The sequence below is a fragment of the Bacillus sp. sid0103 genome, from assembly GCF_019219025.1.
The window spans coordinates 1-57,671 of record NZ_JAHUWN010000007.1 but is presented as its reverse complement, the minus strand read 5'-3'; the positions used below and the strand labels follow the sequence as shown (position 1 = coordinate 57,671).

General features: G+C 36.5%; 44 protein-coding genes and 3 pseudogenes (1 of these 47 running past the window's edge). 32 read left to right on the top strand and 15 right to left on the bottom strand.

Going from position 1 to position 57,671, the window contains the following annotated elements:
* From KW850_RS09760 to KW850_RS09720, 9 genes and pseudogenes are all read left to right on the top strand, one after another.
* A protein-coding gene (locus KW850_RS09760) for an MFS transporter (protein ID WP_218347375.1) crosses the window boundary here: on the top strand, positions 1 to 1,259 show its 3' portion. 13 nt of this gene lie to the left of the window's left edge; 1,259 of the gene's 1,272 nt are visible here — the last part of the coding sequence; its start codon lies off the left edge, out of view; its stop codon occupies positions 1,257 to 1,259.
* A gap of 99 nt (positions 1,260 to 1,358) precedes the next feature.
* A complete protein-coding gene (locus tag KW850_RS09755) occupies positions 1,359 to 1,985 on the top strand; it encodes a hypothetical protein (protein ID WP_218347374.1) in 627 nt (208 codons plus the stop codon).
* A gap of 32 nt (positions 1,986 to 2,017) precedes the next feature.
* On the top strand, positions 2,018 to 2,572 hold the full coding sequence (locus tag KW850_RS09750; protein WP_218347373.1) for a polyhydroxyalkanoate biosynthesis repressor PhaR: 555 nt from the start codon (positions 2,018 to 2,020) through the stop codon (positions 2,570 to 2,572).
* Between the two features lie 23 nt (positions 2,573 to 2,595).
* Positions 2,596 to 3,669 carry an alpha/beta fold hydrolase gene (locus KW850_RS09745; protein WP_256358175.1) on the top strand — a complete coding sequence of 358 codons (1,074 nt, stop codon included), beginning with the start codon at positions 2,596 to 2,598 and terminating at the stop codon, positions 3,667 to 3,669.
* Positions 3,670 to 3,775: 106 nt separating this feature from the next.
* Entirely contained in the window at positions 3,776 to 4,279 is a 504-nt protein-coding gene (locus tag KW850_RS09740; protein WP_218347504.1) for a 5' nucleotidase, NT5C type, read from the top strand.
* Positions 4,280 to 4,455: 176 nt separating this feature from the next.
* On the top strand, positions 4,456 to 4,968 hold the full coding sequence (locus KW850_RS09735; protein ID WP_218347372.1) for a DUF421 domain-containing protein: 513 nt from the start codon (positions 4,456 to 4,458) through the stop codon (positions 4,966 to 4,968).
* A gap of 723 nt (positions 4,969 to 5,691) precedes the next feature.
* A pseudogene (locus KW850_RS09730) lies at positions 5,692 to 6,051 on the top strand (hypothetical protein); the annotation flags it as partial.
* 316 nt (positions 6,052 to 6,367) lie between these two features.
* Complete coding sequence (locus KW850_RS09725) at positions 6,368 to 7,048, top strand: response regulator transcription factor (RefSeq protein ID WP_218347371.1); 681 nt, start codon at positions 6,368 to 6,370, stop codon at positions 7,046 to 7,048.
* Complete coding sequence (locus KW850_RS09720; protein ID WP_218347370.1) at positions 7,045 to 8,886, top strand: sensor histidine kinase; 1,842 nt, start codon at positions 7,045 to 7,047, stop codon at positions 8,884 to 8,886. The genes KW850_RS09725 and KW850_RS09720 overlap by 4 nt, the downstream gene beginning before the upstream one ends.
* Before the next feature lie 174 nt (positions 8,887 to 9,060).
* Here KW850_RS09720 and KW850_RS09715 read toward each other — a convergent pair whose 3' ends face one another.
* The gene (locus KW850_RS09715) at positions 9,061 to 10,281 is read right to left on the bottom strand and encodes a helix-turn-helix domain-containing protein (RefSeq protein WP_218347369.1); all 1,221 of its coding nucleotides are present in this window, start codon (positions 10,279 to 10,281) and stop codon (positions 9,061 to 9,063) included.
* A gap of 457 nt (positions 10,282 to 10,738) precedes the next feature.
* Between KW850_RS09715 and KW850_RS33880 the strand changes: the two genes are divergently transcribed.
* Positions 10,739 to 14,881, top strand: coding sequence for a S8 family serine peptidase (locus KW850_RS33880; RefSeq protein WP_218347368.1), 4,143 nt, complete (start codon positions 10,739 to 10,741; stop codon positions 14,879 to 14,881).
* A gap of 162 nt (positions 14,882 to 15,043) precedes the next feature.
* Positions 15,044 to 17,416: pseudogene (locus KW850_RS09705) on the top strand (cytochrome P450); the annotation flags it as partial.
* Between the two features lie 211 nt (positions 17,417 to 17,627).
* On the opposite strand, the gene KW850_RS09700 reads toward KW850_RS09705, so the two are convergent.
* Both KW850_RS09700 and KW850_RS09695 read right to left on the bottom strand, forming a co-directional pair.
* Complete coding sequence (locus KW850_RS09700; protein ID WP_218347366.1) at positions 17,628 to 18,515, bottom strand: LysR family transcriptional regulator; 888 nt, start codon at positions 18,513 to 18,515, stop codon at positions 17,628 to 17,630.
* A gap of 62 nt (positions 18,516 to 18,577) precedes the next feature.
* Entirely contained in the window at positions 18,578 to 18,895 is a 318-nt protein-coding gene (locus KW850_RS09695) for an SUMF1/EgtB/PvdO family nonheme iron enzyme (protein WP_374226304.1), read from the bottom strand.
* A 270-nt stretch (positions 18,896 to 19,165) separates the two neighbouring features.
* On the opposite strand from KW850_RS09695, the gene KW850_RS09690 reads away from it, so the two are divergent.
* The 3 genes from KW850_RS09690 to KW850_RS09680 all read left to right on the top strand — a co-directional run bounded on the left by KW850_RS09690 (position 19,166) and on the right by KW850_RS09680 (position 21,256).
* Positions 19,166 to 19,792 (top strand): chromate transporter, encoded by a 627-nt coding sequence (locus KW850_RS09690; RefSeq protein ID WP_218347364.1) that lies wholly within the window; start codon positions 19,166 to 19,168, stop codon positions 19,790 to 19,792.
* A 1-nt stretch (position 19,793) separates the two neighbouring features.
* Positions 19,794 to 20,333, top strand: a complete 540-nt coding sequence (locus KW850_RS09685; RefSeq protein ID WP_218347363.1) for a chromate transporter — start codon at positions 19,794 to 19,796, stop codon at positions 20,331 to 20,333.
* A gap of 173 nt (positions 20,334 to 20,506) precedes the next feature.
* Positions 20,507 to 21,256, top strand: a complete 750-nt coding sequence (locus KW850_RS09680) for a CPBP family intramembrane glutamic endopeptidase (RefSeq protein ID WP_218347362.1) — start codon at positions 20,507 to 20,509, stop codon at positions 21,254 to 21,256.
* Positions 21,257 to 21,497: 241 nt separating this feature from the next.
* On the opposite strand, the gene KW850_RS09675 is transcribed toward KW850_RS09680, so the two are convergent.
* Complete coding sequence (locus tag KW850_RS09675; RefSeq protein ID WP_218347361.1) at positions 21,498 to 22,214, bottom strand: response regulator transcription factor; 717 nt, start codon at positions 22,212 to 22,214, stop codon at positions 21,498 to 21,500.
* A 213-nt stretch (positions 22,215 to 22,427) separates the two neighbouring features.
* Between KW850_RS09675 and KW850_RS09670 the strand changes: the two genes are divergently transcribed.
* From KW850_RS09670 to KW850_RS09660, 3 genes are all read left to right on the top strand, one after another.
* Positions 22,428 to 23,897, top strand: coding sequence for an amidohydrolase family protein (locus tag KW850_RS09670; RefSeq protein WP_218347360.1), 1,470 nt, complete (start codon positions 22,428 to 22,430; stop codon positions 23,895 to 23,897).
* 58 nt (positions 23,898 to 23,955) lie between these two features.
* Positions 23,956 to 25,179, top strand: a complete 1,224-nt coding sequence (locus KW850_RS09665) for an amidohydrolase (RefSeq protein ID WP_218347359.1) — start codon at positions 23,956 to 23,958, stop codon at positions 25,177 to 25,179.
* 200 nt (positions 25,180 to 25,379) lie between these two features.
* Positions 25,380 to 26,948 (top strand): glutathione ABC transporter substrate-binding protein, encoded by a 1,569-nt coding sequence (locus KW850_RS09660; RefSeq protein ID WP_218347358.1) that lies wholly within the window; start codon positions 25,380 to 25,382, stop codon positions 26,946 to 26,948.
* A 42-nt stretch (positions 26,949 to 26,990) separates the two neighbouring features.
* On the opposite strand, the gene ncs1 is transcribed toward KW850_RS09660, so the two are convergent.
* The 8 genes from ncs1 to KW850_RS09620 all read right to left on the bottom strand — a co-directional run bounded on the left by ncs1 (position 26,991) and on the right by KW850_RS09620 (position 35,165).
* Positions 26,991 to 28,451 (bottom strand): NCS1 family nucleobase:cation symporter, encoded by a 1,461-nt coding sequence (ncs1, locus tag KW850_RS09655; protein ID WP_218347357.1) that lies wholly within the window; start codon positions 28,449 to 28,451, stop codon positions 26,991 to 26,993.
* Positions 28,452 to 28,463: 12 nt separating this feature from the next.
* A complete protein-coding gene (locus KW850_RS09650) occupies positions 28,464 to 29,777 on the bottom strand; it encodes an SLC5/6 family protein (protein ID WP_218347356.1) in 1,314 nt (437 codons plus the stop codon).
* Complete coding sequence (locus KW850_RS09645; protein ID WP_218347355.1) at positions 29,774 to 30,466, bottom strand: response regulator transcription factor; 693 nt, start codon at positions 30,464 to 30,466, stop codon at positions 29,774 to 29,776. The genes KW850_RS09650 and KW850_RS09645 overlap by 4 nt, the downstream gene beginning before the upstream one ends.
* A gap of 17 nt (positions 30,467 to 30,483) precedes the next feature.
* On the bottom strand, positions 30,484 to 31,233 hold the full coding sequence (locus KW850_RS09640; RefSeq protein ID WP_218347354.1) for a sensor histidine kinase: 750 nt from the start codon (positions 31,231 to 31,233) through the stop codon (positions 30,484 to 30,486).
* Positions 31,234 to 31,336: 103 nt separating this feature from the next.
* Entirely contained in the window at positions 31,337 to 32,329 is a 993-nt protein-coding gene (locus KW850_RS09635; protein WP_218347353.1) for an ABC transporter ATP-binding protein, read from the bottom strand.
* Entirely contained in the window at positions 32,329 to 33,348 is a 1,020-nt protein-coding gene (locus tag KW850_RS09630; protein ID WP_218347352.1) for an ABC transporter ATP-binding protein, read from the bottom strand. The genes KW850_RS09635 and KW850_RS09630 overlap by 1 nt, the downstream gene beginning before the upstream one ends.
* 16 nt (positions 33,349 to 33,364) lie before the next feature.
* A complete protein-coding gene (gene nikB, locus KW850_RS09625) occupies positions 33,365 to 34,285 on the bottom strand; it encodes a nickel ABC transporter permease (RefSeq protein WP_218347351.1) in 921 nt (306 codons plus the stop codon).
* 25 nt (positions 34,286 to 34,310) lie between these two features.
* On the bottom strand, positions 34,311 to 35,165 hold the full coding sequence (locus tag KW850_RS09620) for an ABC transporter permease (protein ID WP_256358187.1): 855 nt from the start codon (positions 35,163 to 35,165) through the stop codon (positions 34,311 to 34,313).
* Positions 35,166 to 35,500: 335 nt separating this feature from the next.
* Here KW850_RS09620 and KW850_RS09615 point away from each other — a divergent pair, with 335 nt between their 5' ends.
* From KW850_RS09615 to KW850_RS09605, 3 genes are all read left to right on the top strand, one after another.
* Positions 35,501 to 37,078 (top strand): glutathione ABC transporter substrate-binding protein, encoded by a 1,578-nt coding sequence (locus tag KW850_RS09615; RefSeq protein ID WP_218347349.1) that lies wholly within the window; start codon positions 35,501 to 35,503, stop codon positions 37,076 to 37,078.
* A 70-nt stretch (positions 37,079 to 37,148) separates the two neighbouring features.
* Positions 37,149 to 38,387: an amidohydrolase family protein gene (locus KW850_RS09610; protein WP_218347348.1), complete on the top strand. Its 1,239-nt coding sequence runs from the start codon at positions 37,149 to 37,151 to the stop codon at positions 38,385 to 38,387.
* Between the two features lie 15 nt (positions 38,388 to 38,402).
* The gene (locus tag KW850_RS09605; protein ID WP_218347347.1) at positions 38,403 to 39,623 is read left to right on the top strand and encodes an amidohydrolase; all 1,221 of its coding nucleotides are present in this window, start codon (positions 38,403 to 38,405) and stop codon (positions 39,621 to 39,623) included.
* 48 nt (positions 39,624 to 39,671) lie between these two features.
* Here KW850_RS09605 and KW850_RS09600 read toward each other — a convergent pair whose 3' ends face one another.
* On the bottom strand, positions 39,672 to 41,378 hold the full coding sequence (locus tag KW850_RS09600; protein WP_218347503.1) for a PucR family transcriptional regulator: 1,707 nt from the start codon (positions 41,376 to 41,378) through the stop codon (positions 39,672 to 39,674).
* 163 nt (positions 41,379 to 41,541) lie between these two features.
* Here KW850_RS09600 and KW850_RS09595 point away from each other — a divergent pair, with 163 nt between their 5' ends.
* From KW850_RS09595 to KW850_RS09555, 9 genes and pseudogenes are all read left to right on the top strand, one after another.
* Positions 41,542 to 42,432 carry an oxamate carbamoyltransferase subunit AllH family protein gene (locus KW850_RS09595; RefSeq protein ID WP_218347346.1) on the top strand — a complete coding sequence of 297 codons (891 nt, stop codon included), beginning with the start codon at positions 41,542 to 41,544 and terminating at the stop codon, positions 42,430 to 42,432.
* Complete coding sequence (fdrA, locus tag KW850_RS09590; RefSeq protein ID WP_218347345.1) at positions 42,423 to 43,967, top strand: acyl-CoA synthetase FdrA; 1,545 nt, start codon at positions 42,423 to 42,425, stop codon at positions 43,965 to 43,967. Before KW850_RS09595 ends, fdrA begins: the two co-directional genes overlap by 10 nt.
* A gap of 2 nt (positions 43,968 to 43,969) precedes the next feature.
* The gene (locus KW850_RS09585) at positions 43,970 to 45,397 is read left to right on the top strand and encodes a YlbE family protein (protein ID WP_218347344.1); all 1,428 of its coding nucleotides are present in this window, start codon (positions 43,970 to 43,972) and stop codon (positions 45,395 to 45,397) included.
* Positions 45,398 to 45,491: 94 nt separating this feature from the next.
* Positions 45,492 to 47,033: a xanthine permease gene (locus tag KW850_RS33270; protein WP_256358174.1), complete on the top strand. Its 1,542-nt coding sequence runs from the start codon at positions 45,492 to 45,494 to the stop codon at positions 47,031 to 47,033.
* 109 nt (positions 47,034 to 47,142) lie between these two features.
* Positions 47,143 to 48,315, top strand: a complete 1,173-nt coding sequence (locus tag KW850_RS09575) for an ankyrin repeat domain-containing protein (RefSeq protein ID WP_218347343.1) — start codon at positions 47,143 to 47,145, stop codon at positions 48,313 to 48,315.
* 18 nt (positions 48,316 to 48,333) lie between these two features.
* Positions 48,334 to 49,323: a carbamate kinase gene (arcC, locus tag KW850_RS09570; protein WP_218347342.1), complete on the top strand. Its 990-nt coding sequence runs from the start codon at positions 48,334 to 48,336 to the stop codon at positions 49,321 to 49,323.
* 215 nt (positions 49,324 to 49,538) lie between these two features.
* Positions 49,539 to 51,055 (top strand): annotated as a pseudogene (locus KW850_RS09565) (cytosine permease).
* A gap of 65 nt (positions 51,056 to 51,120) precedes the next feature.
* Entirely contained in the window at positions 51,121 to 51,570 is a 450-nt protein-coding gene (locus tag KW850_RS09560) for a nucleoside deaminase (RefSeq protein ID WP_218347341.1), read from the top strand.
* 93 nt (positions 51,571 to 51,663) lie between these two features.
* Complete coding sequence (locus KW850_RS09555; protein WP_218347340.1) at positions 51,664 to 52,947, top strand: purine/pyrimidine permease; 1,284 nt, start codon at positions 51,664 to 51,666, stop codon at positions 52,945 to 52,947.
* Positions 52,948 to 52,978: 31 nt separating this feature from the next.
* Here KW850_RS09555 and KW850_RS09550 read toward each other — a convergent pair whose 3' ends face one another.
* Both KW850_RS09550 and gltC read right to left on the bottom strand, forming a co-directional pair.
* Positions 52,979 to 53,809, bottom strand: a complete 831-nt coding sequence (locus tag KW850_RS09550; RefSeq protein WP_308128780.1) for an alpha/beta hydrolase — start codon at positions 53,807 to 53,809, stop codon at positions 52,979 to 52,981.
* A 167-nt stretch (positions 53,810 to 53,976) separates the two neighbouring features.
* Positions 53,977 to 54,888: a glutamate biosynthesis transcriptional regulator GltC gene (gltC, locus tag KW850_RS09545; RefSeq protein WP_218347339.1), complete on the bottom strand. Its 912-nt coding sequence runs from the start codon at positions 54,886 to 54,888 to the stop codon at positions 53,977 to 53,979.
* 154 nt (positions 54,889 to 55,042) lie between these two features.
* Between gltC and gdhA the strand changes: the two genes are divergently transcribed.
* The 3 genes from gdhA (at position 55,043) to KW850_RS09535 (ending at position 57,494) form a co-directional block, all read left to right on the top strand.
* Positions 55,043 to 56,419: an NADP-specific glutamate dehydrogenase gene (gene gdhA, locus KW850_RS09540; protein ID WP_218347500.1), complete on the top strand. Its 1,377-nt coding sequence runs from the start codon at positions 55,043 to 55,045 to the stop codon at positions 56,417 to 56,419.
* Between the two features lie 719 nt (positions 56,420 to 57,138).
* Positions 57,139 to 57,270: a hypothetical protein gene (locus KW850_RS33265; protein WP_256358173.1), complete on the top strand. Its 132-nt coding sequence runs from the start codon at positions 57,139 to 57,141 to the stop codon at positions 57,268 to 57,270.
* 74 nt (positions 57,271 to 57,344) lie between these two features.
* On the top strand, positions 57,345 to 57,494 hold the full coding sequence (locus tag KW850_RS09535; RefSeq protein ID WP_218347338.1) for a hypothetical protein: 150 nt from the start codon (positions 57,345 to 57,347) through the stop codon (positions 57,492 to 57,494).
* The last annotated feature ends 177 nt before the right edge of the window (positions 57,495 to 57,671 follow it).

Here is a 57,671-nt window from a genome sequence, read left to right as displayed (position 1 = left end):
CGAAATGGATTATTTTATTTGCACTTTTTATTATGTCTATTATTAATTTTGGTGACAAATCCATTACAGGTTTAGCCGGAATTCATATTATGGAGGATTTGAATCTAACCTCCACTCAGTTTGGCATTGTTGGCAGCAGTTTTTTTTGGTTGTTTTCAATAGTTGGAATAATAGGGGCTTCTTTATCTGATCGTTTTGGAACTGGGAAATTACTGGCTATTATGGCGATTATTTGGACAATTGCGCAATCTATGTTGTTGGTTGTATCAAGTCTACCACTGCTTATATTTAGTAGAGTATTACTAGGTGCAGGAGAAGGTGCTTTTTCTGCAACCGCAGTCAGCCATATTAGTAAATGGTTTAAACCGGAATCACGTGGACTTGCCATATCGATCATAAATTTTGGCAATGTTGTGGGGATCGCTGTTACTGCCCCAATTGTGGTTTTTCTAATCTCAAATTATGGTTGGAAGCAGGCGTTTTTTGTTTCTGGTATTTGTAGCTTTGTCTGGTTAATTTGTTGGCTTTGGCTGGGACGGCTGAAAGCACCTGAATCTTTTGAAGAAGAAGTAAGTAAACAGGAAAACAAACAAAATATTAATCGGAAAGATCTCTGGAAAGCTTTACGATCTCCCATTTTTATTTTTACAACCTTAACTTCATTTATTGCCTATTCTTTAATTGTCTTTGGACTCACCTTTAATCCTGCATACCTAATGAAAGTAAAGGGATTGTCTGAACAACAGTCTGCAATGATTATTGCCATTTCCGGATTAATAGGAGCGATTCTTGGAATGGTACTAGCGATAATTTCAGATCGTTTATACAAAAAAACGCAAAGTTTGTGGAAGTCGCGAACTCTATTTACTGCCATTTGTGCTATTCTTGCAGGGTTTTTGTATTCATTGTATCCCCTTGTAAATGGTTCAGGTTCAATCATCATCATTCTTTCTTTAGTAAATACATTAGTAGTCACAATAAACACACTTAATCCTACAGCAGTAACTAGTTTACTCCCACAGCGAAGAGGTGTTATGACAGGTACTTATTATGGAGTTATGTCTTCATCAGGTATTGTTGCTCCAATTATTTTTGGAAAACTTATTCAAGCTTCTGGTACAAATCCAGCAGGTGGTTTTAGTGCATCCCTTTATGGAATGTCTGTTGCTATGGTGATTGCAGCTATACTCATATACCTTTTCGGAAAACCAAAACAACGAGTCTCAACTGAGAATGATAAAAGAACAGTGAACCTCTAATGACAACTTTGATTTGAGATTATTTCACTGGACTAATTAATAACCTAGATTTCAAACTAAACCAAAATCTTTAATATATTTTAAAAGGATGTGCGTAATATGGCTGCAAAAAAAGATGATCTAATAGAATCATTGAAAGAGGAAAAACAGGACGAAGCAATCACTGTCGATAGCGAAAAAGGAGCATCGCTTTCTAGCCTAGACATGCTCTGGAGATATGCATTTCATGAATTAGATGAATGGGCAAAGTGTACGGATCAACGCGACAAAGTATTCTTAAAAGAGGTGAGACGATTCTCTGCAAGTGTACAACGGAATCAGGGAAATATAAAAGCAATAGTAGAGCAATTTAAAAAGGAATTAACTGAATGGGAAAAGACTGCACGAGATGAATTATTAATGTCAACCACCACCCTGCAGCATTTCTTTCCGATTTGGTCTTATGAGGAAATGAATGCGCAAATTGACCAGACTCAAAATACAGTATTGTCTTTCTTAAATACTCCGTATCAAACCATTGAAAACGGCCAGGCGATTGAGAAATACCTAGAAATGATGGAGCAATATATTGATCTTAGGAAAAAAGGAAGATTGCAATATATCAATACTGTTAAACAATCTGGAAATCCCCTCTATGAATATCAAAAGGGATTTGTCAATCTGTTTGCAACACAATTCAAAGAACGTTTCTTCCCGCTAAATAAATATATGGAAAAAACGGAATAACCTACAAAGTTTAATTTAAGGAGAGCAGCGCCATGTCAACTAAGAAAATCATTGATCCATTTGTTGGATTCAACCAATTAAGTGAAATGTGGGACAAACAAGTAATTGGCCTATTATATAACCTGACAGACAACAAAGAATTTGTTCGCACAGCAAGTTTCGGCCTCAACACCTATTCATTGTACCTAGAGCGACTTAGAAAGAACCAAGAACAAATTGCGGCACTAATGAATATCCCGACAAAGAAAGATGTCGCTAATGCCGCGAAGCAATCTATTCAGACAGAAGAAAAAATTGATATTTTAGAGGAACAAATTTGGAAATTACAAGACAGTGTAAGCTCCATTACGAAAGAAAATGTAGGAATGTTCGAAGAGATATTAACTATTGTCATGCAAATGAAGAATGAATTCCAAAAGATGTCCCAAGAGGTGGCGGAAGCCAAAAAAATGAATGATGACCTTCAGGAATTGCGGAAAGAAATAGAGAGAGGTCTCATCAAAATAGAGCGGGAAAAGCAGAAAAAAGAACCGGGAAAAAAGCAGGATAAAGATCTAGTGCTCACCGGTAATAATAAAATTAAATAACATCGAGGAGAGCAGTGATATTAATGAAAGCATTAGGAACAAACCTTTTTCCAAACTTAAACTTAGAAAAAGAAACGAAACGGTGGAACCAACTTTATAAAATTATGACCGAGCCAAAGCCAGAGATTGTACCTACACCAAGACAGACTGTCTGGAAGAAAAATAAAGCAACCTTATGGTATCATCCTGCAAAGGAAAAAAGACATGCCATCCCAGTATTTCTAGTCTACTCCTTGTTAAATAAGGCGTACATTCTTGATATCGGTGAAGGAAGCAGCGTTGTAGGCGGACTAACCGAGCGCGGCTATGATGTCTACCTATTGGATTGGGGGTCCCCTGGGCTTGAAGATTCGGATATCACCCTTGATCATTATATCATTGATTATTTGGAGAACGCCCTTAAACGAGCTTTAAGACATTCAGGTGCAAAGGAAATATCCCTTGCCGGTTATTGCCTGGGTGGAACCATTGCAGCCATCTTGGCTTCCATAACGGAACTGCCAATTAAGAATTTATCTCTTGCAGCCGTTCCAATCGATTTTAGTATCGGCATCTTTCCTGATAAATTGCTGGAGGCACTACAAAAAGGGCAGCTAAGCCTTGACCGTTTTGCCGATGCACATGGGACAATTCCAACAGAAATTATGTATTTGATATTTAGGATGGTATCACCGGGTTTTGCAAGTTCTAACATCAATCTGGTCACCCGTGCACATGATGAGAAATATGTAGAAAAGTGGCGCCGAATGGATAAGTGGACGAAGGACTCTGTTTCGTTTGCAGGTGCTGCATTCAAACAGTTGTTCAACGATCTCTATCAAGAGAACAAACTCTTAAAGGGAGAATTGGTGATTGGCGGCAGGAAGGTGGATTTAAAGAAGATAAACTGCCCGCTTTTTGTCTTCTCTTGCTCACGTGACACAATTATATTAGAGAAGCAAAGTCTTCCGTTGATGGACCTTGTTTCAAGTAAGGATAAAACTTATGAGGTTTATGAAGGTGGACATGTTTCACTGGTCTTGACCGGGGTATTCGCTGAAGTTTGGGATAAGTGGCTTTCGGATCGATCACAGGAAATTCAAGAAGTACTTGGATAATTTTTATTTACAAGAAATAGTGGGAAGGATTCTTATCCTTCCCGCTTCTCTTTTTTAGGCAGCATTTATTACAGGAGGTTTTTTAGTGAAGAAGATTGCTATAGATATGGACGAGGTTATTGCTGATTTTACTCCTAAATTCATAAAGCATTTTAATAGGCATTACAATGAGAATATTTCAATTGAAGATTTAAAAGGAAAGAGACTAAATGAACTGCGGCCTGATTTACGAAAAGAGATGATGGTATATATACAAGAACCTTCGTTCTTTCGGGATTTAGGAGTAATGAAAGATAGTCAAGAAGTAATAAAGGAATTAAGTGAACACTTTGAAATCTTTATTGCTACAGCTGCAATGGAGGTTCCTACCTCGTTGACTGCAAAGTATGAGTGGTTAAAAGAACATTTTAGTTTCTTAAAGGAAATGAATTTTGTCTTTTGTGGAGATAAGAGCATTATTAATTCGGACTATCTTATTGATGACCATGTAAGAAATCTGGAACAATTTTCTGGCCAAGGAATTTTATTTACAGCACCACATAATATTAATGAAACAGGCTATGTAAGAGTAAACAATTGGCTAGAGGTAAAGAATTACTTTCTAAAATAAATCTCTACCGCCCTTCAACTAAGGGCTGCTTTTTCTTTAAGTGGAATAACCAAAGACCGCAGAGAAACGTTCTTTTTTTTGTCAAAAATCAACAACGACATAAGAACTATTAATTTCAATATTAAATGTATATTAAATCAGTCTTCTTATAGACTAATGTAAAAAGGGTTGATTGTATGCAATTATATTGGATTTGGAGTACAGTTCTAATTGTTATAGTGGGAACGCTCTTATTAAGACTGGCTGGAAGAAATTCAATTGCCAAAATGACAGTCACCGAACTTGTTATAATGATAACGATTGGACCTTTACTTAGCCGTCCTATTGAAAACCAAGGGCTTTGGACTACATTTGGTGTTGCATCTGTTCTCATTTTTACGTTATTTGCAATCCAGTTACTTAAAATTACGTTTGTTGGGGTAGAAACTTTTCTTACAGGAAAACCAGTATTAGTAATTGAAAATGGAACCATAAATGAAGAAAACATGAAAAAAATAAAACTTACTACTGAAAATCTTGAAATGAGATTGAACCAAGCTGGAATTGATGCAATCGGTGATCTCGAGTGGGCAACAATTGAGGTTAGTGGAGAACTTGGTTATAAGTTGAAGTCAGATAAGCAACCAGCCACCAAACAGGACATTCAGAATTTACTACAATTAATCGAAACCAAGTTTTCCGATTCTTAGAGTAACATCTTCAGCAGCTAACCCTTTGCTAGCCGATAAGAAACTAGATAGAAGTGTTATCTCTACAATTATTACTTACAGACACTTATAAATAGCAGACATACTTATACCAACGAGAATGAATAATGTTCTATTTACAATGTGAAAATTTATATTATATATTAAACAGTTAACTTTTATAGAGTCAACATAAAAAGTTATATATTCAAATTTCAATCCAAGTACGCTCAATATTCTTTAACCATCTTAGCAAGATGAACAAAAAAAGTCTGATTTCTTTACTTTAGGTAAAAAAAATCAGACTTTTTTTATATTCTAAGAGGACGCAATTTATTATCCAAGAACATTAAAGGAACAAATACAATCAAAAAAATCGTGAAAGTCACACAACTTGTTGTGAAGAAATAAAAAATGTTATTTCAACTTTATATTATCTTCATTTCATCTTTATATGCTTTCATTATATTTGTAGTTGTAACATCCAATAAAACAAAGAAAAGAGGTTTTAAAATGGTAAAGCGTAAAACAAAATTATTCACTGTACTTGGTATCTCAACTGCATTATTAGTAGGAGCTGGTAGTACGTATGCCGCTCAAAAAGAAAAAAAAGAGTTAGTAAAAACAACAGTAAAAGCACCAACTACTAAAGAAATTAAATCAGTATTAAAAGGTAATCCTACACCTTCAACTTCTAAAGAAATTAAATCAGTATTAAAAGGTAAACCTACATCTTCAAATAATAAAGTAGAAGGGTTATTTTCTACAAACGGTAAGCCTAATTATACTGCGGATTATTTTTTAAACGATGAAAAATTATTTTCGTTATTAACAATTAACGCACAAGAATTAAAACAAGAATTAGCAACGGGAAAATCTGTAGTTGAGATTGCAGCGTCTAAAAATGTTTCTAAACAACAAGTGATTGATGTTATTGCAAAAACACAGGTTGATGTACAAATTCAAGGTGAAAATAATGGTGATGTTCCTAAAAACATTCGTTCAATGGAGCAAAGATTAAAAGATATTGAACCAAAAGTATTACAAATCATCGAGCATAAAACAGAAACTCCATGGGAGAAATAAATCAACCAACCAGTATCCCTTAGGGAGTACCATACAATAAAAGGACCCTATTCTTTTAAAGAAAAGGGTTCTTTCCTTTTAGAGGCTCTTCCGACAAAATATGAAATTACTCTTATAAATACTCTCTTATTGTATGGTTCTTACTCAAAAAGGAAGGAACTATTTTTGTTTTTTGTTAGAGTTCTTTATCTAATCTTTACATGGGTTTGTTATTCTGCATTTAAACAAACGACACAGAGAACCATTCTGAAATTAAAAGCATGTCAATGGATAAAATAAGTGAATGGTAAGCTTCGAAAGAGAGTGTGGGTAGATCATGCAGCATAAAATCCTGATTGTGGAAGATGAAGAAATTTTACGTGACATTACGAAAGAGTATTTAATAAATGAAGGGTTTGAAGTTATTGAAGCAAGAGATGGTGAACAGGCATTATCGTTATTTCAAGAAGATAAATTTCATTTAGTCATTCTAGATATCATGCTGCCAAAAGTGGATGGCTGGGCTGTTTGCAGGAGAATACGTAAAACATCAAACGTCCCCATTATTATGTTAACGGCACGTGCTGATGAGGACGACACATTGCTTGGATTTGAGTTGGGGGCGGACGATTATGTTACCAAACCGTATCGTCCGCCCGTGTTGTTGGCAAGGGCCAAGCGTCTTCTTGAGAGTCGGTATCGTATAAATGAAACATCAAACGATACTTTGAATAGGAATGGGATTTCCGTCCATTTTCCTTCACGAACAGTCGAAGTGGACGGCAGGAAAATAAATTTGACCCATACCGAATATGAAATCTTATCATATTTAATGCAAAACCAAGGGATTGTCATTTCAAGAGAACAACTGATATCCAAGGTTTGGGGGTATGAATTTTATGGTGATGATCGAACCATTAATACACATATTCGAAATTTGCGAACGAAATTAGGAAAAAAATCAAAACTGATTACTACAATCATACGTACAGGTTATAAATTTGAGGAATATCTATGAGAAGCGGGATTGTATTAAAATTATTTCTCCTAACATCTGTTTTATGTTTATTGATTACAGGAACAATTTATATGGGACAAACCATCTTCTTTAAGCAATATTATGCGAATCGTAAAGTACAGGATTTAAAGACCAGTATCATGTCATTTGAAAAACAGTTTGTAAAAATGGCAGGTAATATTCAAGCGGTTCAACAGTTAGAACAAGATTTTTATCAACATCATAATTCTTGGCTAACCACATTAGATCAAAATGGAAATGTAAACACAGCAAAAGATTTTTATGTAACAATTGAGATAGAAAGTCAGAAAAATACTACATCTCCTAAAACAATGACCATTCCGCTTTACCACCTGATGAAAGTAGATAATGGAATGAAAAATGAGCTGCCTCTTTCTCTCGGGGACGATGTGGATCTATACACTATGGAAAAAAATCATATGGTCTTACCGTTTTATTTATATTCTGTTCAGAAGGATACTGATTGGTTAAACCTTCTTATTTGGACAAAAATAAATGAGAACCTCCAAGAAAAAGTGAAGAGTAATAATCCAAGTGAAGTTTTGCCCAAATGGGTCTACTTAATAAAAAATAATGCCCAATTCAAAATCAGTAGAATCAAAGGAAAAGTAAGAGAAGTTCGATTTCCAGATCGAAATGATCTATCCAGTTTTATTTACACAAATAACTTGTTTTTGGATCGAATCAATGAATTTCAGATGGACCTATTATTGAATAAACATCATTATCAGGATGAATCATTCCGAATCCTTGATTACGAACAAAATGATATTAAGTATAAGCTGTTCATCGACCCAGTCAAAGACAAAAATGGCGAAACCAATTATATTTTTTCAATGGCCTCCTTGCAGCCTGTCGATGAAGCCGTCCAAATGGTAAAAGATTATTTTGTCTATATAATTGCTTTTGTCATGCTACTCTCATTCGTAGCGTCCTTTTATTATTCGCTTAAGATCGCCAGACCCTTATTAAAAATGAACAACATCACCAGAAAGATGGCAAACTTGGATTTCACTGAAAGGATCTCCATCACATCAAAAGATGAGATTGGTGATTTATCACAAAATATTAATGTTCTTTCAGAAACTTTGCATTCTCATATAAAACAGTTACAAAAGGATATTGAGAAAGAAAAACAATTAGAAAATACGCGGAAAGAATTTATCGCTGGTGTATCACATGAGTTAAAAACACCTTTAAGCATCATGAAAAGTTCGATATCGATCATAAAAGACGGGGTTGCGAGTCATAAAAGAGATTATTATTTTGACGCGATGGAAAAAGAAGTCGACAAGATGGATCATTTAATTGTCGATATGTTGGAACTCGCAAAATATGAGTCGGGAACCTACAAAATGAACATGGAACCATTTTTGATTGATCAAGTGATTCGCCGTATTTGTGAGCAATTATGGATGGAAATAACGAAAAAGCATCTAACCATTCATCTAGATGTAGCACCGATCGAAGTCATCGCCAATCATCGTAGAATTGAACAGGTCATCACCAATTTTATCACCAATGCCATCCGTTATACTCCCGAAAAAGAACGGATTATTGTTTCAACACTCGAAGAAAAGGATCAAGTGAAAGTATGTGTGGAGAATAAAGGAGCTTATATTCCAGTAAATCAATTAAATAAAGTATGGGAACGTTTTTACCGTGGTGATACGTCTCGGCTCCGTTCAGAGGGCGGGACTGGATTAGGCCTGGCGATCGCGAAGAATATATTAGAACTTCATGGTGCGAAATATGGCGTAAAAAATACAGGCGATGGGGTATTATTTTTCTTTTACTTAAATAAAGCAACTATATAGTTTCATCCTAATGTAAAATTCTTTACTTCATCTTCATTTTATGAGAGTGATGACATACTTGAACGAGTAGATGGAATAAGAGGATCAAAATTAAGAGAGTACTTCATGTAGTTATTATCACTATTGCACAGTAAATTGAAAAGGCATGTCACCAATGTGGCATGCCTTTTCAATTTACTGATTTATCAATACATGTGCCATTTTTAATGCTTTACTATTTTGTTTCTGTTTAAAATAATAATTAAATAATTCTTTTTCGGATCGTTTAATTAAATAAACAAAACCAAATTTTTTAAATAAAGGTAATGAATGTTCGGACAAGTATTGATGGTATTCCTGTTCTTTATTTTGAATTAAATAACGAAGTAAGGTAAATAAGTTTATATATAATTGGTCGCTTTTCTTTAGAGCTTTTTCTAGTCCTTCTTTTGCCAGTTGTAATAATTCATCCTTTGGAAGTAAACTCCCATAATATGCACTGTTTATAAATCCTTCTAAAGAAAGTAAGTATGGGCCCGATTCATGATCTTTAAGACTCATTGACTCTTTATAGTATTTATTAGCTGGTTCATAATTTTTTCTTCTAAAGTATTCAAAAGCTAAGTTGTGTAATACCTTTGCCTTTCGATCGGGTGAATGACAAAGTTCACAGCTTTTGATTAAGCTTTCAAACCTCTGAATGGTCTCTTTAAAATCTCCATCATCTTTTACTTGAATCGCCATAAGCATTTCTGCATCAATCACTCTAAGATAGTTATTAATTTCTTTAAAAAATTGACGCGATTTATCTGCAAAAAAATAAGCCATTACTGGTGATTCATTTAGATGATAGGCAACTGCTAAATGATAGGTATATTCCTTGTTATTGTAATCTGTATCATTAATTGATTTTAATGCTTGAATTGCCTTGTGGTTTTCATGTTTCGCTAAATAGTAAACTCCTAAAACGTGTTTAAACAGATTAGCTTCGTAGGATGATAATTTATGTTCTTTCTTGTGGATTTCAACAATGATGTCTGATGCTTCTTCGGTCAAATTATGCATTAATAAATACCTAACCCGAAGTAACTTGTAAAGATTGATATAATCAGAGATTTGAATCAAATCTTCTTGTTCAAGTTCTTGATTTATAAGATCCATTTCTTCAAATAATTGCATGACAATAACTTCATGCCAATGATTTAATCGCTTTTTTATATTTTTAAGTTTTATTATTTCATTTTCGATAGTAATTCCTAGTCGCTCGGATAAAAGAGTGACAATTTCAGGTGCATATTCAGTATGTAATCGCTCAATTTTACTAATATGTGTTCCAGAACAAATCCCTTTTCCTAAGTGCTCTTGAGTCATTTGGTATTTTTCTCGATAAAACTTTATGATTTTCCCCTCATACATGTTGAAATTCTCCTTTTAGAAAAATTATATTTTGATAGTTTTGAGTAAAGGAAAACCAAGATTCCCCCAAGTACAAAAATGATTTTTTCTATATAATATAAAAATTGTCATTTTCTAGTAATTTTACAGTTGAAATCTTTATAAATAATCGTTCAATTCTTCGAAATTTGACAATATTCTACAAGGATTTCGTCAAATCGTATAGTCGAATGAGGAAAACTCGTAGAACAATTCCCCCAATTTACCGACAATAAAAGCTCAAGTACAATAGGAATTAATAGAGTTGTCTAATTATTCATACTCTTATTTTACACTATCTTTCTTTAGGGAGGAAAGCGATTCTCATAGGAATATGTAACTATTTTATTAGGGAGAACCTGTTAGATTGTTATTTTTAAAAAGTAATAGGATTAAAATTTACAGCTGAAATCAAATTAATAGAAGGAGCGTTAATTTTATGAAAATTCGAAAGAAACGATTTCTAAATGTTATGGTAACAGGTGTAATAGCATCCAGTTTACTTACATCTTATTTAATGCCTCAGCAAAAAACCTATGCTATATCAAATTCTGCAGAATCGATCTTAAAAGGACTAACAGAAGAACAACGACAGTCTATAAAACGATTAACCCCACAAGAAGGATTCATAATTGATCCAAGTTTGTTGTCACTTAAAGATAAAACCGCAAATGTCATTATTGAGTTCAAAACAGCTCCGATCGAAAATGCTCAGCAATCAAAATCAAAAGGTACATCTAAAAATAAAGCAGAAAAGATAAAAGGGGAACAAGAATATTTTAAACAACGATTAACTGAAATTTTTAAGAAGAAGGAGGAGTTAAACCAAAATAAAAAAGAAAATCCAATTCAATATCAAATTAAACAAAGTTACCAGAATGTATTTAATGGAATGGCTATGACGATTCCTACAAGCGAAATTAATACCTTGCTTCAGACGGGTGTAGTTAAAAGGATTTGGAAAGACAATGTCGTTAGTTTACCGAAAAATGAATCGACTACTACTCAAGAACCAACAACTGGAAAGGTAATTCCACCAGCGCTTCCTCATATAGGAGTTGATCGTTTACATAATGAGGGCTTAAAAGGACAAGGAATAAAAGTTGGGGTACTTGATACAGGGATTGACTATAATCACCCTGATTTAAAAGATGTTTATAAAGGCGGATATGATTTAGTCGATAATGACTCCGATCCAATGGAAACAACTAGAGCGAAATGGCTTGCATCTGGACAACCTGAAACGATAGATGGTAGTTCATACTATACAGAACACGGAACTCATGTTGCTGGAACAATCGCATCTAACCCTAAAAATGATGTTGAATATGCAATGACAGGTGTAGCTCCGAATGTTGACTTGTATGCATATCGAGTATTAGGAGAATATGGATCAGGATATGATTCATCGGTTATCGCAGGTATAGAAAGAGCTGTAGAAGATGGAATGGATGTTATTAATCTATCATTAGGTAATGGTAATAATCATTCCTTAGACGCTACATCTGTAGCAATCAACAATGCAGCATTAAAAGGGGTCATACCAGTTATAGCCGGAGGAAATGCAGGGCCAAATCCTGGTACGTTAGGTTCACCAGGTGCATCTCCGCTAGCAATCACTGTTGGGGCTAGTGATGTGCCGACTGATATTCCAACCGTTAAAACAAGTTTAGCAGATATTACAGTTCAAAATACATTAATGGGGCATGGCCTTGGTAAAGATTATCTACAGTTAATGGATAAAGAGTTTGATGTTGTTGAAGTAGGAATTGGTACAGAAGAGGATTATATTGACAAAGACATTAATGGGAAAGTGGCATTAATTTCTCGTGGCACGATATCATTTGATGAAAAAATCCGACGAGCTCATGATAAAGGTGCTGTAGCTGTATTGATTTACAATAATGAGGATGGAGAAATTCCATATTTCTTGGGTGAAAATCATGGGTATGTCCCAACCTTTAAAATGTTACAGGACGACGGAGTAAAACTTTCAGAAAAATTAAAAGCAGATCCTACAGCTAAACTTAAATTATCAGACTTACAGTCCAATATGACTACAGGTGATGTGTTAGCTGATTTTAGCTCACGTGGTCCAGTTCGTAATAACTTTGATATTAAGCCAGATGTAGTAGCACCTGGGGTTTCTACATTCTCTACTGTCCCAGAATATATTAATAGTCCAGAAGATGGTGTCGATTATTCTAGTGGGTATGCGAGTTTAAGTGGAACATCCATGGCAACACCACATGTTGCTGGAGTTGCAGCCTTATTATTACAATCACATCCAGATTATACAGTTGCAGATGTAAAAGCTGCGCTTATGAATACGGCTGATCCTTTAAAAGGTCGTATGTACAATGTCAATGAAGTTGGAGCAGGACGCGTCGATGCTTATGAGGCAGTTCACAATACAACGTTATTTGAAGTACAAAATAAGACGACTACCTTAGATGAAAATGGATTAAAAATAGAAATCGATGACATTTCAGGATCTATCCCTTTTGGTAGTGTTGCACAATCAAGTGAAACTCAAAATAGAAAAACATCGATTTCTATTAAGAATTTAAGTAGTGAACTAGAAACATATCATACTAGAGTTGAATTTTTAACAATTGATGGTGTCTCAAAGGATGCTGCAAAGAGTGGTGTGACGCTTCAATTACCATCGACGATTGAAGTGAATGGAAATGAGAGTAAAAATATTAATGCAGAAATATCAATTCCAGCTAATGCAGAATTTGGGATATATGAGGGATATATTTATATTGAAAATGAGTCGAAAACAGCAGAATATCAAATTCCTTTCCATGTTCGTTATTCTAAACCTGGATTCGAAAAATTAGAATTTTTTAAACATGCAATTACGAATGACCTTAGTAACTTTCATCCATACATCGAGCCGTTTACACCAGTCAGTTTCAAGTTAAGTAGTCATATGAAAACGATTGATGTAGTGGTTAGCGATCTAGATGGAAAACCAATTGGGTTTTATGGCACATTCAATTTAGAAAATGCGTCAGTTGATACGGAGTACTTAATATTTTTCGGATTTTCAGGTGAAGTAAAACATTTTACAGGTGATCCGAATAAACCTTTAGCACAGGAATATGAACTACTTAAAGAAGGTAAATACATTGTTTCTTATATTGGTACCGGGATAGATGGTAAAACATATAAAATCGATAATGACATGGTGATTGATAATACCGCTCCAACACTTGAATTTGATAAGAAAACAGGAATCCAAGAACTTTCAAGTTCAGATTTAACAACTGAAAGTTATGACGGACAAGATTATACAGCATATTGGGTGCATGGAAAATTGTATGATGATACGATTGACTACTTAAAAAGTAGAGGACATGACATCACTCAAGAGGCAAATACCGCGTACGCTTATCAAGATTCTTTTTGGCCAACAGCTGAATTTTTCCCAAATGCGAATGGTGAATTTAAATTTGGTGTCTTACCAGAAGAATATGCAAACTATCCAACAAATGTAAGAATCTATACCTATGATTACGCTACAGCAGGAAATCCGATTTTCCCAGAATTTACTTTTATTGATAAAGGAGATCAATATTCCTTAATAAAAAACAATACAAAAGGTGTAAGTCTAGGATCAGAGTTTGTGAATACATTTACGGTTCAAAACGCGAAAGATTTAACAAGTGCTTCTGTAACAATCGATGTCCCTAATTTCTATAAAGTTGTAGACGTTAAGCCATCAAAACAGTTAGAGGATCTTGCTAAAAAAAATAATTGGACTATTAATGTCGCAAAGCCACAAATTACAGAAAGCACATGGTCTAATATTTCAGCATTTGCTGTAGATATTTCAGACAAAAAGACAAAATTACCTGTTTCAATTAATGATGATATTGATTTATTGGATATCACATTAAAAGTAGTAGATGACCATAATTACATGGTAGAAAGTACATTCTATTATCAAGAATCTTCATATCAAACAAGCTCTGGTAGTAAGTCTTCTTTACCAACATTTGCTGAAAAGTTTAAATTCATTTCCCAGCACTCATGGGTAGAAGGTTACTATCATGGTGAAGCAGTTAATTTTGACAACTATGATTTAGATTATTCAAAGATTGGGACAAAAGCTTATCTGGTTGATAAAAACGGTAAAAAGTACCCTGCAGATATTTCAGAAAGAGGGTATATGACGTTTACAGATATTCCTGCAGCGAAAGAAGACTATACGTTAATCGTAGATATTCCTGGGCATTTCCTATATAGTAAAAAATTAACTTTAAGCAGGACAATTGATGGAAAAGTCCAAGGCAACTTCTATACTGTATATACGGATACGGCAGCTGCTGGAGATGTCAACGGAGATCATGTAATCGATATTTATGACGCGAAGCTTATTGCAAACAATGCTGGAGAAACAGGAGTTAAACTAAAAGCAGATCTAAATAAAGATGGAATCGTGGATATTGTAGATTTCAACTATGTCGAAAAGAACTTCATGTCCATCAATCCATACTTCCCAACATCAAATAAGCCAGTTGAAAAAACTAAGGATTTAACATTAGAAGAATTGAAAAAAAGTTTTAATTAAAAAAAGAGGGTGCCTTTTGATCATAAAAGGCATCCTTTATAATTTCTATTGTAAAAAGCTTTGATTTAAATTAAAATTGAATGAGTATTCATTCATTTAATTGTTTTTTTGAAACTTTAAGGTAAATTAGCAACGAACAAAATTTATCAGAGGAGATTTTAAATGGAAAAGTTCATACCAATCCCACAGCCCAAAACCTTTGGTCCGCTTGGCAACTTGCCTTTAGTCGACAAGGAAGCGCCCACCCTATCATTTTGTAAACTTGCGGAAGAGTACGGTCCCATTTTTCGAATGGAGTTCTATGGTGGATTCTCAACCATCTTTCTTTCTGGCCACGAATTGGTAGCTGAAGCTTGTAATGAATCAAAATTCGACAAGAGCCTTACAGGTGGTTTAAGTAAGGTTCGTGCCTTTTCCGGAGACGGGTTATTTACCAGCAAGACAAAAGAGCCAAATTGGCAAAAAGCACATAACATTCTTGTTCCTTCTTTTAGTCAACAAGCGATGAAAGGGTACCACTCGATGATGGTCGACATTGCCTTTCAGCTTGTTCAAAAATGGGCACGTCTTAACCCGAATGAGAGTATTGATGTATCAGATGATATGACCAGACTTACACTTGACACCATTGGTATATGTGGTTTTAACTATCGATTTAACAGCTTCTACAGAGAAAACCATCATCCTTTTATCACTAATATGGCTAATTCACTTGACGAAGCCATGCATCAAGGTACACGCCTGCCTATCCAAAATAAATGGATGTTGAAAAGAAAACGACAGTTTGAGCAGGACATACAGGCGATGTTTTCCTTGGTTGACGAACTGATTGCTGAGCGGAAAAAACATGGAGATCAAGGGGAGACCGATATGCTCGCTCGGATGCTAAGTGCTATGGACCCGGAAACAGGGGAAAAGCTTAGTGATGAAAATATTCGTTTTCAAATTATCACCTTCTTGATTGCTGGACATGAAACAACAAGTGGTTTATTGTCCTTTACTCATTACTTATTATTAAAGCACCCTGATGTACTTAAAAAAGCTTACGAAGAAGTGGATCAAATCTTAACAAGTCCGATTCCAACCTATAAACAAGTTACTGAGCTTAAATATATTCGAATGATTTTAAATGAATCGTTGCGTTTATATCCTACTGCACCGCAATTTACCCTTTTTGCAAAGGAGGATACGGTCCTAGGAGGAAAATATCCAATTAAACAGAAGCAAAATGTGGCCATTCTCCTGCCTCAGCTTCATCGAGATAAAGCAGCATGGGGAGACGATGCCGAGGAGTTTCGTCCTGAGCGGTTTGAAGATCCAAGTAAAATACCACACGATGCCTATAAACCATTCGGCAATGGACAACGGGCTTGTATTGGGATGCAGTTCGCCCTTCATGAAGCTGCATTATTGATGGGCATGATTCTTCAAAACTTTGAATTAATCGATCATACAAACTACCAGTTAAAAATAAAACAAACGATGACTCTGAAACCGGATAATTTTACGATGCGTGTCCAATTAAGAGACAAAAAAATCATAGATCCATTTCCTGCGAGTTCTAAAGAAATGGTTCAATCCGGAATGAAAAAGATTAACTTAGTTCAGAATTCTACTATTATGGGAGTCAACAAACGACCACTCCTTGTGCTTTACGGCTCCAATATGGGAACCGCAGAGGGGATTGCACGTGACCTTGCTGAAAGGGCTAGCGGGCACGGTATCAGGAGTGAAGTTGCCGCACTTGATGAACGGATTAACAGTTTGCCAACAGAAGGGGCCGTCTTGATTGTTACTTCCTCCTATAACGGGAAACCGCCAAAAAATGCACGGAAATTTGTCCAATGGTTGGAACAGCTTGAACCAGACAGCCTTAAGGGCGTGCATTATTCGGTTTTTGGCTGCGGAGATCGAAACTGGGCAAATACCTATCAAGATGTACCGAGATTCATAGATGAACAATTAGCGATTAAAGGTGCTACCAGGTTTTCTCATCGTGGTGAGGCTGATGTAAGCATGGACATTGAGAAGCAGCTTGAAGAATGGAAAAAAAGCATGTGGTCTGACGCGATGGAAGCTTTCGGGTTAACGCTTGTTGATAAAGATGAGTTAAAACGAAGTATACTTACGATGCATTATGTTAGTCATACCGATGATTTCTTTGGTGGTCTTCCTAGTAATAGTAGAGAGAATGTCAACCGAATCTTGCGGCGTTTTAGCCTGAATGGAAATGATCAAGTAATTTTAAGCGGCCAAAGCTCATCCCATCTTCCATTAGATCGTCCTATAGGTCTGTATGAACTGCTAATTGAAAATGTTGATTTACAGGCTGTGGCAACACGAAGTCAAATACGTGAACTTGCGGATTTAACGGTTTGTCCACCACATAAGCGAGAATTAGAATTATTGTTAGAGGAAGGGAACTACGAAGAACAGATATTGAGGAACAATATTTCGATGCTTGACCTTCTTGAAAAGTATGAAGCGTGTGAAATGACATTTGAGCGGTATTTGGAGCTTTTACCTCCACTAAAATTGATGGCAGAAATTGTTTAAAAATGAAATGATAAAAAAGAAAATAAGCTTTCATCACCTGGATATTCTCTCAAAATTATTCGTAAAGCAATTGAAATTTCCAATCAGTACCGCCAGAAAAGGAGACCTCCTCGCTCACTTAATTATTTAAGTGGGCTTTTTGTATTCGATAAGAAGAGGCAGCATTACTGCCTCTTCTTATCCCTTTTGTTCAATAAAAACTCCGAATAAAATTAATAAAATACTTTAAACCTGATTTCTTAAACCGATGAGTTTTTTGTACCATCCATAAATCTCTTGATATGTTAAAATCAGCAACTTTCAATTCATGAAGAATGCCGTATTTTAACTCCTTTGCCACAGTTAATTTTGGAAGTATACTAACGCCTAAATCTGCTTCCACAGCACTTTTAATCGATTGGTAACTACCGAGTTCCATTGTACTTTTGATTTTCTTAAGAACCTCGTATTCTTGAAGGGCATTCTCTACAATTTGCCGTGTTCCTGAATCAGCCTCTCTCCAAATCATCTTTTCTTCTGAAAGTTCGTCAATACTTATTTGTCCCTTTTCCTTCCATCGGTGATTGGACGAAATAACTAAAATCAACTCATCATCAGTAAATTTTTCTGTGATAAATTCCTTATTCTCTACAGCACCTTCAACAAAAGCTATATCAATTTCATAATTTTCCAGCTTTGATAAAATATTAGGAGTGTTCCCGATTGATAAGCTAAATTTTAATTCTGGGTAATTTTTGCTGAAATGACCAAGGAGACCTGGTAATAAATACTCTCCTATTGTTAAACTAGCACCTACATTAAGCACTGTTTCTTGGTTAGCCGTTATCTCTTGAATTGCCTCAAATGATCTTTTGGAGTATTCCACTATTTCTTTTGCATAAGGGTAAAGTACTTCCCCAGCCTCGGAAAGGGTTAATTTACCAGCTGCTCTTTCAAATAATTTAGCTCCATAAACTTCCTCTAACTGACGGATTTGTCTAGTTACAGCGGGCTGTGATACGAAGTTCAAACGTGCAGCCTTACTTATACTTCCTTCATCCACTACAAGACAAAACATTCGTAAACTTACTAAATTCATTATGCAATATCCCACCTTAGTATAAATTAAGGCTTAAATCATTTTCTGCAGTTTTAAATCAGCTACACATCTGCAATACAGTGAAAACCAAGGTGTCCTGTAGAGCTATCACGAGTATAATGCGTAGTCACTACATGTTGATCCTGAACAGAAGGGTTAGGGGACAAGGAAACTATAAAAAACAAACGACCACCTAAACTGTTCCTCCTTTGTATATATACCTTAGATTTAACAAACTCGTCAAATTCAGCATTAGTTACGGCATAACTATAAATTAAAAATGGATTAACTTTAACCCTTCGTACCGGTCCCTCACCATCAGCAGGGAAGCCTTCTTTTGAATCTGTCTCCATTAAAAATTCCCTGCAAGGAATATACATTATCTCTTCTTTAAAGGGTTTGTTAGGTTCACTTTCATGTAGAAGCTAAAACACGCTTTTTATCACTTTTTGGTTCCTCATGAAAATATCTTTTCAGAGTAATCTTCATTAAAATAACAATCTGTTATATCCTATGCATTTGTTGCATTATCTCTTGCTCCTCTTCCGTGTTATCGTAATAAGTAAGGCCAACGATAATAGTTTAAAAATATTAAATTCTTACTAAATATACATGATTTGGATTTTTAAAACGAAAAGGAGATTACTTATATGAAGGAAGAATGGATGAAGTTATTTCAAATCTTTTGGACCTTTTTTAAGATTGGACCAGTCACCTTCGGTGGAGGCTATGCCATAATCCCGATTATTAAAAAAGAGGTTGTAGATAAAAAGAAATGGGTAAGAACAGAGGAGATTACAGATGTGTTTGCGATTGCAGGATCCATCCCCGGGGCAATTGCGATTAATTCATCTACCTTTGTTGGCTATAAAATAGGTGGTATTAAGGGAGCAATTGCTGCATTGATTGGTGTGTTTTTGCCAACGTTTTTAATTGTTGTTGTTCTCAGTATAATTTTTCTACAGATTCAGAACAACCCTAAAATTGATGCAGCCTTTCAAGCGATTCGTGCAACGATTGTGGCACTTATTGCTTATGCCGGGTACTTAATTGGTAAAACGGCAATAGTTGATAAAACAACTCTGCTCATTTCATTTGGTTCTATGGTTGTTTTGTTTTTCTCCCCAATACATCCTGTACTAATAATTTTAACAGGAATGCTTCTTGGTATGTCGGTGGTTAAGGTAAAACATTTGTTGGGGAACCCAGATAAGCCCAAAATTGAAAAAACCGCTTCTACAGATGAACTAGAATGGTTTATGGGAGATGGAATTTAACATGATACTAATGGAATTATTCTGGAGGTTCTTATTAATAGGTTTTGTCTCGTTTGGGGGCGGATATGCCATCCTCCCTATGATTGAGATGGAGGTCATCAAAAAAGGTTGGATGACTACACAACAGTTTACAGATGTAATTGCGATTGCAAGTATGTCACCAGGGCCAATTGCAACCAATAGTGCTATTTTAGTAGGTTACCAGGTTGAAGGAATGACTGGAGCTATTGCAGCTGGGATAGGTATGGTGATTCCTTCATTGGTATTGGTTATTATTATTGCAACATTTTTCTATCGAATGAATAAAAATAAGCATGTGGAATCTGCTTTTTATGGGTTACGACCAATAATTACCGGGTTAATTGGATATGCAGCAATCAAATTTGCCATTAGCAATCACTTAGTCGATGCAATTTCGTGGTACTCTTTTAGTCTCTTTCTGATATTTTTATTATCTTTATTTGCCTTGGTAAAGCTTCGTCTCCATCCTGCCTTAGTCATTCTTATGTCTGGCATATTGGGAGCTGCTATATATTCTTAGTATTTATGGAAAAAATTTTATCAGTTAGTTGATGTATTGGAAAAATTCGGTGGACATCCTATCAATTCAATGTAAGGTCACGGCAACGAATGATATCTGCCCTTAATAAGGTGAAAATATTCTGTCATGAAAATTAAAAGATCAAAATAAATTCACAAAAAGGGGGGGATTGCTTGTCTATTATTCGTGCTTTTATTCGACCATCTTTGTTCGTGGTGGTTTTCCTTTTTCTTTCTATATTGCTAATCTTAGCTGATAACATATTGAAATTCGGTCTTTCGAGTGACGATGGTATTACTATTTTTATAGTTCCTTTTAGTTTGTTCTGGTCATGGATCATTGTACATACCGCATTAAGGAAGGATTTTTTTAAGCGGTTTGTTTTAAATAAAAAGAACATTCATTTAGCAATTTGTATTCCGATTTTAGTGGCAATAATTATGGAATTTGTATTAAATATTGTGCAATTTATACCATCTTGGCTTGGTTATGATGTTATTAAACCGGGAACAAATCAAGTAACTACATTAAAGGATTTTTCTGAATTAGGATTAATATTCTCAGTTTCAGTAATAAGTCCCTTTAGTGAGGAATTTATTTGCCGATATTTACTATATGGGGGACTTTCTCTAGCAATTGTTGGATTGGCAAAAGAGAATAAGTGGATAAAAAAGATTTATAATGAGTTATTTATTATTAAAAACCCAAAATATATATGGTCATGGGTTATCCTTACCAATATAGGCTTCGCAATGGCGCATGGTCCTGACATACTTAACTTTCCGCTTTACTTCCTTCCGGGGGTAGTTTTTACAATCATTTTCTTAAGACTTGGTTTCCTTGCGGCTTGGATTTCTCACGGTTCTTCTAATTTTTTCTCATGGATAGCTCATGAAATTATAGTTAACACACTATTTAAATGAAAAAGGCTGCTCAAAAGATTTGAATCTAGTACACAAAATAATAGCTATGATTGCTGGAATGGTTGATCCAAAGATCGTTTCTGATATGCCAATTAAGGATCATAATATGTATATAAATTTAATATGAAATAAATTAGTCGGTCAGTAATGATCGGCTTTTGCGTATTTTAAAGGGTATTTTTATAATCAATAATTGTCGATGAATTAACCCAATTCCTCAATTCTTTCAAAAAGGTTTCCTTTACAATTTAACCGGTTGGGTTTTTTCTTTCTCCCGATATTCCTTTGGTGAGATTCCCTCAATTTTTCGAAATAATGTACTAAAATAGTTTTGGCTTCTAAATCCTGAGTTGTCTGCTATATCCGATATGGTCCAGTTTGGGTTAGCTATTAATAACCGTTTCGCCGTCTGGATTCGAAATTGAATTAAATACTCCGAAAAAGGAACGCCTACTTCTTCATGAAATTTCCGACTTAAGTAGGTAGGGTTTACGTGAACCTCACTTGCGATTTCTGAGAGTGAAATCTTTTCAGCAAATTTTTCATGGATGACTTTCAGAGAGCAATGAATTAAGTGGGAATATTTTTGAGAAAACTGATCTTCTTTATACTTTGATAAAATCTTTAATAAATCACTCTCGATAACGGGCTTCGTTAAATAGGCAACAACCCCTATTCTAATCGATTGCTGAGCATAGCTGAAATCCTGGCAGGCAGTAACCATGATTATTTCCGCATCTTTATTGCTTTGTCTTAGTTCTTCCCCAAACTCAAGGCCAGATTTTCCTGGAAGGTTAATATCTAAAAAAGCCAAATCGATATCATGATTTAGATTAATTGAATGTGCTTGACTCGCATCAGCCGCCTTGAAAAACTTCCATAAAGGAAATTCAGATTGCAGCAAGTATTCTAGTTGTTCTAATTCTAATGGTTCATCATCAAGTAATAAGACATTCATTTCCTTACACCTCCTCTGCAAAGATTCCCATGCTGTTCTTTCAATAAATTTAAACAAAAGGGTATTTGAAGTAAATATGTTGTAGAAAAGAAGTAGAAAAAGTTTAAAAAAGAGTAATAATTCCGAAAATAAATCTAATTACCTTTTTCTATAATTAAACTATTAATCAATAATTGTAAAAATACAGTATTACTAGTTCGAAAGGAGAAAAAAATGGTAACCAAGCTTAAGGGAAGTTATGTGATTGGTTTTGATGGGGACGATCATGTAATTTTAGAAGATTCAGAGGTTGTATATGAAAACGATACAATTATTTATGTGGGAAAAAATTACTCTGGAGAAGTGGATGAAATCATTGATGTTGGGAGATCTGTCATTAGTCCAGGGTTTATCGATTTAAATGCACTTGGTGATATTGATCACGATATTTTACATTTAGAAGCAAGTAGCGACAAACAGAAAAACCTGCTCTGGTCAAAGTGTTATGTTGACAACGGACATCATGAAGTCATGACAGCGGAAGAAGAAGCATTTAAATCACTCTATGCCTATTCTCAATTGATTCTTCATGGGGTTACTACTGCGATGCCGATTACATCTGTTTTTTATAAAAAATGGGCAGAAACATACGATGAACTAGCCGCAGCTGCCAATCATGCTGGCAGATTAGGATTAAGAATCTACTTAGGACCAAGTTATCAATCTGGAATTAGAGTCGTTGAGACAGATGGAACGATCAAGCTTTTCTGGGACGAAGAAGCAGGGAGATCAGGATTGCAGCGTGCGGTAAAGTTTATTGAAGAATTTGATGGAGCCTATAATGGATTGGTTAAAGGAATGCTGGCACCTGAACGAATAGAATCTCAAACAGAAGAAAACCTGAAACAGACTAAATATTACAGTGAAAAATTAGGTGTTCCTATCAAACTCCATGCGGCACAAGGGAGCTTCGAATATCATACAATTCTCGAAAAACATGGTGTGACCCCTATTCGCTATTTGTATAATCTTGGTTTTTTAGGACCAAAAACCGGAATTCCACATGCTCATTTTATTGCTGGTTATAGTGAAGCGCATTCCGGTGAGGGCGATGATATAGCGCTCCTAACAGAAACAAATACAACAGTAATCCATTGTCCTTTGATTATCGGAAGACATGGTTCTGCTTTAGAATCATTTGCAAAATATAAAAGGGCAGGAATCAATTTAGCACTGGGAACAGATACCTTCCCACCAGATATGTTTCAAAATATAAGAACAGGCAGTATGCTATACAGGCTGATTGAAAAAGAAGTAGAAGATTCATCCTATGCTGATCTTTTTCGAGCAGCGACAATTGGAGGAGCCGAATTTCTTGGAAGGGAAGACCTTGGCAGACTAACAGTGGGGGCAAAAGCAGATATCATTGTAATTGACTTGGATAGCTTCCATATGGGCGTGGTAGATGATCCGATTCGGACAATGATTGCAAGCGGGTCAGGAAGAGACGTAAAATTGTCTATCATAAACGGCAGAATAGTTATGAAGGATAGAGTAATTCCTAATCTTGATTTAAAAGAAATCAAATCCAAGGGTCAAAAATATTTTAACAAAATGAGAAAAGGATATTTGGAAAGAGACTATCAGCAGCTTCCAGAAAATGAACTGCTTCCTCCATCCTTTAAAAAAGTGAAATTTAAATAATTATAAATGAAGTAAAGATCTTGAAAAATATAGAAAAGTAATAGAAAGGAAGTTTACTATGAGCCGTAATTATTGGTTAACAAATGTTCGCTTAGAAACGGGATATACAATAGAAAATGATAGAGTAGCAGGAACAAAAACAGAGCTATTTCACTTATTAATAGAGGATGGCAGAATCGGAAAAATAATCAAAGAATCAGAGCTTCTTGGAAACGACCTACCTGTAAAGGACGCAAAAGGTTTGCTGCTTCTTCCCTCATTTATTGAAAAGCATGTTCATCTAGATAAGACTTATATGGGTGAGGATTGGCGTGCATGTATCCCTGCTTCAGGGGTTATTGAACGATGCGAAATAGAAAAAAATATTCTAGCAACTATACCTGCTAGCACACAGCAACGCGCTGAAGCTTTGCTGGAAGTAATATTGTCCTATGGCTCAACCCATGTAAGAACCCATGTGGATATCTATCCGGAAGCAGGATTGCACAATTTGGAAGGTGTCGCCCATGCACTTGAATCATATTCTAATAGGCTTAGCTCAGAAATTGTTGCCTTCGCCCAGCATGGCCTGCTCCGTCCTGGTACTGTACCATTGGTTAGAGAAGCATTGAGAAACGGTGCAGGGATTGTGGGGGCGGTTGACCCGGCAACCGTAGATAATAATATTGAAGCTTCATTAGTACAGTTACTGGACTTGGCTGTTGAAGGGAATGCTGATATCGACTTGCATTTACATGACCCCGGTCATCTAGGAACTTTCACGATGAAACGACTTGCTTATTTAACCAAGCAGGCAGGCTGGGAAGGAAGAGTAGCAGTCAGTCATGCATTTGGACTTGGAGATGTCTCAAAAGAGGAAGCAATCGAAATGGCAGGGATATTAAGGGAAGCAGGTATCTCGATAGTCACCAGTCTTCCAATCGGGCGAAACATTCCACCAGTAAACCTTTTAACTGAATGTGGAGTGGAAGTATCCGTAGGGAACGATAATATTTATGATTCTTGGTGGCCAACAGGAAATGGTGATGTACTGGAAAGGGCAGGACGTCTGCTTGAACGGTTCAGATGGACGGATGAGGTTTCACTCACGCAAACTCTCAAATATATCACAGGTGGCTTAACTACTTTGGACAAGGACGGTAATCAAGTTTGGCCAAAACTAGGAGTAGCAGCAAATATGCTTTTAGTTGATGCCAGCTGCTCTGCAGAGGTTGTTGCAAGACGGTCTAAGCGTAAAGCCGTTTTTTACAAAGGAAACCTAGTTTCCGGAACTTTAATGTAAATAACCTATTATTACTAATACGGTAGATCTGAACGAAAAGAGGATTTTTTAAGATCCTCTTTTTTTTGATCTAAACTTTCGTATTTAAAGAAGTAAACATATTTAAAAAAGAAGTAAAGATTTTCGAAATAAAATTGTTTGAATATTCTTTATAATTAAATAAGAGCAGAGGTTTTAAATAAAATCAGGGGGTAGAGTCTATGAAAATAAACAGAGGGTTTGGTGGCATTTTTATTCTAGTATTACTGTTGCTATTGGTCATTACAGGCTGTTCGACAAATAACAACGCTAGCACGAAAGGGAACTCCGATAATAAAACTTCAAAGGATGGAGGGACTTTGGTTATAGCTCGTTTATCAGACGTTGAGAATTTAGACCATCAATTTATGTCGACGATCAATGCAGCAAGTGTTACTCATCAAAAAATCTATGAGGGACTAGTAGGACGTGATAAAAATGCTGAAATAACGCCTTTATTAGCAAAATCATGGGAGCAGTTAAATAATACAACATGGGAATTTAAACTTAGAAATGACGTGAAGTTTCACGATGGAACACCTTTTAATGCAAATGCGGTAAAAGCGACGTTTGATAGACTATTAGATCCGAATGTTGGTTCGCCAAGAGCTGTGGTTCTAAAAATGGTAAAGGAAGTGAAGGTGGTTGATGAGTATACGGTTCAATTTATCTTAAGTGAACCTTTCTCACCTTTACTCTCCATTCTAGCAAGTCATGAGAGCGGTATTATCAGTCCAAAATCGATTGAGAAATACGGAAAGAAAATTATTAATGAACCTAATGGTACAGGTCCTTTTGTCTTTAAATCCTGGACACCAGGCCAGGAAATTGTATTAACTAAAAACAAGGAATATTGGGGAGATAAGGCCAAAGTAGATCAAGTCGTTTTTAAGGTCGTCCCTGAGGAAACAACTAGGATTTCTATGATTGAAACAGGTGAAGCACATATCGCTGAGCCCCTTTCTGTACCCATGATGGAAACAGTAGAAGCTTCGCAAGCAACCAAAGTCTACCGCAGTGAAGGTTTTGGTACAGAATTTATTGGCTTTAATGTGAAGAAGAAACCATTTGGTGACGTTCGTGTTCGTAAAGCAATCGCCCATGCAGTTGAAATGGATTCTATTATTAAGGGTGTCTATAATAATGTGGGTAAAAAAGCGAATTCATTATTAGGTTCTAAGGTTTTCGGATACAATGCTGATATGAAAGCCTATGAATATAACTTAAATGAGGCAAGGAAATTACTCGCTGAAGCAGGCTATCCGGATGGTTTTGAAACTACTCTAACCACCATGGATAGCAAAGAAAGAATAAATATGGCAGAAGTACTTCAATCTCAATTAAAAGGAATTGGGATTAAATTAAATATTCAGGTTTTAGAGTATGGTACGTTTGTCGAGCAAGGAAATAAGGGTGACTTTGAAATGTTTATCAGCAGTTGGAGAAATGCAACTGGCGATGCTGATTATAATCAATATAATCTTTTCCATTCAGATTCTCATGGATCAGCTGGAAATTACTTCTTTTATAATAATAAAGAAGTTGATACCATATTAGAAGCAGCCCGCAGCGAAATGAATCAAGATAAACGTATAGAACTATATGCAAAAGCCCAAGAAATAGAAATGGAAGAAGCTGTGTATATACCTGTTCGAGTGATTGAAAATTTAGCGGCAATTGCCAAAGATGTCGATAGTTTTTCTATCAGTCCATCAGGGTATTTAGAAATCAATGACGTTTCAATTAAATAAGCAGGTCAATAGATGAAGGGATATCCATAGTGGATATCCCATTTATCTTGATTCACTTTGTTTAATATCTTCAAATTTAATTGCTAATAGCTGACTAGTATAAAGAAATAATAGATATAAAAGGACTGCTAATGAAATCCCTGTAAACCACGAAATGCTAGTTAAGAGGCCGAAGGCGGGTACAAAGTTTCCTAAAAGGCTTATTATCCCTGCGATGATTGTTGCAAGCATAGCGGGGAGATTAATCCCGTATGAAAATCGATTGTGGTTAATGGAATATAACTCTTGTAAATTAATTTTTTTCTTACAAATGAGGAAATAATGTGTAAGCATGACGCCGATTACCGGACTTAACAGACCGCCAACGATATTTAAAAAGGCAAGAATACTAGTCGGATTTTCCATCAGCTTCCATGGCATAATAAGAATTCCAATGATGGTTGCAATTAAAGCCCCTGTCTTAAAATTTAGTCTTTTTGGGAAAAGAGCAGTCAACTGAAAACCAGCAGGTATGATATTTCCTATTATATTAACTGATAATGTCGAGATGCAAATTGTCATCAATGAAAGAATAATAGCAAATTTACTATCAAATCTTTCAACGACATCTAAGACATTCCAAATCGGGACCCCGAATGCAATCTCTGAGCCGACAATAATCGTAATGCTTGCTACAGCGAATAATAAGTAAGTGATAATCAAACCGGATATTTGTCCGATTGACTGATCTTTATTAGATCGGGAAAATCTAGTTATATCAGCTACACTTAAAATTTGTGCAACCCAGGTTGCCATGATTGCAGACACACAAGACATAAAAATGAAAAAACTATTTCCTTCTACTCCCTTTGCACTATAACTTAATATGGGAGCAATTCCGCCAGCCAGATTGATAGACCAGATGGCCATTCCCCCAAAAACAACAAAAACTAAAGGGGAAACAAACTTTGTTAATTTCCCTAATCGTTCCATTCCTGCAAAAATAAATAAAACATTTATCATCCAGAAAAGAAGAAAGGATAGGAGCTCTGGGAGATTTAGACCCAAAAAGTTAAATCCTCCGCCCAAAGTTAAATAAGCAGGCCAAAATTCCCCTATTAAAATTGTGACTGCAAGACTGCCAGCATAAGTCTGGAGACCAAACCACATAATCGCGGCGATAACACCTCTTAGGACCCCGGGAAATAGCGCCCCCTTCATACCATAGCTAGAACGGAGCAAAATGGAGAAAGGGATTCCATACTTACTGCCAGCATGACCATTCAAAACCATCATCACAGCCAGTAATAGGGAAGAGAGCATAATAATGAAGAAAACCTGCCAAACAGACATACCAAGAGCAAAGAATCCTCCAATCGTTACATAGGATGGAACGTTATGAACTGAGCCCATCCAAATAGAGAAAAAATGACCAGCCTTCCACGTTCTAGCTTCAGATTTTGTAGGTAATAAATCTGGGCTAAGGCTGGGTTGATCTTCAAGTAGGGCATGATTTTGTCCCAAAAGTACCTCCCCCTATAATTCCTGTATTCTTTTTTTGGTGATTGATTTATACAGGAAGACAATTAAACAAATAAAAGATGAAATCGCAAAACTTAGCCAAATAGCTCTCAAATCGTTGGTTACTTGTTGAAATATTAAGCCTCCAAGAGCCCCAATGAAAGATGAAAAGGGGATGATGAAATGTTGTACGTCTTTGCTTAGAATAATATAAAGAATCGGACTAATCATTGCAGCATAAATATTCCCGAAGAAAAATAATAATGTTAGTGGGGTAGGCGTAAGAATACTGACAGTTGCTAATAAAATTACGCATATTGACCCGGAAAAAATATAGGTATATTTCCATTTTTCATCTTTGGTAAGTGGACGAATCAATCCCATTACATTTCTTACAAATAAGGTAGTTGTAGCATGTAATTCTGAACTTATTGCTGATGCAATGGCACCTAAACAAAATAGGACAAATAAGACAATAAGTACGGTCGATTGAATTTTGTCGACTAGCTCAATAAATAATGTATAAATATTTTCAAAACTTCTTCCAAAAATAACAATCATCAATAGAGAAGATAAAGCAAGGGGGATGGTTGCCCATATCAAGCCTGTTAAGGTAAAGGTAACACGTACCTTATCTTTTTGAAGGATGAATATTCTTTGCCAGGTGGCCCGGTCAACTAAAATTTGACCAAAAAAGACAAAGACCGCTGTGAGAATAAACCAAATGGCGTCCGTGTTTTTTATATACAATAAATATGGATGATATAGCTTAATCCCGTCATAGATGGGATAAATCCCTTCCTGAATGAAAAAGAAAACAGGAATGATAATGACAGTTGCAAAAATAATGGTGACAATTACACCTGCGAGGTGATGAAGGCGCTGCATACCACCGACTCCTCCAATAAAATAGCAAAATGTTAAAAAGAAAAATATACCGATAGAAGGAGGAAATGGAAAAATGGTATGGATAAGAATTCCAGCTCCCATCGCCTGAATAAATATGGAATAAAAGCTTGTTAAAAATAAAATGGAAATCATATACCAATATCCGCTTGGTGTTAATTTTTGTCTTAAAACATCCCCAATGGTATGTTGGTCAGGGTATTGCTCATGAACTTTTTTTGCCAAAAAGCCAAATAAAATAAAGCATAGGGCCCCTACTAGAGAATATCCGATTCCGCCGACTAGTCCGTATTTTATCAATGTCTCAGGAGAGGAAAGAATCGTATTTCCAGTCACCCATCGAGCCAATAAACTAACAACACCAAAGCTGACCCCAAGTTTAATGGCACCGCTTATATAAGATTGATAATCACTTCTTTTCAATGGAATGACTCCCTTAAGCGATAGTCCCTTGGTGACTGTCCTGTCATTTTGCGAAAAATTTGGCTAAAATAATGCTGGCTGTTAAATCCACATCTTTCTGAAATGGTACTAATACTCAAATCGGGAAATTCGATGAGCATTTTTTGAGCTTCCTTTAACCGATACTCGTTTAAATATTCAGAAAACCCAATCCCAACTTCTTCTTGAAATTTCCTGCTAAAATATGCAGGGTTAATATGAATTTTTGAGGCTAAGTAATTTAGCGATAATTTTTCACTAAATTCCTGGTGAATAATTTTTAACGCATTTACAATTAGCTCTGAATACCTTCCCAAACGTTCATATTTGCTTAACACTGCCATTAGTTCATCTTCAATAATTGGTTTCGTAATGTAATCAACGACACCAAGCCTGATCGAAGTTTGAGCATATTCGAAATTCTGATAAGCAGTTACCATAATGATGTCCATGGAATAAGAGCGTGTTAATTCTTTCGCCAATTCTAAACCTGATTTCCCTGGAATCTGAATATCAAGGAAAGCTAAAAAAATGTCATGTTGCTTTACGATTTGGAGCGCTTTGGAAGCATCCTGAGCTTTAAAAAAATTCCAGTTTGGAAATTTTTTAACAATTAAATACTCAAGCTGCTCTAATTCAAGCGGCTCATCATCCACTAGAAGGATATTCATATTATTGTGCACCTACCTTACATCTCAGACTTAAGTACGAACGGAAATGTAGCTAAAACGCTTGACCCATCGTCTAAGTTGTTTAATTGAACAGACGTTTGACCAGAAGGAAATAAAAGCTCTAGCCGTTTTGTAATATTCTCTAAACCAAGTCCACTTTCATGAGGCATTTCCTCATGCCTATCAGGTGAGTTGTTCCACACCGTTATGTGGACTACATTTCCCTTTTTTTCAATTGTTGTTTTTAAGTATGCTTCTCCCATATATTTTTCAAAAGAATGTTTGAAAGCATTCTCGACAAAGGTTTGTATTAAAAAAGGAATTGTTATTGCTTGGTATACATTTGGGTCAATTGAAATCTCATAATGCAGCCTGTCCCTAAATCGGATTTTTTGTATTTCTAAATAATAATTAACATAGGTTAACTCTTCATCAACAGTTATGAAGGTGTTATTTGTTTGATACTTAAATTTAAGCAACTTTGACAAAGTTTCAATCGATTGGATCAATTCTGTTTTTCGATCGAGCCTTGCTAAACTTAATATCGAATTTAAGGTATTAAAAAAGAAATGCGGCTGTATTTCTTGATTCAATTGATTATAAAGTGCAGTTTGCAGCTCTCTTTCTAAGGCAATTTCTCTTTTTTGATTTTCTAATAGGTCGATTCGTTTTTCAAATATAAATAAAAAAAGTAATGTAAAAGCCCCTAGCAAGGGTGCAAGAGATGCAATCATAATATAAAGGGAGAAAGTATCAACAGTTAACATGGTCTGGGATTCTCCTAGAGATGTAGAAAAAAGGGAGGCTGGTTCTGCTCCCTTTTTTAATATAATATTTTATAGTATTTTCATTTATATTGAAAATTAATTTTTAAGCCATTTTTTCTGCGTAGTGGCAGCTTACAAAATGATTGGTTCCTAATTCCCTTATGGTTGGTTCTTCCACCTTGCACTTCTCCGTTGCAAAAGGACAGCGAGTATGGAAGCGGCAGCCACTTGGCGGATTAATAGGGGAGGGGACATCACCTTTTAAGATAATACGCTCCCGTTTTATAACCGGATTTGGGACAGGAATTGATGATAACAACGCCTTAGTGTATGGATGTAGCGGTGTATCAAATAAATCCTTTTTATCAGCAATTTCCACTACTTTACCTAGATACATGACCATTACCCGATCGGAAATATGTCTTACTACACTCAAATCGTGTGAGATGAATAGAAACGTTAAGCCGAACTGATTTTGCAGCTTTTTTAAAAGATTCAGGATTTGTGCTTGGATTGATACATCCAAAGCGGAAACGGCTTCATCACAAATAATTAATTTAGGATTAACCGCCAGTGCTCTGGCAATCCCAATCCGTTGCCGCTGCCCGCCGCTAAATTCGTGAGGGTAGCGGTCAAGAGCCTCTGGGGGAAGACCTACATACCCGAGTAATTCAAGCATTCTATCCATTCTTTTTGGTTTTACCACCACATCTTGAATGGCCATCGCTTCATTTAAAATTTGCTTTACGGTTTGACGTGGGTTAAGAGAAGCAAAAGGATCCTGAAAAATAACTTGTAAATCCCCTCTAAGCTTTCTCATTTCTTTTTTATTTAGGCCTAAAATGTCTTTCCCGGAATAATAAACCTTTCCATCTGTAGGTTCATCAAGTCTTAGAATAGCACGTCCCGTTGTTGATTTTCCACAGCCGGATTCACCAACAATACTTAATGTCTCGCCTTCATATAGTTGGAATGAGACGTCGTCAACTGCTTTTACATAGGATTTTGGCTTAAAAAGGGAGTCTGTTTTAACAGGGAAATATTGCTTTAAATGGTCGACCTGTAATAATACTTTCTTATCTGTTGCTGTCTGCATTATTTCACAGCCTCCTCTTTTAAAACTTTATCTGTCCATTGATCTGTATACATCCAACACCGGACCTTTACACCATCATTCTGCTCAATCAGCTCTGGCTGATTCTGATGACAAATCGGTTGTTGAAAAGGGCACCTTGAAGCAAAGCGACAGCCGGCTGGCATATTGTAAGAGCTTGGAACACTGCCTTCAATGGTTCGTAATTCTTCCTGGTCTTCATGAATCTTTGGTAGTGATTCTAGTAAACCTTGTGTATATGGATGTTTTGGATTTGCAAAAATCTTTTCCGTTGTTGCATGTTCAATAATATTACCAGCATACATGACTGCTACCGTATCACATGTTTCGGCGACAACACCCAAATCATGAGTGATCATAATTACGCCCATTCCCAGCTTATTTTGCAAGTCTTTTATTAACTCTAGTATCTGTGCTTGAATGGTCACATCCAATGCAGTTGTTGGTTCATCTGCAATTAATACCTCCGGAGTACAAGCTAGTGACATTGCAATCATTACACGCTGACGCATACCGCCGCTTAACTGGAAAGGTTCTTGTTTTGCTCTTTTTTCAGGTGAAGGGATTCCAACAAGCCTTAGCATTTCAACTGCTTTCTCCCACGCAGCTTTTCGTCCCATTTTTTGATGCAATCTTATTGCTTCGGCAATTTGCTCTCCAACAGAAATGACAGGATTTAACGATGTCATCGGCTCTTGGAAAATCATCGAAATTTCATTCCCTCTAATTTTTCGCATTTCATCCTCTGACATCGTCACTAAATCTTTTCCTTTAAATAGAACCTGTCCTCCGGCAATTTTCCCAGGAGGAGAGGGGATTAAGCGAAGAATGGAAAGAGAGGTCATACTTTTTCCACATCCGGATTCACCGACGATTCCCAAGGTTTCCCCTTTATTCAAAGTGAAATCGATGCCATCTACCGCTTTACTCACGCCACGCTTTGTAAAGAAATGTGTTTTTAATCCTTTTACCTCTAAAATTGGGTTGTTATTCTCAGTCACGGTCAATCACCACCTATTAATTTAATTCAATTCGTTTATTAAAGAATCGATACAGTACATCAACGAATAAATTCACAACTACGAAAACAAGCGAGGCCACCAATACTCCGCCTTGAACCATTGGTAAATCACGCATTCGAATCGCATCAACAATCATTCTTCCAAGTCCGTTAATCGCAAAGATCGATTCAACCAGAACCGTTCCGCCAAGTAGAGCACCAAATTGCAAGCCAACTACTGTAATAACCGGAATTAACGCATTACGCAGGGCATGCTTATAAACAATCACTCGTTCGCGGACACCCTTCGCACGTGCTGTCCGAATATAATCCTGACGAATGACTTCGAGCATACTTGATCTCGTCATTCGTGCAACGATTGCTGCTCCGCCTGCACCTAATGTAAGGGCTGGAAGGATAATATGAAGGATGCTGTCCCAACCTGCTACAGGGAGGATTTGCAGCTTTACTGAGAAGAAATACATCATCATTAAGCCAAACCAGAAGCTTGGTAACGAAATACCTAAAAGAGCTACAATCATAACGCTTGTATCAGTTAGGGAATAAGGTTTAATGGCGGAAATGATTCCTGCAGCCATGCCTAAAACGATCGTAATCAGAATACTAAAAAAGGCAAGCTCGATTGTGATGGGCAATCTCACTAATATTTCATCGAGAACAGGTTGACTATTCTTAAGTGAAACCCCAAAATCTCCCCGGAAAATGTTTATTAAATAATCAAAATATTGGACTAATAATGGTTGGTTTAATCCTAATTGTTCACGAAGGGCAGCAATAGTTTCTTTCGAAGCTCCTTCACCTGCCATCAAAACGGCAGGATCACCTGGAACAAGTTGCATAATAAAGAAAACAACAAACGTTACTCCAATCACAACCGGTAAGGTTTGTATTAAACGGCGTAAAATAAACATGATCATTGGCTACGTACCTCCTCTAAAACGATTATTTTTTCATTCTTGGATCAAACGCATCGCGAAGCCCATCTCCAAAAATATTAAAACCTAAAACTAGAATGGAAATAGCTAGGCCAGGAAAAATTGCGATATATGGTGCTGAGAATAAGAAATCTCTGCCACTGCTTAACATCGTTCCCCATTCTGGTGAAGGGGGCTGGGCACCAAGTCCAAGGAATGATAAACCGGCAGCTGAGAGAATAACTGTCGCAAGTCGTAGCGTTCCTTGGACAATAATCGGTGAAAGAATATTCGGTAATATATGTTTGAAAATAATGGTAAGATCATTTGCTCCGAGCGAACGGATTGCGTCAATATACTCAAGCCGTTTCACTTCAAGTGTAGAACCGCGAACGATTCGAGCAAATAATGGAATAGAGTAAGCTCCAACAGCAATCGTAACATTTAGCAAGCCAGGTCCAAGTGCACTAATGATTGCCAATGCTAGTAATATCCCAGGGAATGCAAGCAAAATATCCATGATTCTCATGATGGTCGAGTCAACCCATTTTCCAAAGTAGCCTGCAACCAGTCCAAAAATAATTCCAAAAAATGCACCAAAGATTACGGCTGTAATTCCGATACCCATTGAAAGTCTGGAACCATAAAGAATTCTACTTAAGATATCTCGTCCTTTATCATCGGTTCCCATCCAGTAATCAAAGGAAGGAGGCATCAGTTTATTTTCTAATTTGATCTCATAGGGATCATAAGGAGCTAGGAGTGGTGCGAATAGCGCTACAAAAATATAGAAAAGAATAATGATACCACCGACCATAGCCGCTTTATTTAGCATTAAAATAGATAAGAAGTCTTTTAATTTAGATTCTTTCGGTTGATTCATTGTTTGTGTGACAATAACGGTTTGTTCTGTTTTTGCTTCAAGTGACATGTAAAACCCTCCTTAATTTCTATTTGAAAGTAAGCTGTCAAATCTAGGTGTTAGGTCCTCCTTCCGTACCTTTTCATTTTTGTAGATTATGTACAAAATTATCAAAATTTAAAGGAAAGTAAATATTTTTTAAATTGTTTGTCAAAAAACTTAAAATTTTAGTAAATATTCTGTAAATATTCCAGTTCATCATCTTCTATAATGCAGATAAGGATTTCGAAGGAGGCGTGAAAATTTTCCTTTTAAATTCAGAATGAAATAAATAAACAACAAAGGGAGAGACGAAAATGGAGAGAAAAAGACGATCCATAAAAAATGGCATACTATTAGTTTTAATTGGATTAGTGCTAATGGTTGCTCAAGCATGCTCGACAAAATCAAATTCTTCTAATGAAGAAGCAAGTAAACCAGAAGGAACGAAACAAGGTGGTACATTAACGATTGTTAGGCTTTCTGATGCAACCAAGTTAGATCCACATTTTATTACTGATATCCCATCAGCAAATGTAATTTACCAAAAAGTTTATCAAGGGCTAGTTGTACCAGATAAGGATTTTAAAATTCAACCGCTTCTTGCAAAAGAGTGGAAAGTAGTAAATGATACAACTTGGGAATTTAAATTAAGAGATGATGTGAAATTCCATGATGGAACACCATTTAACGCGGAGGCCGTTAAAGCAACCTTTGATCGTTTATTAGATCCAAATACAGGCTCGCCGCAGCGTGAGAAATTCGCAATGATTACGGAAGTAAAAGTGGTTGATGACTATACTGTACAATTATTGCTTGCCTACCCATATGCACCCCTATTATCCATTTTGGCAAGTCAGGAAGGAAGCATCATCAGTCCAAAAGCCTTAGCTGAGAACCCTGAAAAATTAGCTGAACACCCAGTTGGAACTGGTCCATTTGTATTTGAAGTTTGGAAGAGCGGTCAGGAAATTTCATTAAAGAAAAATGAAAACTATTGGGGCAAAAAGCCAAATATTGACCGCGTTGTATTTAAGGTAGTACCAGAGGATGCAACCCGTCTTGCGATGATTGAAACAGGTGAAGCACACATAAATGACCAAGTTCCTGTTACTGAAATTGATCGAATTGAAGCATCCGATACAATGGGTCTATATCGTACAGAGGGACTAGCTGTGGAATATGTTGGTTTTAACACAAAGAAAAAACCACTTGATGATGTAAAAGTACGTAAAGCAATCAGTCATGCAATTGAAAGAGAAGCCATAATTAAAGGTGTCTACAATAACGTTGGAACTCTTGCAAACGTAGCAATGAGTCCGAAGGTTTATGGACATAGTGATAAGATTAAGCCATACGACTATGATTTAAATGAAGCTAAGAAACTGTTAAAAGAAGCAGGTTATGAAAAAGGACTTAAGCTTTCATTGTTAACAAGCGATCGAAAAGAACGTATAAATATGGCTGAAGTTATTCAATCGCAATTAAAAGGAATTGGCGTGAATGTAGAAATTCAAGTAATGGAATATGGGGCTTATATCGAAATGGCCAATAATGGTGAGCATGATTTAATTATCGGCGGATGGGGTAATGCAACAGGTGACGGAGACTACAATCAGTATAATTTATTCCACTCTGCATCACAGGGACCTGCAGGAAATCATTTCTTCTATAGTAACCCAGAGGTAGACCAAAAGATTGAAGCAGCACGTAAAGAAACAACAGAAGCAAAACGTTTAAAGCTTTATGAAGAAGTAATGCAGATGGAAATGGACGATGCTGTTTATATTCCAATTCGTAACTACGAACTCATGGCTGCTCATAGTAAAAACGTAAGTGGTTTTTGGATAAATGCTGCAAACTACCTAATGATTGACGATGTTGTTATAAAGTAAAGGAATCCATGTAGAAAAGTACTTTTGAAAAAAAGTACTTTTCCTAATTTTTATAATAGGAGGAATAGGAATGACTACTTTTTGGCTAACGAATGTCCGTTTAGAAAAGGGTTTTAAATACGAGCATGATCGTATTGCTGGTACCGAGACGGAAATTTGTCATTTGAAAATGGAAGATGGAAAAATTACCGAAATCACGCAGGTATTACCGAATTCTGATGTAAAACAAATGGATGCAAATCAACAATTGCTGCTCCCTTCATTAAGAGATATGCATATTCACATCGATAAAACCTACTACGGCGGACCTTGGAAGGCTTGTACTCCGATAACAAATGGTATTTTTACTAGATTAGAAGAAGAAAAAGAATTGCTGCCAAAACTTTTACCTACTGCCCAAGAACGTGCTGAGAAAATGATCGAAATGTATTTGAAAAATGGCCATACCCATATTCGGACTCATTGTAATGTGGACCCTGTTATAGGTCTTAAAAATCTAGAGGCAACAGTGAACGCCTTGAAAAAATACGAGGATGTTCTTACATATGAAATTGTTGCCTTCCCGCAGCATGGCTTGTTAAAAAGTGACTCTGTCCAATTGATACGTGATGCGATGAAGAATGGAGCTACACTAGTTGGCGGCGTTGACCCTGCAACAGTCGATAGAAATATTGAAAAATCTTTAAATACGATCTTTGAAATTGCCGTTGAAAACAATAAAGGTGTCGATATCCATTTACATGATCCAAACTCATTAGGAGCATTTACGTTTGAAAGAATGGCCCATTATACGAATGAAGCCGGTCTAAAAGGCAGAGTTACTATCAGCCACGGAATAGCATTAGGGGATCTTCAAGGTGATGCACTGTATGAAATAGCTGCTATTCTAAAGGAACAAGAGATTGATGTAACCACAACAGTACCAGTCAATCGTGCAACTATTCCTATACCAATTCTTGATAAGTTAGGTATTTCAGTATCCGTTGGTCATGACAGTATAACTGATCACTGGTCTCCTTTCGGAACAGGAAATACGATTCAAAAGCTGGGAACTCTTGCAGAACGATTCCGTATGTCTGATGAATATTCTCTATCCACTGCCTTGAAATTTGGAACAGGCGGTGTTACTCCGCTAAATGAAAAGGGAGAGCGCGTCTGGCCAAAGGTTGGTGATGAAGCTACCATGATGCTGGTCAATGCATCCTGTTCTGCGGAAGCAGTCGCCAGGAGAGCAACAGTAAAAGCATTATTTTTTAAAGGAAAAAAGGTTGAAAGTAAGCTAGCAGAATCTAATCCGGTGCAAGTATAAAGGAGGAATGAAAGTATGACCGCTCCATATTGGTTAACAAATATAAGATTAGAAACAGGATATAGAAAGGATGAAAAAGAAGTTTACGAAACGAAAACAGAGCTTTTTCATTTGAAAATCGAAGAAGGTAAAATAGTAGAGAAGAAGAGTAATAACTATGTCATTCCACAATGGGAAAAAACGATTGAAGGAAAAGGATTATTAGCCCTTCCAACATTTAAAGAAATGCATAATCATTTAGATAAAACCTATCTTTCGCTTGATTGGAAGGCACCAATTCCGGCGAAAAATTTGGAAGAACGATTACGGTTAGAAGCGATGGAGCTTGAGGAATTAGCTCCAACAGCTAAACAGCGGGCTAGTGCCATGATTGAGTTACTTCTATCTCACGGTTCAACACATATCCGGACACATGTGAATATTGATCCTTATATCGGCTTGAAAAATCTTGAGGGTATTAAAGCGGCGCTTGAGGATTACTCGGATAAGCTTACCTATGAAATCGTTGCTTTTCCTCAACACGGCCTATTAAGAGAAAATGTCATTCCATTGATGAAAGAAGCAATGAGATCGGGGGCTCAACTTGTCGGCGGGCTGGATCCAGCAGGGATTGACAGCAATATCGAAAAATCACTCTATGAAGTGATGAATCTTGCGATTGAATTTGACGCAGATATTGATATTCATTTACATGATGGTGGCCATGTTGGCTTTTATACTGTTGATAAATTTGCTGAAATCGTTGAAGACGCAAAATGGTACAATCGAGCAGCGGTAAGTCATGCTTTTAGTTTAGGAGAGGTGCCGGTACCTCAGCAGGAAGAAATCGCAGATAAATTAAGCAAGCTAGGTATGTCAATCATGTCGACCATCCCGATTACTAGAACACTTCCGCCAATCGATTTACTAGATCGAAAGGGAGTAAACGTCTACTTAGGATGCGACGGTTTCTATGATTCTTGGGGACCATATGGAACAGGGGATGTTTTAGAAAAGGTAACACGCTACGGTGAACTTTATCGAAAAAGTGATGAACGCTCATTAGCGCAATCGTTAAAATTCGCGACAGGCGGACCAACACTTTTAACAAAGGAGGGCGAAGTTGCCTGGCCTTTAGAAGGAGATGAAGCAAACCTTGTTCTTGTCCATGCCTCATGTTCAGCAGAAGCAGTAGCAAGAACACCGAAACGCGAGGCTGTTATTTTTAAAGGAAAAGTTGTATCAGGACAACTATAAATAAAGTGCCCCGTTAGCGTTTAGATAACGGGGTTTTGTTTAGCCTTATCATTCTATGCGAAGTTTCTTATTTAACAGTCTAAAAATCTTTAATGCTAATTGGATTTGAAGCAGTTCCTCTGAATTTTTCAGATCAGAATTTAATATTTCTTTAATTTTCTCGATCCTGTAAATAAGCGTGTTTCTATGCAAAAACATCGCTTTTGCTGTTTCGCTTATATTAAGGTTATTGAGAAAATAGTTCTCTAAAGTAAAAATGTAGCTTGTCCCAGATAAATGATCGTGTTCATAAATTTTCCCGAGCCGTTTTATAAAAAATTCTTCAAGTTCCATGTCTTTAACATTTGAGTCTAAAAAGTGGTAGACTGCATGGTCTTCAAAGTGGGAAATACCGCCCCGATCATCAAACTTTTGCATTAACCGGATCGACTCATTTGCTTCTGAGAAACTCTTATGGAGAGAATGAATCTTTTTGTACTGTCTGCCAATTCCTATTAAGAATGTAGTATTACTTATTTGCTTTTCCAGTATAGTGTATACTTTATTAGCATATTGTTTTGCTTCATATACAGATGTAGCTGGTCGATTTTCATTCTGTCCTATTAAGATGATGATTCGATTGTTTCGATGAAAACAGGTAACTTCTCCGTCTGCTTTATTAGCGTAATCATAAACTAAATCCACACATTTTCTAGCTATATTCTCCAAACTAACCCTTCTGGCCACCATGTCCTCATACTGCTCGAACTCCTCGGATTCAATATGAATCACTATGCAGTAATACATATAATTTGAATTAAGTCCATGCATTTCACTTAGGGTATGGATTGTTTCACTAGATGTTATTTCTCCAGTAAGTAAATCATCGAAAAAGTCCTGTCTGATTTTTAACTTCACTTCCTCTATTTCCTTGGTTTTTATCCTTTCAAGTGCAATGTTCGTTGAGGCCTGTTCTAAAATAATGTAGTCAAATTCAGTCAGTTCACTGACTGTCTGCCATACGACTATATATCCATAAATAGAACTCGCTGCTGCCACGGGCAGGACCCTGCATTTTATTTCCATGCCTTCTAAATAATAAATGCGTTTAATTGATTTTTTCATTTCACTAATATTTTTTGGGAAAGAGTCAATAAAATCTTTGGAGAAAGCGGGTCTGTTTTTTATCAATTCAAAACAGTATGCAAGCGGAACTTTATTATCCTTATGTTCTGTGTAGTCCACTAGCTTCCAATCTTTATTTACAAAAATAATCGGATTATTAATAGTCCCTGATAACATCGATAAAATTCTTTCGATTCCTCCGCCTTCAAGGGTAATTCTAAAAAATAAATTATGGATGTCTAGGGTTTTTCTATTTAATAAATCGTATCTTCCCGATGCTTTTTCATTAATAATCGAAATGACCTTTGACAATGTATATTCAAATGGTAACTCGAGTAGTGGTAATCCAAGCTTGTTTGCTTGGTCAATCATATTCTGAGGGAGCTTATCTAAGTATCTTTTCATTTTGACAACTAGTCCGGCACAGTTAATTTCAGAAAGCTCCTGAATAATTCGATTTTGTAATTCTTCATTGTCCTTAAAAATATAGCCTGTTGATAAAAGAAGTTCATTAGGTGAAAGCCAGTCGAATGCATCGGGATTTTCAATAATATTTACAATTGATATCTCATTATTAATTCCTTTTTCCCCCGCTACTATTTTTAATCCATCAATTGCTTTAATTTCAAAAAGGTCATTAACTGTCAACAATTTTATCAAATCCTTCGTCATCTTTTCATCACAATTAATTGTACAACATGCACAAATGAATTCAAGTCTTTTTGGTTTGGGCAAACAATGACGTGTATAGGCATTAGGACTAAAATGATCAATGTAAGGTGAAATTAGGGTCCTTTGAATGGGGGTGCCTGCATTGAGACGTGCAAAGTCTGGTGATGCTGCGTTTATCCAAAGAATTGAAAAGTCTAGCTTTAACGGAATCGTTCACAGTATTTTTAATAAAACAATCAATCTTAAATGCTTAAATGATGGTGAATTATATACAATCGCATCTACGAAAATCGATAACGGCCCCAATACACTTCTTATTGACATAAACAGCTTTAGAGAAGTGGATTTAGCGCTAAACGATAAGGTGTATGGAGCAAAAAAAGTTTTGTCTATAACGAATAAATTGGCTATTACTGTTGAACGTGCTGAAAAGTGGGAAAGTAATCTACCTGATTATCCTGAGTGTAGTGAGAGATTAAGTGCTAATTTAGTGAAAATGAAGCATTACATACATTCTCAGGGTAAGGCTGGCGGAATGAAACCGGATACTGCCTCAAAAAACATCTTTGTAAAGGAAATGTCTCGATTGCTCAATGAAAGGTCCCGTGCACTAGTTTATGAAGTATCAAACAATAGAGGTTCCAATGCCTTACAATCTGCAGCGGGATTAATCGGTCTTGGACCCGGATTAACACCCTCTGGTGATGATTATTTAGTTGGATTTATTTCCACCCTGCACCTGCCAAATTGTCCATGCCATGTTTTTAAGGAATTAGGTGAGCAAATTGTAAAGATGGCAAAGCCGTTAACCAATGAGATCAGCTATATGGCTTTAAAAAAAGCATCAATTGGCAGTGTAAGAGAATCACTCATCCATTTGCTAGATTCATTAGTAAACGGAACAGAAAATGAAATGTTGCAATCGCTAAAGAATGTCTTAGAAATTGGATCATCATCCGGAACAGATATTGCTTTAGGAATTGTCTCTGGAATTGAAACTAATTTAAAAGTTGGAGGTAGAACATGGCTTTAAAAGTTGTGATTAAACAAAACACATATTTTGATTCAGTATCTTTAATGTCATTATCAACAAAAGCAAACCAAATTGATGGGGTTGAACAAGCTTTTGTTGCAATGGGAACGGAAATGAATAAGGAAGTACTTCGCAATGTTGGATTAATAACTCCAGAGCTTGAAGAAGCAAAAACTAGCGATTTGATGATCGTTGTGAAAGCAGAAACGGATGAAGTATGCGAGCATGGCTTATTAGAGATTGAGACCCTATTTACTAAAAAAAATAGTGGTACTGGCAAAAATGAGATTAAATATTCAACAATCTCTTCTGCAGCAACTAGTATACCGGAAGCAAATATCGCTTTGATTTCAGTCAATGGCGCATATGCTGCTAGAGAAGCTAAAAAGGCTCTTGATAATGATCTTCATGTCATGCTATTTAGCGACAATGTCAGCATTGAAGATGAAGTTGAATTAAAGAATTATGCGCATGAAAAAGGTCTTTTGATGATGGGCCCTGACTGTGGAACTGCAATTATTAACAATGTAGGATTATGTTTTGCCAACGCAGTAAGAAAAGGTGACATCGGGATCGTCGGTGCTTCAGGTACAGGAAGCCAAGAGATGAGCGTACGAATTCACGACTTTGGCGGCGGAATTTCTCAATTAATTGGAACAGGCGGCAGAGACTTAAGTGAAGAAGTAGGCGGAACCATGATGCTGGATAGCATGAAAGCACTGGATGAAGATGAAGCTACAAAAGTTATTGTTCTCGTCTCAAAGCCACCTGCGCCAAGTGTTGAAGAGAAGGTACTAGCTCAAATTAAACAATGTAAAAAACCAGTCGTTGTTTGGTTCATTGGCGGCGATGAAGAAAAGATTACAGATGCAGGCGGACATTTTGCAAAAATGTCAAAAGAAGCTGCACTTAAGGCTGTTCTATTAGCTGGCGCAGATGAAAGCAAAATTAATAAGAAAGCCTTAAACATTCCGTTAATTCAAGAAGTTCGTGCAAAATTAACTCCTGAACAAAAATATATTCGCGGATTATTTTGTGGCGGCACCCTTTGTGATGAAGCAATGTATGCAGCTTTAGAGAAATTTGACAACGTTTACAGTAACATTCAAAAGAATCTGGACTACAAGCTGAAGGATATCAATGTAAGCCAAGAGCACACTTTTATCGATTTTGGCGATGACGATTTTACGAATGGAAAACCGCATCCGATGATTGACCCTTCTTCACGCATCGAAAGATTTTTACAAGAAGCAAAGGATCCTTCTGTAGGAGTTATTGTTATGGACTTTGTTTTAGGATTTGGTTCACACGAAGATCCAGTTGGCGTTATGCTTCCTGCAATCATCGAAGCAAAGCAATTAGCTGAAGAAGAAGGAAGACATTTAGAAATTCTTGGCTATGTACTTGGAACTAACTTAGATCAACAAAATTTTGATGATCAAGTGAATAAATTACTAGCTGCTGGGGTCACACACGCAAGTAGCAGCCAAAATGCAGGACTTCTAGCAAGAGAATTCGTCGTGAAAGGAGAATAGCCATGAGTAAAATCAATGAGCTTTTCGAGACTAAATTACATGCCATAAATGTAGGAATTGAATTTTTTAAGGATGATGTTGTAAAACAAAACGCACAAGCAACCCATTTAGATTGGCAGCCACCAGGAGGGGGTAAACTTGAAATTATCGCTGCTCTTGACAAACTTGAGCGTCCCGAGATTTTAGAGAAGATTGAAGCGGCTAACAAACTTGCAGTTGAAAGAATTGTAAATTCACAACCAGTATTAATCGGATTTGACCAAGCAATTAACGTTGTTCCTGGGATGACAAAGAATACCATTCTTCACGCAGGCCCGCCAATTACTTGGGATAATATGAATGGCCCAATGAAGGGTGCTGTTACTGGAGCCATTGTTTTCGAAGGCTTAGCAAAGGATTTAGATGAAGCGGTGGAGCTTGCAGCTTCTGGTGAAATTACCTTCTCACCATGTCATGAACATAATTGTGTAGGTTCAATGGCAGGGGTAACATCAGCTTCCATGTATATGCACATTGTTGAAAATAAAACGTACGGAAACATTGCTTATACAAACTTGAGTGAGCAGTTATCCAAAATTTTACGAATGGGTGCCAATGACGAAAGTGTTATCAATCGTCTTAATTGGATGCGTGATGTATTGGGTCCGATGTTAAGAGATGCGATGAAGCTAAATCCAAATGGCATTGATTTACGCTTAATGTTAGCGCAAGCGCTTCATATGGGGGATGAGTGTCATAACCGTAACGTTGCGGGAACAACTCTATTAATCCAAGCATTATCTCCTTACATTCTGGAAACAGATTATTCGATTAAAGAAAAGCGAGAAGTTTTAGACTTTGTTGCCAGCAGTGACTATTTCTCAGGTCCAACCTGGATGGCGCTTGCAAAATGTGCTCTGGATTCGGCACATGGCATTGAGAACAGCACGATTGTTACAACAATGGCACGTAACGGTACAGAATTCGGTATTCGTGTTAGTGGTATTAAAGGAAATACATGGTTTACAGGCCCGGCGCAAAAGGTAATCGGTCCCATGTTTGCTGGTTATAAGCCAGAGGATTCTGGGTTAGACATCGGTGATAGCGCTATTACTGAAACATACGGGATCGGTGGTTTTGCAATGGCAACAGCCCCAGCAATTGTCGCTCTTGTAGGTGGAACAGTTGATGAAGCAATTGGCTATTCTACAAAAATGCGGGAAATCACAACGACTGAAAATCCAAATGTAACGATTCCATTATTAAATTTTATAGGAATTCCTACGGGAATTGACGTGCGGAAAGTGTTGCAAACAGGCATTTTGCCGATCATCAACACTGCAATTGCCCACAAAGAGGCTGGTATTGGAATGATTGGTGCGGGTATCACCTATCCACCAGTTGAAGCCTATGAAAAAGCAATTCTAGCTTTAAGCGAGAACATTCACTAATTCTTTTCCCAATTGCTTGTTGACTCAGGGCCTTGGCAGCTGTTCAAGGCCTGTACTCCCAATTTTTTGTCTAATAATATTAGGGGTGAATTTAATGGCAGGTGCAAATAAGTTTTGGAAAAAAGGTGACTGGGCCGCCTATTTTGGCTTACTCGCTAACAATTTAACGAATTTATTAACAATGGTATCATTATTGCTTTTTGTAGTCGGCTTTCCTTCTGAAATTGTTTACGGGAGAATTGTGCCAGGGTTTGGTCTTGGAATCTTTCTAGCGAGTTGTTGTTATTTTGTCTTTGGAAGAATGCTCATGAAAGAAACAGGAAGAATGGATGTAACGGCATTACCGTCTGGTCCTAGTGCTCCTTCTATTTTTACCGTTACCTTTCTTGTAATACTTCCTGTATTTAAGACAACAAATGATGCCGATTTTGCTTTCTCAATCGCACTAGTTTGGTGTCTCTTTGAAGCTTTGATTTTAATAATCGGTGCGTTTTTAGGTGACACACTTAGAAAAATTATTCCTAGGACAGTTCTTCTATCATGTTTATCTGGTCTTGGATTATTATTACTTGCCATGAATCCTATGCTTCAAACATTTGAAACTCCTGTTGTCGCGTTTGTTGTTCTTATCATCATTTTCATTAACTGGTTTGGTAAATCACCAATTTTCGCGAAAATTCCAACAGGTTTTCTATTATTAGCTGCTGGTACAGCATTGGCATGGATATTCGGTTTACAGAGTCCAGAGGCCATTACAACAGCATTGCAGACCTTAGGATTTAATCCACCTGAAGTACATGTTGATAGTTTACTATCTGGTCTTCCACATGCCTTGCCTTATTTGGCCTCGGCAGTACCTTTAGGACTTGCAAACTATATTTTTGACTTAGAAAATATTGAAAGTGCACACGCTGCTGGTGACCCCTACAAAACTCGCCGCGTAATGTTAGCAAATGGAATTTCCTCTTCCATTGGTGCTTTTGCAGGAAATCCATATCCAGTAACAGTATATATTGGTCACGCTGGCTGGAAATCAATGGGTGCGGGTCTTGGTTATACGATTGCTACTGGGACATCGATGTTAATCATATCACTCTTTGGTATTGGTGCGCTTCTATTATCTATTATTCCAGTGGTAGCCATTGTACCAATCTTAGTTTATGTAGGTATTGTAACGGCCAACCAAGTGGTTCGTGAAACACCAAAACTCGAAGTACCAGTAATCTTTATTTGTTTATTCCCATGGATTGCAAACTGGGCATTATCACTAGCTAATAATGTTTTATCCGCTGCTGGAACAACTGGTCAAGCAGTAGGTGCCAATGTCCTTGCAACTAAAGGTGTATATTATAACGGTTTGGTCCATTTAGGAAATGGTGCCCCAATCAGCAGTTTAATGTGGGGCTGCTTAGCCATCTTTGCAATCAAAAATCAACCTGTTCGTGCAGCTATTGCAGCAGTAATTGCATCCCTACTTTCTTTATTTGGTGTCATTCATGCCGGTACTGTAGGATTTGCCCAACCAGCATCCATGCAGTTTGTTTATGCTTATCTCATGGTAGCAGGATTATTCCTTGTGAAATATGCAATGGATCGCAGCAAAACTCAAGCTATTAGTGACGATCAGGCTGCTTAAAAATCGCAGTGTTTATTTTTAAAAATCAAGAAAAATCACTTCGATCTCGTATCGCGAGGGCGGGAGATTTTTTGCCACTAGAAGTTTTTAGAGAGAGGAGAGATTCTATATGGAAAATCATTCGCAAAACTCAGCGCTTATTTATGCAAGTGAGCGAGGTGAGCTTGAAATAATTGAAAAGCTAATAGAAGCAGGTGCAAACGTCCATTTTAAAGATAATGAAGGACGCACTGCTCTAATGGCAGCGACACAAAAAAATCAATTTGCTGTTGTGAAATTGTTGTTAGCATCTGGAAGTGATGTGAACACCAGGGATGTCACTCAATTGACTCCGTTTATTTGCGCAGGTGCGAACGGTTTTCATGAGATTTTTAGTTTAATGCTAAAATATGGAGCTGATTTAAATAGTGTTAATCGATTTGGAGGAACAGCGTTATTACCTTCAAGCGAAAAGGGCTATTTAAAAACGGTCCAAAAATGCTTGGAAGCTGGTGTACCGGTAAATCATGTTAATAACCTAGGTTGGTCAGCTTTATTGGAGTCTGTAATTCTCGGTAATGGCGGCCGTTTGTATTCGGACATTATTAGCCTATTAGTAAATAAAGGTGCAGATGTAAACTTGCCTGATCGAGATGGAAAGTCATCTCTCCAGCATGCTAAAGAACTAGATCAGCAAAAAGTTGTCAAGATTCTTAAGAATGAATATGAAGAGATGAATGTTTCTATCCAAAAAGCAAAATCATTATTTTTAGAAGATAAGTTTGAAGAAGCCATTTTAGGGATTAATAGTGCCCTTGAAAATGACATAAAAAATCTAGATTTGTATTTTTATAAGGGTTATTGCTTACAAGAATTAAAGCGATATGAAGCCGCCCTTGACGAATACAATAAAGCTTTATCTATTGATGCAAATGATCTTGATTTCTATTTCTATACAGCAAATTGCTTCAGATTAATGAAGAAACCAGAGGAAGCATTAGCAGAATATGATAAGGCTTGTGAGATAAATCCAAACGAAACTTTTTACCGCTATCACAAATCAAATTATTTAAGAGAATTAGGAAGGCATGATCAAGCGGTTGCAGAAATGGATAAACTACTTGCTCTTCAGCCACAACGGTACGATTTCTCATTCCATAAGGCAAATAGTCTCCGTTCGCTAGGAAGACATGAAGAAGCAATTGAAGCAATTGAGAATGCTATTGTCAATGATCCAACGAACCCTTTATATCATTTGCATAAGGAACAATCTCTTAATTTGCTTGGACGCGGAGTAAATTAACAAATAGGAGGGAAACCATTGGGGAAACTAGTTATTGTTGCTATCGGAGGCAACTCATTGGTTAAGGATAATGGTCGTGACTCGGTTCAAGACCAATACGAAGCTGTTTGTGAAACAGCAGTAAACATTGCAGATATGGTAGAAGAAGGCTTAAATGTCGTTGTTACACATGGTAACGGACCACAAGTAGGCTTTGGACTTAGAAGATCTGAAATTGCAAATGAGGTGGCAAGTATGCCACCGATACCTCTAGTAAATTGTGTAGCAGACACCCAAGGAGGAATTGGTTACCAAATTCAACAAGCATTAACCAATGAATTTGCTAAAAGAGGGATTAATAAAAAAGTTGCAACTGTTATTACACAAGTTGAGGTTAGTATGGATGATCCTAATTTTAAGAATCCAACGAAGCCTGTTGGTTCATTCTTTACGCTTGAGCAAGCGGAAGAAATGAAAAACGAACATCCTGACTGGGTTTTTGTTGAGGATTCTGGCCGTGGGTATCGACGAGTGGTTCCATCACCAAAACCGACTGATATCGTTGAAAAAGAGGCGATTAAATCATTAATTGAGTCTGGTTATGTGGTCATCGCTGTCGGCGGCGGGGGAATTCCTGTTGTGAAAACGGGTGATAACACCTACGTTGGAGTAGACGCAGTAATTGATAAAGACTTTGCAACAAGCCTATTAGCTGAGCAACTAAATGCAGAAACATTAATCATTACTACAGGTGTATCAAGAGTTTGTATTAACTATGGTAAACCGAATCAAAAGGCTCTCGATAAAATATCTGTCAATGAAACCAAACAATATGTTCTTGAAAATCATTTCGCTCCGGGAAGCATGCTTCCAAAAATCGAGGCAAGCCTTAGCTTTTTAGAGAATAATGGAACCAGAGTGATCATCACCAATCCTGAAAGTTTAAAAGAAGCTATCAATGAAAAAGCAGGTACACATATCCTGAAACAGTTGTTTAGTCACAAAATGAACACATGTAATTGTACATGATGCCTAATTACATTGAAGTCCTTTTGGGCTAGATGACCAATGAAGAATTTGTGCAAATTGTATAAATGAAGATGGTTAAATCCTGATGTTAAATTACTTAGAAGATTACTATAGTATATGAGACATTGGGATTTACAATCTCATTGAAATAACAAGCTTAAAGTGAATTTGAATTTAATAGATGAAAGCGTTTTCGTAAAACTGTACGAGTCATTATGAAAATATATAAATTTCAATCTATTAAATCTAGGGGAGTAAGGGGAATTAACATGGAACATGCAAGATTAGAGAAATCTGAATTAGAACAAGCGTATGATCAATACAAATCATATGGCTATTCAGAAGATATACTTCCAAAAAAGCCTGACCAGAGAGACTGGGGCATGTCCAACTACGCAACGCTTTGGATGGGTGCCGTGCATAATATTATGTCATATATGACAGTTGCAGGATTCTTTATGCTCGGTCTAAATACAAAACAAGTACTCTTAGCGGTTATGCTTTCGGCTTTAATCGTTTCATCATTTTATGTCTTAAACGGTTTTTCTGCAGCTAAATATGGACTGCCATTTGCGATGTTACTCCGCGACACATTTGGAGTTAAAGGGGCAATCATTCCAGCATTATGTCGTGGCTTAATCGCGGGTTTGGTATTCTTTGGAACCACAACAGTCGTTGGTGCAGAATCATTGAATGTCATTTTCTCAAGATTTATTCCGAATTATATGTCACTAGGCGGTGACTTTAATCTACTAGGGTTAACGGTCCCAACAATGATTTCATACGCAGTTCTTTGGGTCGTCACGGTACTTTTATTCTTAGGTGGAATGAATGTTTTAGGTAAATTTGGAAATTGGTCGTCTCCAATTGTTTATGTGTTCATCATAGGTGCAGCTGTATGGGCAATCAACATGGCTGGTGGTTTTGGACCAATTATGGATTATATACCAAAAGATCCAAATTCAAGCCCATTAGTATTTATTGCCTGTGTCAGTGCATTGGTTTCAAACTGGGCTGGACCTGTTGTTAATATGGCGGATTTCACACACAGAGCGAAGTCACCAAGAGATGTTATCATTGGGTTACCATTAGGATTTATGCTATCATATGTTCTATTTGCGATCACCTGTGTTGCTTTAATCGCTGGTACTGAAATTGCATTTGGTGAACCAATTTTTAATATTGTTCATGCAATAGATAAAATTGATAATACTTTCTCAGTTGTCGTTTTAATATTAGCTCTTAACGTCGGAGCAACAGCATTCGTTGTATTTGCAAACCTATTGCCATCGGGTTACAAATGACATCACTTTTCCCAAAACTATTTACTGTAAAATCTGCTGGTATCTTAACAGCAATTGTTGGAACTTTAATTTTACCTTGGAAGCTTGTATCTAGTGCAACAACATTGTTTTACTTTTATAGCTTTATTGGTTCAATATTTGGTCCAATTGCCGGTATTATGCTATCTAGCTTCTATATCCACCGTAAGAGAAAGCTAAACCTTGATAATATTTATGTACCAGAAGGCAGTAATGGTGAATACAAAAATGGTTACAACCCGATTGCGATGGCTGTTTTAGCAATTAGCTTTATCCTTCCAATGTCAGGTGCTTTCCTTAAGAGTGTACCTTTATTAGTAAAGATGAATGAATTTGCTTTCTTTAGCGGTTTGATTGTTTCCTTTATTTTATATACGATCTTCGCAAAATGGAGCAAACCAAGCCATTAATATTGAAATATCTATCTAGTAATAAAACTAAAAATATTATCTACAAATAGTAGGAGGAATTTATGATGGATTACATGAAATTAGCTGCTGAAGCAACGATTGGAGGAATGAACAATCAGGTTGGAGGACCATTCGGAGCTGCTGTAGTTAGAGGTGATGAAATAATTGTGGTTGTTAGTAACACAATGATGCGTGATACCGATCCTTCAGCCCATGCTGAAATGGTAGCAATTAGAGAAGCTTGTAAAAAATTAGGAACAATGGATTTATCTGATTGTGTGATTTATGCAACCTGTGAACCATGCCCAATGTGCGTATCTGCTATCATTTGGTCTGGTGTGAAGGAAGTTTACTATTGTAATACTTCAGAAGATGCGGATAAACATGGCTTCTCTGATATGCATCTACGTAAGTATCTTACAGGTGAAGATAAGAGTGTTCTCAATATGGTGAAGGTTGAGCAAAGGGACGATTGTGATAATTTATTCGAACATTTTCACAAACTTAACAAATAATCATATTTTGTTATAAATAATATTGTCCGGCATTGTTCCAATATGGTGCCGGACTTTGATATTTTTGAAAATAGAAAGGTAAATATTCCACCCATGAATACTGAAAATAACTTTTTAAGTACGTTTCAATGGTTTATCTACTTGCTTGCATATTCTATAGCTCTACCCATCGTTATTGGACATGTGTTTGCCCTCTCAGGAACAGAAATATCAGCTCTCATGCAACGAACTTTTTTTATCGTCGGGCTTAGTTCGTTTATGCAAGTCAAATTTGGCCACCGATTTCCCATTGCAGATGGTCCAGCCGGTTCTTGGGTAAGTATTTTTGTCATATATGCAAGCATTGGTACGCAGAATGGTTTGCCAATGATGGAGACACTACAAACACTTGAGGCAGGGTTAATTGTTGCTGGATTATTATTATTTTTGTTAGGGATAACTAAGTGGGTCAGGCATTTACTGTTTCTCTTTTCACCCATAGTAACTGGCACTTTTTTGTTTATATTGGCCCTTCAATTAAGTGGTGTCTTTTTTAAGGGAATGGTGTCCAGAGATGGGAGTACAGGGCAATTGGATGGGGTGAGTTTCCTCCTAGCTATTCTTATTTTTTTCCTTATCATAATACTTTCCGCTAAAGCTAAGGGATGGTTAAAAAACTATGCAATTTTATTAGGAATCTTGGCAGGGTGGATTTCATTCTTAATTTTTGGAAAAGGTGATCAAGGAATATCTATGTCATCCGATAATATTCAGTTACCAGAAATTTTCCCATGGGGCTTCCCAACAATAACTGGTGGTGTATTGGTTACCGCTATTTTATTTACCTTTTTACTTATTTCAAATACAATTGCGGCCATTTCTGCTGCGGAGGAAGTAAACCCAAATATTAAAGGACACTTCCATGCCAAGCTAAATCGTGGAACGTGGGTAGGGGGAGTTTCTCATCTTTTTTCTGCCTTATTCTCCACAATCGCAGTTGTACCATTACCAGCTACTGCTGGCTTTGTCAGATTAACAAAACAATATCGCATTATTCCTTTTCTGTTTGCTTGTGGGATGATGGTTATCATTTCATTGTTTCCAAGTATTGTTGGCTTATTGGCTTCCTTGCCTTTACCAGTTGCTAGTGCAGCCCTTCTAGCCACACTGATCGAGATGCTTGGGATATCAATTCGCTCATTGACAAAACAGCCTTTAAATGATAGGGATATTACCATTATTGGGGTATCCTTACTATTTGGAATCGGAACTATGTTTTTACCCGATGATATTTTTAACGGTCTTCCATCTATTATTCAAAATATAGGTAAAAATGGTTTATTAATAGGAACCTTTCTAGCGATTATTTTTGAACAACTTTGGAAATCAAAAAATTAGGCTGCAGAGACAATGTTCTCTGCAGCTATTCCTATTTTAATTGCTGGCGGAGAAAATGTATTACTTGAGACATTGCATCTTGAACAATTGGATTATGAAAATCCTTTTCAAATACATGCTCTCCATTTGGAATTGTAATAAGCTTTGTTTCTACTTCTTTTTTTATCAAGGCGGCTCTCATAAAAACCGATTGTTCATAGGGTACGTCTGTATCTTTTGTTCCATGCAATAATAGAGTAGGTGGAAAATCGGTAGTTATGTTATGTAATGGGCAAAATTTAAGGATTTCCTCTTTATTTATAACTGGGTCCTTCCCAGTAATCTCTTGAACCCAAACTCCTTGCTGCCTTGCATGTAAATAAATTAAATAACGCTTTTCAATGGAAGCTTCGGTTATTATTTCATCCGTTACAAGCATTTTAGCTAGAGAGTTAGGGATCATCTCTTTTTTGCAATAGAAATTACTTGGATGTATAGCCCAAGTAGTACTTATGTCCCCATACCCATAAAAGGAAACAATCGCTCGTGGCTTATATTTAAAAGTACCCGTAAATAGAGCAAGAAAACCACCTGCAGAACCGCCAACAACTCCTATCTTTTTCGGATCAATCGAAAATTGATTTTGCCCTTCTGATTCTAGCCAAAGGAGAGCATCTTGAACGTCCTCAAGGATGTTTGACAATTTTGATTCAGGAGCCAGCCTATAATCGATGGAAAATAATGAAAAACCATTATTTGTATAAAGACTAATCATTTCCTCATCAATATCTTCCCTTGACCCCCATATTAACCCGCCGCCGTGAATATAAACCACAACTGGTGAATTATTCAGGTTTTTTGTCTGATAAAAGTCAGCTTTAATTTTATAATGAGCATCTTTCTTATATATTAAGGTTTTCTTAATTATTTTTCATACACCCCTATCATCGTTCTATTAAGAATATTCATAAATAATCGAACTGTTGCCTTGAGAAGTGTTGATACACTTCTTTTTGTTTTTTTTAACATGTTTAACAATAAGCGATTTTTTTACTTCCTAAACTCATTTAATCTTTCATAAGTTTCAAGCAGGAATTCATAAAATAATGCTTCGGTTGGGAGCAGTTTACGTTGGGTTGGGTAAATGACACCGACTGTTCGTGTGAGATTCGTATCTGATATTGGAATCACCACGGTGGATCTTGGGGTGTTATCTACCAATGTCATCTCTGGCATCAATGCTACACCTAAGCCTGCAGAGACTAACCCTTTTAAGGCATCAATATCTTTCCCTTCGAATGCAATTCGTGGTGAAAAACCTGCAGCATTACATGCTTGAACAACCTGTTCACGAAATATAAAACCTTCAGGAAGGACACAGAATGAGTCATCTTTTAAGTCCCGTAACCTAATTGATTCCCGATCAAATAATGGATGATGAATAGGGATGAGGGCAACTATATTTTCTGTGAAAAGAGTCGCCCCTTTAATTTTTTTCTCTTTTTCCTGATTGGGCATGGGAGCAATCATGGCCAAATTAAATTCACCATTAATAACACCATCTATTAACTCATAATAAAGTGCATTGCTCATTTGAAATTTAGCTTCTGGGTACCGAGTGCGAAAAGCATAAATAATGGAAGGCAATGTATGAGCCGCCATACTGATTGGAAATGCAATTCGAACAGTCCCTTTTTCAGGATTTAAGTATTCTTCTACTTCTCTCTTTGCATCCTCCATCAAATACCACACTTGTTTCATCCGTTCATAAAAAATTCTTCCCAGAGGGGTTAACTTTACGCTTCTTCCCTCACGTATAAAAAGTTTTACACCTAATTCGTTTTCTAAATTGAAGATTTGTCTGCTTACAGAAGATTGGGCAACATGCAAGGCATCTGCTGCCTCTGTTACATGTTCTCTTTTTGCCACTTCTAGGAAATATTGAATTTGCCTCGTCTCCATTTTTTAACCACTCCATTTTAATGCGTTAAATGCATCGATTTCATCGGAAATTAAGATTGAAACTATTAATTATAAAATTATAAAATGAAAACACATGTAAGAAAAGGGAATTTTCTTAACTTTAAAATATATTTAGGGGCTGAATGCGTTGAAAATGCTGGATAGAGTTGAAGAGAATCAAATGCAAATCGTGAAAGATTACGTTAATCGTTTATTTAAAACCGTTCAAATGCGTAATCCAAATGAAGGGGAATTCCAGCAGGCTGTTAAAGAGGTGCTTGATTCTTTAGTACCTGTACTTTTGAAAAATCCGAATTATATCAAACAAGCAGTTCTAGATAGAATAATCGAACCGGAGCGATTGATTACCTTTCGAGTTCCATGGGTGGATGATAAAGGGAATGTACAAGTGAATCGTGGATTTCGCGTTCAGTTTAATAGTGCAATTGGACCATATAAAGGCGGATTAAGATTTCACCCTTCTGTTAACGCAAGCATAATCAAATTTCTAGGGTTTGAGCAAATCTTCAAAAATTCATTAACAGGGCAGCCAATCGGTGGTGGAAAAGGCGGTTCTGACTTTGATCCAAAAGGGAAATCTGATTTAGAAATTATGCGCTTTTGTCAGAGCTTTATGACAGAGCTTAGCAGACATATCGGTCCTGATATCGATGTTCCGGCTGGGGATATCGGAGTTGGGGCTAAAGAGATTGGGTATATGTTCGGGCAATATAAAAAATTAAAAGGTGCATATGAAGCAGGTGTCCTTACTGGTAAGGGTATTGGTTATGGAGGAAGTTTAGGCCGGAAAGAAGCGACAGGATATGGATTAGTTTACTTTGTAAAAGAAATGCTCCAAAGTCAGGGATTAAGTTTTAAAGGTAGTACTGTTGTGGTATCTGGTTCAGGTAATGTTTCGATTTATGCAATGGAAAAAGCAATGGAATACGGTGCAAAAGTGGTAGCATGCAGCGATTCAAGCGGCTATGTATATGATCCAAATGGAATAAACTTAGAGACCGTTAAACGAATAAAAGAAGTAGAGAATAAAAGAATTTTTGAATACGTCAAAGAACAGCCAAATGCTATATTTCAAGAAGGGTGTTCAGGAATCTGGGCGATCCCGTGCGATATTGCTTTACCATGCGCAACGCAAAATGAGTTAAATAAGGAAGAGGCAGAAATGTTAGTTTCGAATGGGGTAAAGGCAGTGGGCGAAGGTGCAAATATGCCTTCTACTCTAGAAGCCATCGATACTTTTATCGATCACCATGTCTTATTTGCTCCTGCCAAAGCAGCAAATGCAGGAGGGGTTGCAGTCTCTGCGTTAGAAATGGCGCAAAATAGTGCAAGGCTTGCTTGGACATTTGAAGAAGTTGATTTGAAATTACAAGGCATCATGAAAAATATCTATAGTAAGAGTATGAAAGCATCAAAAGATTATGATGCTCCAGGGAACCTTGTTGTCGGTGCGAATATAGCTGGATTCGTAAAAGTAGCTGATGCAATGATCGAACAGGGAGTAATATAAATTATACAACGATAAAAGGTCACTAATTGGTGGCCTTTTGTTAATTATGAGAAACAAGTTATGGACTAAGTGCTTCAATAAAATATATTATTATTTCAGGATTTTGCATATTCAATCCTATAATAATTTAAAAAGTATTGAAGTTAGGTCTCGTACAAACTTTCTAGGATACGTATAACTTCTCCAGTAGGAATTTTCATATCATCATTTTATTTCCAAGTTCTCCAATGGTATCAAAATTAAGCTTTTCCTCATGTAAATACACCATCAAAAGAATTCGGATTGTCTCAATAACTACATTAGCTTGAAAGTCACTGCCTCCCAAGAATATCTTCTTTTTGGCTCTACTTCTGAAGACAGCCACATTTTTGTTTTTATACTCTGTGTGCGTACAAGGTACAAATTATTAACCTTTTCTTTGCTGTTTAATTGGACACACAAAGAGACTTCTTCTTTCACCGCCTTTTCCTTTTCGTTAGAGAGCATAGGGACATTCATTTTCATTCCAGGAAATTGAACGAAGATGTAGCAGAAGTTTTTCTTAGCCTGTAAATCAAGAAGACTCACAACTCTATGAGTTAACTTATTGAAGAATATTTTATAAATGTAATTTACATATATAAGAAATATATTATATAATACGTGTAAATTACATATATAGGTGAAAGTTTACGCAAGGTGCTAAAAGATTGTCATTTAATTAGAATGGAGGCATTTTTATGAGTGGGAAAGAGGAAATTTTACTTTTAAAAACTTCGAATATTCTTAGGAAAGATACAAGCATGATGAAGTTAAACGATATTATTGAGGAACTAGTACGTATTATTGAGTCAAATACAAAAGATGAATGATAGTTTGATTTTCTCAATAAGTACAACGGCGTCTTATACAGTATCAATTATCATTAATGAGAGGGGGATTTGATATGTGTAAAGGTGAAAAGTTAGTTCAATTTAATGATGTAGGTAGTTTGATAAAATCTTATGGAAACTTATTTTATATGATAAAAGTTGATTATCAAGAACTAACTGATGAGGAACAATGGGAAGTGATTTCGAAGTCTTTTAAATATTGAATGTAAAGTATATATTTATATACGGTAAAAAGGGGTTAGACCGATTCTCATGAACTGTAACCCGAATAATGGACACTAATTAAAAAGTGCCCCTTTATTCGGGTTTTTCTATGTCCCCAGAAAGAAAACCCGTTTATAATAAAAGAATTATTGTGGACGGAGGATTTACATGAGTAA

Bases quoted from the DNA above. Each gene is read 5' to 3' on its own strand.
- KW850_RS33270 (WP_256358174.1), top strand. From the start codon at position 45,492: ATGGCAGGTGCAAATAAGTTTTGGAAAAAAGGTGACTGGGCCGCCTAT.
- KW850_RS09640 (WP_218347354.1), bottom strand. From the start codon at position 31,233: ATGTTAACTGTTGATACTTTCTCCCTTTATATTATGATTGCATCTCTT.
- KW850_RS09700 (WP_218347366.1), bottom strand. From the start codon at position 18,515: ATGAATTTAGTAAGTTTACGAATGTTTTGTCTTGTAGTGGATGAAGGA.
- KW850_RS09725 (WP_218347371.1), top strand. From the start codon at position 6,368: ATGCAGCATAAAATCCTGATTGTGGAAGATGAAGAAATTTTACGTGAC.
- nikB (WP_218347351.1), bottom strand. From the start codon at position 34,285: ATGATCATGTTTATTTTACGCCGTTTAATACAAACCTTACCGGTTGTG.
- KW850_RS09675 (WP_218347361.1), bottom strand. From the start codon at position 22,214: ATGAATGTCTTATTACTTGATGATGAACCATTAGAATTAGAACAACTA.
- KW850_RS09685 (WP_218347363.1), top strand. From the start codon at position 19,794: ATGATACTAATGGAATTATTCTGGAGGTTCTTATTAATAGGTTTTGTC.
- KW850_RS09720 (WP_218347370.1), top strand. From the start codon at position 7,045: ATGAGAAGCGGGATTGTATTAAAATTATTTCTCCTAACATCTGTTTTA.
- KW850_RS09670 (WP_218347360.1), top strand. From the start codon at position 22,428: ATGGTAACCAAGCTTAAGGGAAGTTATGTGATTGGTTTTGATGGGGAC.
- KW850_RS09610 (WP_218347348.1), top strand. From the start codon at position 37,149: ATGACTACTTTTTGGCTAACGAATGTCCGTTTAGAAAAGGGTTTTAAA.
- KW850_RS09615 (WP_218347349.1), top strand. From the start codon at position 35,501: ATGGAGAGAAAAAGACGATCCATAAAAAATGGCATACTATTAGTTTTA.
- KW850_RS09560 (WP_218347341.1), top strand. From the start codon at position 51,121: ATGGATTACATGAAATTAGCTGCTGAAGCAACGATTGGAGGAATGAAC.
- KW850_RS09750 (WP_218347373.1), top strand. From the start codon at position 2,018: ATGTCAACTAAGAAAATCATTGATCCATTTGTTGGATTCAACCAATTA.
- KW850_RS09645 (WP_218347355.1), bottom strand. From the start codon at position 30,466: ATGAATATCCTTCTAGTGGATGATGAGCCGCTTGAATTAGAGCAGCTT.
- KW850_RS33880 (WP_218347368.1), top strand. From the start codon at position 10,739: ATGAAAATTCGAAAGAAACGATTTCTAAATGTTATGGTAACAGGTGTA.
- KW850_RS09605 (WP_218347347.1), top strand. From the start codon at position 38,403: ATGACCGCTCCATATTGGTTAACAAATATAAGATTAGAAACAGGATAT.
- KW850_RS09575 (WP_218347343.1), top strand. From the start codon at position 47,143: ATGGAAAATCATTCGCAAAACTCAGCGCTTATTTATGCAAGTGAGCGA.
- KW850_RS09690 (WP_218347364.1), top strand. From the start codon at position 19,166: ATGAAGGAAGAATGGATGAAGTTATTTCAAATCTTTTGGACCTTTTTT.
- KW850_RS09735 (WP_218347372.1), top strand. From the start codon at position 4,456: ATGCAATTATATTGGATTTGGAGTACAGTTCTAATTGTTATAGTGGGA.
- KW850_RS33265 (WP_256358173.1), top strand. From the start codon at position 57,139: ATGAGTGGGAAAGAGGAAATTTTACTTTTAAAAACTTCGAATATTCTT.
- KW850_RS09740 (WP_218347504.1), top strand. From the start codon at position 3,776: ATGGACGAGGTTATTGCTGATTTTACTCCTAAATTCATAAAGCATTTT.
- KW850_RS09745 (WP_256358175.1), top strand. From the start codon at position 2,596: ATGAAAGCATTAGGAACAAACCTTTTTCCAAACTTAAACTTAGAAAAA.
- gltC (WP_218347339.1), bottom strand. From the start codon at position 54,888: ATGGAGACGAGGCAAATTCAATATTTCCTAGAAGTGGCAAAAAGAGAA.
- KW850_RS09660 (WP_218347358.1), top strand. From the start codon at position 25,380: ATGAAAATAAACAGAGGGTTTGGTGGCATTTTTATTCTAGTATTACTG.
- KW850_RS09665 (WP_218347359.1), top strand. From the start codon at position 23,956: ATGAGCCGTAATTATTGGTTAACAAATGTTCGCTTAGAAACGGGATAT.
- KW850_RS09620 (WP_256358187.1), bottom strand. From the start codon at position 35,165: ATGAATCAACCGAAAGAATCTAAATTAAAAGACTTCTTATCTATTTTA.
- KW850_RS09535 (WP_218347338.1), top strand. From the start codon at position 57,345: ATGTGTAAAGGTGAAAAGTTAGTTCAATTTAATGATGTAGGTAGTTTG.
- gdhA (WP_218347500.1), top strand. From the start codon at position 55,043: ATGCTGGATAGAGTTGAAGAGAATCAAATGCAAATCGTGAAAGATTAC.
- KW850_RS09755 (WP_218347374.1), top strand. From the start codon at position 1,359: ATGGCTGCAAAAAAAGATGATCTAATAGAATCATTGAAAGAGGAAAAA.
- KW850_RS09695 (WP_374226304.1), bottom strand. From the start codon at position 18,895: ATGTATATTCCTTGCAGGGAATTTTTAATGGAGACAGATTCAAAAGAA.
- KW850_RS09715 (WP_218347369.1), bottom strand. From the start codon at position 10,281: ATGTATGAGGGGAAAATCATAAAGTTTTATCGAGAAAAATACCAAATG.
- KW850_RS09635 (WP_218347353.1), bottom strand. From the start codon at position 32,329: ATGCAGACAGCAACAGATAAGAAAGTATTATTACAGGTCGACCATTTA.
- fdrA (WP_218347345.1), top strand. From the start codon at position 42,423: ATGGCTTTAAAAGTTGTGATTAAACAAAACACATATTTTGATTCAGTA.
- KW850_RS09585 (WP_218347344.1), top strand. From the start codon at position 43,970: ATGAGTAAAATCAATGAGCTTTTCGAGACTAAATTACATGCCATAAAT.
- KW850_RS09555 (WP_218347340.1), top strand. From the start codon at position 51,664: ATGAATACTGAAAATAACTTTTTAAGTACGTTTCAATGGTTTATCTAC.